Source organism: Colwellia sp. PAMC 21821 (genome assembly GCF_002077175.1).
Lineage (GTDB): Bacteria > Pseudomonadota > Gammaproteobacteria > Enterobacterales > Alteromonadaceae > Cognaticolwellia.
Window position 1 is genome coordinate 1499456 of record NZ_CP014943.1, and the last position, 57671, is coordinate 1557126.

Annotated in this window: 60 protein-coding genes, 1 pseudogene and 1 riboswitch (2 of these 62 running past the window's edge); of the genes and pseudogenes, 28 read left to right on the forward strand and 33 right to left on the reverse strand. The window is 39.3% G+C overall.

Annotated features, from left to right (window positions below):
- From A3Q33_RS06290 to A3Q33_RS06325, 8 genes are all read right to left on the reverse strand, one after another.
- Window positions 1–992, reverse strand: partial view of an EAL domain-containing protein gene (locus tag A3Q33_RS06290; protein WP_081179216.1) — the 5' portion only. Its footprint begins 859 nt before the window's first position; the window shows 992 of its 1851 coding nt (coding positions 1–992); its start codon is at window positions 990–992; its stop codon lies off the left edge, out of view.
- Window positions 993–1311: 319 nt separating this feature from the next.
- The gene (rplI, locus tag A3Q33_RS06295) at window positions 1312–1764 is read right to left on the reverse strand and encodes a 50S ribosomal protein L9 (protein WP_081150055.1); all 453 of its coding nucleotides are present in this window, start codon (window positions 1762–1764) and stop codon (window positions 1312–1314) included.
- A 21-nt stretch (window positions 1765–1785) separates the two neighbouring features.
- Complete coding sequence (gene rpsR / locus A3Q33_RS06300) at window positions 1786–2013, reverse strand: 30S ribosomal protein S18 (RefSeq protein ID WP_077283912.1); 228 nt, start codon at window positions 2011–2013, stop codon at window positions 1786–1788.
- Between the two features lie 65 nt (window positions 2014–2078).
- Complete coding sequence (gene priB, locus A3Q33_RS06305; protein WP_081150057.1) at window positions 2079–2393, reverse strand: primosomal replication protein N; 315 nt, start codon at window positions 2391–2393, stop codon at window positions 2079–2081.
- A gap of 23 nt (window positions 2394–2416) precedes the next feature.
- Window positions 2417–2863, reverse strand: coding sequence for a 30S ribosomal protein S6 (gene rpsF, locus A3Q33_RS06310; protein WP_081150059.1), 447 nt, complete (start codon window positions 2861–2863; stop codon window positions 2417–2419).
- A 353-nt stretch (window positions 2864–3216) separates the two neighbouring features.
- Entirely contained in the window at window positions 3217–3975 is a 759-nt protein-coding gene (rlmB, locus tag A3Q33_RS06315) for a 23S rRNA (guanosine(2251)-2'-O)-methyltransferase RlmB (protein ID WP_081179217.1), read from the reverse strand.
- A 244-nt stretch (window positions 3976–4219) separates the two neighbouring features.
- Entirely contained in the window at window positions 4220–6685 is a 2466-nt protein-coding gene (rnr, locus tag A3Q33_RS06320; protein WP_081179218.1) for a ribonuclease R, read from the reverse strand.
- A 113-nt stretch (window positions 6686–6798) separates the two neighbouring features.
- A complete protein-coding gene (locus A3Q33_RS06325; protein WP_231295790.1) occupies window positions 6799–7416 on the reverse strand; it encodes a tetratricopeptide repeat protein in 618 nt (205 codons plus the stop codon).
- 325 nt (window positions 7417–7741) lie between these two features.
- Between A3Q33_RS06325 and A3Q33_RS06330 the strand changes: the two genes are divergently transcribed.
- Window positions 7742–8764 (forward strand): GGDEF domain-containing protein, encoded by a 1023-nt coding sequence (locus A3Q33_RS06330; protein WP_081179219.1) that lies wholly within the window; start codon window positions 7742–7744, stop codon window positions 8762–8764.
- A gap of 80 nt (window positions 8765–8844) precedes the next feature.
- Window positions 8845–10014, forward strand: a complete 1170-nt coding sequence (locus tag A3Q33_RS06335; RefSeq protein WP_081179220.1) for a cyclic di-GMP phosphodiesterase — start codon at window positions 8845–8847, stop codon at window positions 10012–10014.
- Between the two features lie 239 nt (window positions 10015–10253).
- Here the strand turns inward: A3Q33_RS06335 and A3Q33_RS06340 are convergent, their stop codons facing one another.
- The 3 genes from A3Q33_RS06340 to A3Q33_RS06350 form a co-directional block, all read right to left on the reverse strand.
- Window positions 10254–11663 carry a M20/M25/M40 family metallo-hydrolase gene (locus tag A3Q33_RS06340; RefSeq protein ID WP_081179221.1) on the reverse strand — a complete coding sequence of 470 codons (1410 nt, stop codon included), beginning with the start codon at window positions 11661–11663 and terminating at the stop codon, window positions 10254–10256.
- 337 nt (window positions 11664–12000) lie between these two features.
- Entirely contained in the window at window positions 12001–12342 is a 342-nt protein-coding gene (erpA, locus tag A3Q33_RS06345) for an iron-sulfur cluster insertion protein ErpA (RefSeq protein WP_081150069.1), read from the reverse strand.
- A gap of 64 nt (window positions 12343–12406) precedes the next feature.
- Window positions 12407–13150, reverse strand: a complete 744-nt coding sequence (locus A3Q33_RS06350) for a DUF6776 family protein (protein WP_081179222.1) — start codon at window positions 13148–13150, stop codon at window positions 12407–12409.
- 59 nt (window positions 13151–13209) lie between these two features.
- Between A3Q33_RS06350 and A3Q33_RS06355 the strand changes: the two genes are divergently transcribed.
- The 4 genes from A3Q33_RS06355 to hemL all read left to right on the forward strand — a co-directional run bounded on the left by A3Q33_RS06355 (window position 13210) and on the right by hemL (window position 17869).
- Window positions 13210–14898: a chloride channel protein gene (locus A3Q33_RS06355; protein ID WP_081179223.1), complete on the forward strand. Its 1689-nt coding sequence runs from the start codon at window positions 13210–13212 to the stop codon at window positions 14896–14898.
- Window positions 14898–15329: a CopD family protein gene (locus tag A3Q33_RS06360; RefSeq protein ID WP_081179224.1), complete on the forward strand. Its 432-nt coding sequence runs from the start codon at window positions 14898–14900 to the stop codon at window positions 15327–15329. The genes A3Q33_RS06355 and A3Q33_RS06360 overlap by 1 nt, the downstream gene beginning before the upstream one ends.
- Before the next feature lie 200 nt (window positions 15330–15529).
- Window positions 15530–16540, forward strand: coding sequence for an aspartate carbamoyltransferase (locus A3Q33_RS06365; RefSeq protein WP_196798059.1), 1011 nt, complete (start codon window positions 15530–15532; stop codon window positions 16538–16540).
- Window positions 16541–16585: 45 nt separating this feature from the next.
- Window positions 16586–17869 carry a glutamate-1-semialdehyde 2,1-aminomutase gene (hemL, locus tag A3Q33_RS06370; RefSeq protein WP_081179225.1) on the forward strand — a complete coding sequence of 428 codons (1284 nt, stop codon included), beginning with the start codon at window positions 16586–16588 and terminating at the stop codon, window positions 17867–17869.
- A gap of 72 nt (window positions 17870–17941) precedes the next feature.
- Here the strand turns inward: hemL and A3Q33_RS06375 are convergent, their stop codons facing one another.
- The 8 genes from A3Q33_RS06375 to zapE form a co-directional block, all read right to left on the reverse strand.
- Window positions 17942–18427, reverse strand: a complete 486-nt coding sequence (locus A3Q33_RS06375; protein ID WP_081179226.1) for a ClpXP protease specificity-enhancing factor — start codon at window positions 18425–18427, stop codon at window positions 17942–17944.
- An 11-nt stretch (window positions 18428–18438) separates the two neighbouring features.
- The gene (sspA, locus tag A3Q33_RS06380) at window positions 18439–19080 is read right to left on the reverse strand and encodes a stringent starvation protein SspA (protein ID WP_081150077.1); all 642 of its coding nucleotides are present in this window, start codon (window positions 19078–19080) and stop codon (window positions 18439–18441) included.
- Between the two features lie 97 nt (window positions 19081–19177).
- Window positions 19178–19876 carry a cytochrome c1 gene (locus A3Q33_RS06385; RefSeq protein ID WP_081179227.1) on the reverse strand — a complete coding sequence of 233 codons (699 nt, stop codon included), beginning with the start codon at window positions 19874–19876 and terminating at the stop codon, window positions 19178–19180.
- Window positions 19873–21141 carry a cytochrome b gene (locus A3Q33_RS06390; protein WP_081179228.1) on the reverse strand — a complete coding sequence of 423 codons (1269 nt, stop codon included), beginning with the start codon at window positions 21139–21141 and terminating at the stop codon, window positions 19873–19875. Before A3Q33_RS06390 ends, A3Q33_RS06385 begins: the two co-directional genes overlap by 4 nt.
- Complete coding sequence (gene petA, locus A3Q33_RS06395; RefSeq protein WP_081179229.1) at window positions 21141–21731, reverse strand: ubiquinol-cytochrome c reductase iron-sulfur subunit; 591 nt, start codon at window positions 21729–21731, stop codon at window positions 21141–21143. The genes A3Q33_RS06390 and petA overlap by 1 nt, the downstream gene beginning before the upstream one ends.
- Before the next feature lie 582 nt (window positions 21732–22313).
- Window positions 22314–22706: a 30S ribosomal protein S9 gene (rpsI, locus tag A3Q33_RS06400; protein ID WP_081179230.1), complete on the reverse strand. Its 393-nt coding sequence runs from the start codon at window positions 22704–22706 to the stop codon at window positions 22314–22316.
- Between the two features lie 3 nt (window positions 22707–22709).
- Entirely contained in the window at window positions 22710–23138 is a 429-nt protein-coding gene (gene rplM / locus A3Q33_RS06405; RefSeq protein WP_081179231.1) for a 50S ribosomal protein L13, read from the reverse strand.
- A 239-nt stretch (window positions 23139–23377) separates the two neighbouring features.
- On the reverse strand, window positions 23378–24493 hold the full coding sequence (zapE, locus tag A3Q33_RS06410) for a cell division protein ZapE (protein ID WP_081179232.1): 1116 nt from the start codon (window positions 24491–24493) through the stop codon (window positions 23378–23380).
- 180 nt (window positions 24494–24673) lie between these two features.
- On the opposite strand from zapE, the gene A3Q33_RS06415 reads away from it, so the two are divergent.
- The 5 genes from A3Q33_RS06415 to A3Q33_RS06430 all read left to right on the forward strand — a co-directional run bounded on the left by A3Q33_RS06415 (window position 24674) and on the right by A3Q33_RS06430 (window position 29274).
- A complete protein-coding gene (locus A3Q33_RS06415) occupies window positions 24674–25126 on the forward strand; it encodes a Z-ring associated ZapG family protein (RefSeq protein WP_081179233.1) in 453 nt (150 codons plus the stop codon).
- Between the two features lie 125 nt (window positions 25127–25251).
- Entirely contained in the window at window positions 25252–26613 is a 1362-nt protein-coding gene (locus tag A3Q33_RS06420) for a Do family serine endopeptidase (protein ID WP_081179234.1), read from the forward strand.
- 337 nt (window positions 26614–26950) lie between these two features.
- Window positions 26951–27640: a glucosaminidase domain-containing protein gene (locus tag A3Q33_RS06425; RefSeq protein WP_155866714.1), complete on the forward strand. Its 690-nt coding sequence runs from the start codon at window positions 26951–26953 to the stop codon at window positions 27638–27640.
- 412 nt (window positions 27641–28052) lie between these two features.
- Window positions 28053–28181, forward strand: coding sequence for a hypothetical protein (locus A3Q33_RS20955; RefSeq protein ID WP_286160901.1), 129 nt, complete (start codon window positions 28053–28055; stop codon window positions 28179–28181).
- Between the two features lie 34 nt (window positions 28182–28215).
- Window positions 28216–29274: a trypsin-like peptidase domain-containing protein gene (locus A3Q33_RS06430; RefSeq protein WP_231295791.1), complete on the forward strand. Its 1059-nt coding sequence runs from the start codon at window positions 28216–28218 to the stop codon at window positions 29272–29274.
- A gap of 99 nt (window positions 29275–29373) precedes the next feature.
- Here A3Q33_RS06430 and murA read toward each other — a convergent pair whose 3' ends face one another.
- The 7 genes from murA to mlaF are packed head-to-tail and all read right to left on the reverse strand — an operon-like array spanning window position 29374 to window position 34055.
- Window positions 29374–30636, reverse strand: coding sequence for a UDP-N-acetylglucosamine 1-carboxyvinyltransferase (murA, locus tag A3Q33_RS06435; protein ID WP_081179236.1), 1263 nt, complete (start codon window positions 30634–30636; stop codon window positions 29374–29376).
- A gap of 27 nt (window positions 30637–30663) precedes the next feature.
- Window positions 30664–30921: a BolA family protein gene (locus tag A3Q33_RS06440; RefSeq protein ID WP_081150091.1), complete on the reverse strand. Its 258-nt coding sequence runs from the start codon at window positions 30919–30921 to the stop codon at window positions 30664–30666.
- A gap of 24 nt (window positions 30922–30945) precedes the next feature.
- The gene (locus tag A3Q33_RS06445) at window positions 30946–31242 is read right to left on the reverse strand and encodes an STAS domain-containing protein (RefSeq protein ID WP_081179237.1); all 297 of its coding nucleotides are present in this window, start codon (window positions 31240–31242) and stop codon (window positions 30946–30948) included.
- 58 nt (window positions 31243–31300) lie between these two features.
- Complete coding sequence (locus tag A3Q33_RS06450) at window positions 31301–31939, reverse strand: MlaC/ttg2D family ABC transporter substrate-binding protein (RefSeq protein ID WP_081179238.1); 639 nt, start codon at window positions 31937–31939, stop codon at window positions 31301–31303.
- 2 nt (window positions 31940–31941) lie between these two features.
- Window positions 31942–32412 carry an outer membrane lipid asymmetry maintenance protein MlaD gene (mlaD, locus tag A3Q33_RS06455; protein ID WP_081179239.1) on the reverse strand — a complete coding sequence of 157 codons (471 nt, stop codon included), beginning with the start codon at window positions 32410–32412 and terminating at the stop codon, window positions 31942–31944.
- Between the two features lie 60 nt (window positions 32413–32472).
- The gene (gene mlaE, locus A3Q33_RS06460) at window positions 32473–33249 is read right to left on the reverse strand and encodes a lipid asymmetry maintenance ABC transporter permease subunit MlaE (protein ID WP_081150097.1); all 777 of its coding nucleotides are present in this window, start codon (window positions 33247–33249) and stop codon (window positions 32473–32475) included.
- Window positions 33246–34055 (reverse strand): phospholipid ABC transporter ATP-binding protein MlaF, encoded by an 810-nt coding sequence (mlaF, locus tag A3Q33_RS06465; protein WP_081179240.1) that lies wholly within the window; start codon window positions 34053–34055, stop codon window positions 33246–33248. Before mlaF ends, mlaE begins: the two co-directional genes overlap by 4 nt.
- A gap of 440 nt (window positions 34056–34495) precedes the next feature.
- Between mlaF and A3Q33_RS06470 the strand changes: the two genes are divergently transcribed.
- The 12 genes from A3Q33_RS06470 to mgtE all read left to right on the forward strand — a co-directional run bounded on the left by A3Q33_RS06470 (window position 34496) and on the right by mgtE (window position 44209).
- On the forward strand, window positions 34496–35476 hold the full coding sequence (locus A3Q33_RS06470; protein ID WP_081179241.1) for a calcium/sodium antiporter: 981 nt from the start codon (window positions 34496–34498) through the stop codon (window positions 35474–35476).
- A 16-nt stretch (window positions 35477–35492) separates the two neighbouring features.
- A complete protein-coding gene (locus tag A3Q33_RS06475) occupies window positions 35493–36458 on the forward strand; it encodes a KpsF/GutQ family sugar-phosphate isomerase (protein ID WP_081179242.1) in 966 nt (321 codons plus the stop codon).
- Between the two features lies 1 nt (window position 36459).
- Window positions 36460–37005 carry a 3-deoxy-manno-octulosonate-8-phosphatase KdsC gene (kdsC, locus tag A3Q33_RS06480; RefSeq protein WP_081150102.1) on the forward strand — a complete coding sequence of 182 codons (546 nt, stop codon included), beginning with the start codon at window positions 36460–36462 and terminating at the stop codon, window positions 37003–37005.
- Window positions 37002–37568: an LPS export ABC transporter periplasmic protein LptC gene (gene lptC / locus A3Q33_RS06485; protein ID WP_081179243.1), complete on the forward strand. Its 567-nt coding sequence runs from the start codon at window positions 37002–37004 to the stop codon at window positions 37566–37568. Before kdsC ends, lptC begins: the two co-directional genes overlap by 4 nt.
- A gap of 31 nt (window positions 37569–37599) precedes the next feature.
- The gene (lptA, locus tag A3Q33_RS06490) at window positions 37600–38079 is read left to right on the forward strand and encodes a lipopolysaccharide transport periplasmic protein LptA (protein ID WP_196798060.1); all 480 of its coding nucleotides are present in this window, start codon (window positions 37600–37602) and stop codon (window positions 38077–38079) included.
- Window positions 38080–38811 (forward strand): LPS export ABC transporter ATP-binding protein, encoded by a 732-nt coding sequence (gene lptB, locus A3Q33_RS06495; RefSeq protein WP_081179245.1) that lies wholly within the window; start codon window positions 38080–38082, stop codon window positions 38809–38811.
- Between the two features lie 60 nt (window positions 38812–38871).
- Window positions 38872–40380, forward strand: a complete 1509-nt coding sequence (locus A3Q33_RS06500) for an RNA polymerase factor sigma-54 (protein WP_081179246.1) — start codon at window positions 38872–38874, stop codon at window positions 40378–40380.
- Window positions 40381–40415: 35 nt separating this feature from the next.
- Window positions 40416–40703: a ribosome hibernation promoting factor gene (gene hpf, locus A3Q33_RS06505; protein WP_081150111.1), complete on the forward strand. Its 288-nt coding sequence runs from the start codon at window positions 40416–40418 to the stop codon at window positions 40701–40703.
- 29 nt (window positions 40704–40732) lie between these two features.
- A complete protein-coding gene (gene ptsN / locus A3Q33_RS06510; RefSeq protein WP_081179247.1) occupies window positions 40733–41185 on the forward strand; it encodes a PTS IIA-like nitrogen regulatory protein PtsN in 453 nt (150 codons plus the stop codon).
- Between the two features lie 6 nt (window positions 41186–41191).
- Complete coding sequence (gene rapZ / locus A3Q33_RS06515; protein ID WP_081179248.1) at window positions 41192–42046, forward strand: RNase adapter RapZ; 855 nt, start codon at window positions 41192–41194, stop codon at window positions 42044–42046.
- A 6-nt stretch (window positions 42047–42052) separates the two neighbouring features.
- Complete coding sequence (locus A3Q33_RS06520) at window positions 42053–42331, forward strand: HPr family phosphocarrier protein (protein WP_081179249.1); 279 nt, start codon at window positions 42053–42055, stop codon at window positions 42329–42331.
- A gap of 516 nt (window positions 42332–42847) precedes the next feature.
- Window positions 42848–44209: a magnesium transporter gene (gene mgtE / locus A3Q33_RS06525; protein WP_081179250.1), complete on the forward strand. Its 1362-nt coding sequence runs from the start codon at window positions 42848–42850 to the stop codon at window positions 44207–44209.
- A 319-nt stretch (window positions 44210–44528) separates the two neighbouring features.
- Here the strand turns inward: mgtE and pmbA are convergent, their stop codons facing one another.
- Complete coding sequence (gene pmbA, locus A3Q33_RS06530; RefSeq protein ID WP_081182353.1) at window positions 44529–45884, reverse strand: metalloprotease PmbA; 1356 nt, start codon at window positions 45882–45884, stop codon at window positions 44529–44531.
- A gap of 105 nt (window positions 45885–45989) precedes the next feature.
- On the opposite strand from pmbA, the gene yjgA reads away from it, so the two are divergent.
- A complete protein-coding gene (gene yjgA / locus A3Q33_RS06535; RefSeq protein ID WP_081179251.1) occupies window positions 45990–46508 on the forward strand; it encodes a ribosome biogenesis factor YjgA in 519 nt (172 codons plus the stop codon).
- Between the two features lie 79 nt (window positions 46509–46587).
- On the opposite strand, the gene A3Q33_RS06540 is transcribed toward yjgA, so the two are convergent.
- The 5 genes and pseudogenes from A3Q33_RS06540 to A3Q33_RS06560 all read right to left on the reverse strand — a co-directional run bounded on the left by A3Q33_RS06540 (window position 46588) and on the right by A3Q33_RS06560 (window position 52508).
- Window positions 46588–47736: a succinylglutamate desuccinylase/aspartoacylase family protein gene (locus A3Q33_RS06540; RefSeq protein ID WP_081179252.1), complete on the reverse strand. Its 1149-nt coding sequence runs from the start codon at window positions 47734–47736 to the stop codon at window positions 46588–46590.
- An 18-nt stretch (window positions 47737–47754) separates the two neighbouring features.
- A pseudogene (locus A3Q33_RS06545) lies at window positions 47755–48998 on the reverse strand (PLP-dependent decarboxylase).
- 17 nt (window positions 48999–49015) lie between these two features.
- A complete protein-coding gene (locus tag A3Q33_RS06550; RefSeq protein ID WP_081179253.1) occupies window positions 49016–49765 on the reverse strand; it encodes a 2,3,4,5-tetrahydropyridine-2,6-dicarboxylate N-succinyltransferase in 750 nt (249 codons plus the stop codon).
- Entirely contained in the window at window positions 49762–50772 is a 1011-nt protein-coding gene (dapA, locus tag A3Q33_RS06555) for a 4-hydroxy-tetrahydrodipicolinate synthase (protein ID WP_081179254.1), read from the reverse strand. Before dapA ends, A3Q33_RS06550 begins: the two co-directional genes overlap by 4 nt.
- A gap of 80 nt (window positions 50773–50852) precedes the next feature.
- A riboswitch (Lysine riboswitch) is annotated at window positions 50853–51095 on the reverse strand.
- Window positions 51096–51212: 117 nt separating this feature from the next.
- A complete protein-coding gene (locus A3Q33_RS06560; RefSeq protein WP_196798061.1) occupies window positions 51213–52508 on the reverse strand; it encodes a DsbA family protein in 1296 nt (431 codons plus the stop codon).
- Between the two features lie 227 nt (window positions 52509–52735).
- Between A3Q33_RS06560 and A3Q33_RS06565 the strand changes: the two genes are divergently transcribed.
- From A3Q33_RS06565 to arcA, 3 genes are all read left to right on the forward strand, one after another.
- Entirely contained in the window at window positions 52736–53785 is a 1050-nt protein-coding gene (locus A3Q33_RS06565) for a methyltransferase (protein WP_081179256.1), read from the forward strand.
- Window positions 53786–53872: 87 nt separating this feature from the next.
- Window positions 53873–55486, forward strand: coding sequence for a sensor histidine kinase (locus A3Q33_RS06570; RefSeq protein WP_081179257.1), 1614 nt, complete (start codon window positions 53873–53875; stop codon window positions 55484–55486).
- 325 nt (window positions 55487–55811) lie between these two features.
- A complete protein-coding gene (gene arcA, locus A3Q33_RS06575; protein ID WP_081179258.1) occupies window positions 55812–56513 on the forward strand; it encodes a two-component system response regulator ArcA in 702 nt (233 codons plus the stop codon).
- A 50-nt stretch (window positions 56514–56563) separates the two neighbouring features.
- On the opposite strand, the gene A3Q33_RS06580 is transcribed toward arcA, so the two are convergent.
- Window positions 56564–56917, reverse strand: coding sequence for an Hpt domain-containing protein (locus tag A3Q33_RS06580; RefSeq protein ID WP_081179259.1), 354 nt, complete (start codon window positions 56915–56917; stop codon window positions 56564–56566).
- Window positions 56918–57249: 332 nt separating this feature from the next.
- Here A3Q33_RS06580 and folE2 point away from each other — a divergent pair, with 332 nt between their 5' ends.
- Window positions 57250–57671 carry the 5' portion of a GTP cyclohydrolase FolE2 gene (folE2, locus tag A3Q33_RS06585; protein WP_081179260.1) on the forward strand. 505 nt of this gene lie beyond the right edge of the window, so 422 of the gene's 927 nt are visible here — the first part of the coding sequence; its start codon is at window positions 57250–57252; its stop codon lies beyond the right edge, outside the window.

Sequence of the window (57671 nt, forward strand, 5' to 3'; positions counted from 1 at the left end):
TAAGGTACTTGATCATAACCAAAATAGCTCACTCCGATATGAACAAACTCTTCTTGATTAATCCCTACGGGCATTACTACAGTTTGTAAGTTTGTTACTAAACGGTCAGCTAATTTTTCCACTTCTTGCATAAAAGCATTTGGAAGTAATATCGATAATTCATATTCACTTTGTCGTGCAATAAAATAGCTTGGTTGGTTTTGTAATCTTTGCTTAGTGACCTGGATAAGGGATAATAAAAGGGACAATGCTTGTTGATAACCATATAAGTTTTGTACCAATTCTAATTCTTTAAATTGAATTAAAAGCACGGCACCTTGAACATCGTCCTCTTTAAGAAACGCTTGTAACCTATTATCGAAAAATGCTCGGTTACCAATTCGGGTTTCTTGATCGAGTAAAGCACTAGATCTAATACTTTGATCCCAAGCTGTATCGCTAGCCACGTTATCTCTTATTTGTTGCTGCAATTGATGAATGGCTAACGTAATAACGCTGGTTTCTTGAGACGAGTCGTCAATATTAATTTCATTCGCAAAGCCCTGAATCACACTAAGGTTCGCCCAATTTTCCAATTGTTGTAGAGGTTTAAGACTTATTGCCAGCTGCTGTTGTAATATTTTGCGTAGCACGAAGCCAGTAACAACTAATGCCAATGTAAAATAAAGTAACAATGGTGAAGTAAAAACAAGATAAACAGGTTGTTGAAAACTTAAATACCATCGACTGTCAGAAATGGCTAACAGTCTTGAGCCGCTCTCTTTTTCTAAAACCAATCGACCAAGATGAGTGTTCGACAATACAGTGGTACTGGCGTACTGATTAAGTTGTTGTTCATTAAGGCTTAATGATTCTATCGCATGGTGCTGACTGTTCTGTGCTTGGTAAGCGGCTACCACCGAAAATAGACAAACTAATATATAAACTACTGTCATCATGATAAACAGTGTTTTTATCTTAATTCGTTCTAATAGCTTAACCTTCGACAACATGAGCACTCCATAGCTATGGAAATCGTTTTTAAGAGCAAGATAACAGCGCTGTGATGAGCTACTGAGAATAAAGATCTGATTAAGCCTATTGTAGTTGATAAATACATTAATATTTTTTTAATTACAGTTACTAGCAATTGAACTTAACTTTTAATTTGAATGATAAAGTAAACGCTGAAAAATGGCAGACAAACAATGCTTAGTAATTGAATAATAAAAACCTTGAATTATAGATTAAGAAAACCCCTTATTATGAGCATAAAAAAACCCTGAATTCATGACGAATTCAGGGTTTTTATTATACGATTACTAGCAGCAATTAAGCTTGAGCAATAACAACAACTTTAATTGTTGCATCTACATCGTTGTGCACGTGAATTACGATATCGAATTCACCTGTTTCACGGATGCTACCTAGTGGTAAGCGTACTTCAGCTTTAACAACTTCAACACCAGCTTCAGTGATTGCATCAGCAATATCACGCGTACCAATTGAACCGAATAATTTACCTTCGTCACCGGCTTTAGAAGCGATAGTGATTTCAGCTAATTCAGTTAATTTAGCAGCACGTGCTTCAGAAGCACTAAGTTGCTCAGCTAATTTTTTCTCTAAGTCAGCGCGACGAGCTTCAAAGTGCTCAACGTTTGCTTTAGAGGCAAAAACAGCTTTGCCTTTAGGTAGTAAAAAGTTACGAGCGTAACCAGATTTAACAGTTACCTTGTCACCAAGGCCGCCTAATTTGGCGATTTTATCAAGAAGTATTACTTCCATTTTCAAAACCCCTTATTTAGGTTACTTATGTAAATCAGTATATGGTAATAATGCTAAGTAACGAGCACGCTTGATCGCACGACCAAGTTGACGTTGATATTTAGCACTTGTACCAGTAATACGGCTAGGAACAATTTTACCACTTTCAGTGATATAGTTTTTTAGTACAGCTGTATCTTTATAATCGATTGCAGCAGCACCTTCCGCTGAAAAGCGGCAGAACTTGCGACGTCTAAAAAAACGAGACATGGATTTCTCCTAATATGGCTTACTGTATTAAGGTGAAAATCACCGTTAAATATGTATAGCCTAAATTAAATCATTTCAATTTGTTGGGCATGTAATACTAAAAGCGGATTACCGTTTCTAGATTCATGACGGTTTATAAAACCAGTCACTTTAACATTACAGCCTTCAATTAAATCACGAGTTAAGTGTTGTGACACTTTGCCGGTTGCAACAACTTGTATTCGAACAAACGCTTGTCTGTTCATGCCTGCTTCATTTTGAATAGACTTGTGGTCCATTGAAAACTGACAGTGCTGAATACCCGCTGGGCTAGTTGACGTTTTAGGTGGCTTTACCACATGTCCGGTCAATACTAAGCAATTCTCTTGGCTATTATTCATAGTAAGAGCAGGTCACAGGTTACTTATTCTTCGCTCGCAGCTTCTTCTGCTTTTGGTGCTTCGGCAGCTGGTGCTTCAACATCTGATGCTTCAGTAGCTGGTGCGTCAGTAACCTCTTTCTTCACTTCGCGACGTTCATCACGACGGTCTTCTTTAGCAACAGCCATAGCTGAAGCTTCAGTAACCGCGTCTTTAGTACGCATGATCATGTTACGTATAACAACATCGTTATAACGGAAAGAAGTTTCTAATTCATCAATAGCTGCTTGAGGCGCTTCAATGTTAATTAAAACATAGTGTGCTTTGTGCAATTTATTGATTGGGTAAGCTAATTGGCGACGGCCCCAGTCTTCTAGACGGTGGATTTTGCCTTCAGCATTAGTGACGATGTCACTGTAACGCTGAATCATAGCTGGTACTTGTTCACTCTGGTCAGGGTGAACCATAAATACGATTTCGTAATGACGCATTACGAGCTCCTTACGGTTGTAGCCTCATTATCTGGCTCAGCCACACCAGTTGAGGCAAGGAACAAAAGTTCAGGCTGAATTAAGGACGCGTATTGTAGGGAAAATAAGCAAAAAAGGCAAGCGGATGCTTCATATAGTTTAGTTATTAAATTTTAAACTTAATATTCATTCACTTGGCGGAGTTTTATCTAATGTTCTGGTTGGCTAAAACTAATTGAATTGGTTTTTAAAAAGCAGGTTAAGCAGAAACTAATAAGTAGAATTAAGCGCTGAGCTGGTAAAAGCCAGGCTTATAAAAATTTCAGCTGAATGCATCGATATTCAATAAATTCAGCTGACTATTTATGTTTTTTTTACACGGCTAATCGTTGACGCACGATCTCAAACAAACAAATACCGGTTGCAACCGATACATTTAAGCTTGAAACACTGCCAGCCATCGGTAATTTAACCAATTGATCGCAGTTTTCGCGGGTTAAACGACGCATGCCTTTCCCTTCAGCCCCCATCACTAACGCCATTGGGCCGGCTAATTTCACGTCGTAAAGGCAAGTATCTGTTTCCCCTGCCGTGCCAATAATCCACACGCCCATTTGTTGTAGGGCTTTCATGGTTCGAGATAAATTGGTCACTTGCACTAATGGCACACTCTCGGCAGCGCCAACAGCCACTTTTCGAACCGTTGCAGTTAAGCGCGCAGCGTTATCTTTAGGTACTATAATCGCTTGCACACCTGCGGCATCGGCATTTCGTAAACATGCGCCTAGATTGTGCGGGTCAGTAACACCATCTAATATTAATAAAAATGGCGCTTGTTCTTTACGCTCTGCTTCTGCAAGAATGTCTTCTAAATCGGCTTCAGTGAATACTTTACCAGGCTTTACACGTGCCACAACACCTTGATGTTGCTCGCCTTCAGTTTTATCATCTAGCACTTTACGACTCGCCATTTGTGCAGGAATGCCGTATTGTTGCGCTAAGTTAGTAATTGGCATTAAACGGTCATCTTCACGTCCTTTAAGCAACCATAACTCGATAAATCTTTCAGGAGCATGTTCAATGAGGGCTTTTACTGCGTGGATGCCGAATACTAATTCTTCTTGCTTTGCCATAAACTTATTTCTTTCTCTGTTAATTACTTTATACCAATTTGACCATTCATTAATCAAATTAATATTACATGTCTTTGTCACTATACAAGTGACAACATAAGACCGGATTTTCGCATCAAGTTGACGGCATAAATGCCGACCTACAAGTGATTACCTTGCCTTTAAAAGGACTAATCTAAATGGTACGCGTTATTAGATTGCTGAATTACATCATCTAACAACGCATTTACTATGGCTTTGCTTATTAAACACCTGTTTTACGTGCATTTTTACCAGGACGCTTTTTTCTCGCCTTACGCTTTTTCGCTTTAGTCGTTGTTTTATCGCTAGCTTTATCGGCAGCTTTAACCGGCTTTTTACTTGGTTTAGCTTTTTCATCAAAACTTGCTTTTGCGTCTTGTGATGTTGACTTGCCAGCAGAGCGCTTACCGCGTTTATGCTTATCCGAGCTTCTGCTTTTTGTCGTTGGTTTAGCACGCTTTATAACGGCATTTGCACCGGCTAATGCTAAATCAATTTTTTTCTCATCAAGATTAACCGCAGCAACTTGCACTTCTACCGTATCGCCAATGTGATACTTAGCACCGGTGTTTTCACCTGTTAAGCACATGCGCACATCGTCAAAGTGGTAATAGTCATGACCTAATGAGGTTATATGCACTAACCCTTCAATGTGTAAATCAGCTAAACGCACAAATAAACCAAAGTTGGTCACCGTGGATATGACACCGGTAAAAGTATCACCAACATGGTCTTGCATATATTCACATTTCAGCCAATCTGAGACATCACGCGTGGCATCGTCAGCACGACGTTCGGTCATAGAGCAATGTTCACCAAGCTCTATCACCGCTTCAGGTGTATAGCTATGTGCGCCTGCATTCGCTTCATCTTTAGCTTGCTCATCTAAAATAGCTTTAATAACACGATGTACCACTAGATCTGGGTAACGACGTATGGGCGAAGTAAAGTGGCTATATGATGGCAGTGCTAGGCCAAAGTGGCCGATATTGTCGCTTTGATAAACCGCTTGGCGCATAGAACGCAACAGCATGGTTTGAATAAGCTCTTGATCCGGACGGTCGGCAATTTTCTCTAATATATGACAATAGTCTTTCGGCTCAGGCTGTGTTTTACGTTCTCCCATGGAAGATAGGTCAAGTCCAAGCTCGTTAACATAACTGATAAAGTTATTATATTTGTCTTCACTTGGCTTATCGTGCACACGAAATAAACCGGGCTTTTTATGTTTTTCAATGAACTCTGCTGTCGCAACGTTAGCTAAAATCATACATTCTTCAATGATTTTATGCGCGTCGTTGCGCACCATTGCCACGATAGACTCTATTTTTCTATCACTGTTAAAAAGAAACTGCGACTCTGTCGTTTCAAAAGCAATAGCACCACGTTCTGTTCTTGCCTTGCTTAGCACGTGATACATGGTATTTAGGTTTTCTAAATCAGGAATCAGTGCTTGATATTGTGTGCGTAATTCTGCGCGGTAGTCTTCGTCTTTTTGCTCAGGGTTTACACCTAAAATAGTCGCGACTTTGCTATAAGTAAAACGCGCGTGGGAGCGCATTACGGCAGAATAAAATTTCGATCCTGATAATTCTCCTAAAGCAGAAATGTCCATTTCGCAAACCATACAAAGTCGGTCAACATCTGGGTTTAATGAACACAGGCCATTGGAGAGTTTTTCCGGTAACATAGGAATAACTTGGCTAGGAAAATAAACTGAATTACCACGAGAGATTGCTTCTTCATCTAATGCGGTTTTATCACGCACGTAATAACTCACATCAGCAATCGCCACCCATAAGGTCCAACCGCCGCCAGCATTAGGTTTACAATATACCGCATCGTCAAAATCTCGTGCATCTTCGCCATCAATGGTGACTAAAGGTAAATCGCGTAAATCTTTTCTTGGTGCTTTTGCTGATTCTTCAACTTCATCAGCAATACCGCTAACTTCGGCAATAACTTCTGGCGAAAATTGATTTGGAAGATCATGTTCACGCAAGGCTATTTCAATTTCCATCCCCGGCGCCATGTGTTCACCGAGCACTTCAATAACTTCACCCACCGCATTTGAACGCTTAGTCGGTCTTTGAATAACATGAACAACTACAACTTCGCCATGACGAGCGCCTAATTTTTTATCCGGCTGGATAAGAATTTCTTGCTGAATACGCGCATCATCAGGGACAACAGAAGCGATATGATGATCAACATAAAACCGCCCAACAACCCCGGCAGTACGTGGTTTAATTACGTCGAGTATTTTTACTTCTTTGCGACCTTTTCGGTCTGTGCGGTCTATCAATATCGCTTCTACAATATCACCGTGGATTACACGTTTCATTTCATAAGATGATATATAGAAGTCTTTGTCACCATCGTCTGGCGCAAAGAAGCCAAAACCATCACGATGACCGATGACTTTACCGGTTAACACATCACTACGGTTTGCGACAGCATATTGCTTAAACTTATTAAACACAATTTGGCCACTATTTTCCATGGCACGTAAACGGTGTTTTACCCCAACCACCATATCTTCATCAGTATATTGTAATTGCTTGATAAGGGCTTTAAACGTAGGCGGGATGTTAGATTTTTCGATCAGCGACAATAGCAGCTCACGGCTTGCTACGGGTTTATCATATTTGTCAGCTTCACGCTGTTTGTGCGGGTCTTTATTGGTCACATTTATTCATTAATGGTTTTTTTTGTAGTATATCGTAGATTAACTATATACCCAAGCGAGATAAAAACCTGAAACAATAACTCATCAACGCAATACTTTGCCGCCCATAGCGGTTAATACTTTCCGTTACTAGCCGCATTAACGACCCGTTCAGGCATTTTTTGCGCTAGTTTCACTAAATGCTGTGCGATAATTTTATGTTCTTTTTTATCGTCAGTAACTGATTGATGTAATTGCGTATAAAGCTGTGGGAAATCAAGCGGACTACCATGACCCGCTAAATACAAATCGGCTAATCGAAGCTGCGCTTTTAAATTATTTAGCGCCGCCGACTCTTTTAGAAAAATAAGTGCTTGATTGATATCAACTTGCACAAACTTGCCAACATGATAATAGCGCCCCATTTGCTCTAAAGCTTCAGATAAGCCCTGATCGGCAGAAGCTTGCATGTAATGTAATCCTAACGGCACATCTTTTTTCACACACACACCATAAGCAAGCATATCGCCCCAAAGAAATTGATATGAAGGCATTTGAGATTTTACCGCCCGCGCTTCAATATCTTGTACTAATTGGCAGTCATCAATAACGACTTGGCTTAAATGTTTGTTTTCTTTTATTAAATCAAGTAATACGTTATCACTATAAATTTGCACCGCGGTTAGCTCAGCCGCTGAAGCGCTAATAATCTGCGTAAAAGTAAATAAGATTGCTATAAGTAGTTTTTGCATTGGTTGCATTTTACCTCGTTGCACTGTGATGCCATTCTAATGAAGTCATTGTTTATATCGACCGTTACCATAAATAACTTAGTTAATTACCCTAATTATTTATTAGACAATTATGCAAAGTTACTTTTTCATATCAAGCTAGAACGATTGCGCTGATATAACGTTAAGTAATTACAGGAAGCAAATATAATACCACTAAATGCGTATTTTTTTCGCTAACCACTGATTTGTCGATATAAAGCAGTGTTATCCACTCGGAATGTGCTTGCACTCTCTAGCATAAAATATAACAATGCTGAAGATATGAGCAGTCAAGGCGTGTTAAATGTCGAAAATTCATCAGTTAATTGAAAATTCAAAAGTAAACGAAAGTATTGCCCGTAAATTATTTGAAATAGAAACAGAAGTGCTGGCTTGTCAATCAAGTGAGGAACTGCTGGAACGTTTACTTGGACTAATTCAAGCTAAATTTCAATTGTCTGGTATTTCATTATTACTTGCTGAGCCTACACCGATAAGTTATTTAATTAACGGGAATTTACAATCTAACTGGCATCAAAAAAACACCTCTCAGATTTCTGCTGAAAAGTTATCTCTGCTGCACGTAGACAAAAAACCTATGTTGACCAACCAACTTGAGCAACTGAATAATATTGTGCCGAAATCATTACTCACTGGTGCAAAATCAGCGGCATTAACGCCTTTGTCATTGGAAGGTAAGTTATTTGGCAGTTTATTATTTACCGATAAGTCATCAGCTCGATTTCATCAAGACTTAGGCACTTTTCATTTAGAACAACTTGCGGTTAAGGTCAGCCTTTGTTTATCGAATGTATTAATTCGAGAGCAACTTCAATACATGGCGCACTATGACCGTTTAACCGGTGTGGCGAATCGACGCCTGATGGAAGTTTGTATTGGTGAAGAGCTGATTCGCCAACGTCGCTATGGTGTACCCTTTTCAGTTTTATTTATTGATTGCAATAAATTTAAGGCCATAAATGACACTTACGGACATGACTGCGGCGACAAAGTTTTGACTTATGTTGCCAGTCAATTACAAGAATTAGTGCGAGAGAATGATAAATGCTTTCGCTATGCCGGAGATGAGTTTGTTGTCGTCCTTGCCAGCCAAACGTTATTAGAAGCTGAACAAGCGAGTGACCGTTTATGTCAATTTTTTGATGATAATCCAATGCCCTATCAAGGTACTTTATTACCCGTCAGTATTAGCTGTGGTGCCGCAGCAAGTAGTGGTAAAGAGACGATGGACGATTTATTAAAAACTGCCGACAAAAACCTTTATGTCAATAAAAAGGCAAATAACGGCATGGTATTTAAACTATAAAAATAATTTCATACAAAAATAAATTACCTTTTATTGTGCTGTGACTATTATTAAAGTTAACACCCCTAAAAAATTGTATTATGATCATAAAAGTTAGTATTAATGATTTAAAGAAAGGGCATTTTGTTGTTGATATTGTCGAACAACATGGCACTTATAACTTAACACGTGCTGGCCATATCAAAAGCGACGATGTTATCAGCGCCCTAAAAGCTAAAGGCGTTGAGTCGGTTTTAGTTGATACCACAAAAACCATTAGCGATGCCCTCAGTACCAACCTCCCAGAGCAGCTAGAAAAACCCGGTCCAGTGATTCTCGAAGTCACTAAAGCTAAAAAGCTTTTTAAGCAGTCAAAAAAGATTCAACAGCAAATTTTTCTTGACGTACAACAAGGTCGTTCAATAGAACTTGGCCCTGTTGTTGAAGTTACTAAGCACATCATCACCGCGATTTTTAAAAATCCTGATGCATTAGTTTGCGTGATAAATATTCGTGATAAAAATGAATACTTATTAGAGCACTCTGTTTCAGTCTCGGTACTTATGACTGTTTTCGCCCGCTTTTTAAAAATAGATAGAGACATTACCCATCAACTTGCTATTGGCGCGTTTCTTCATGATGTAGGTAAGATTAAGGTACCCGATAAAATACTCAATAAAGTTGAAAAACTAACTGAGCAAGAATTCCGTATTATAAAAGAGCACGTCAACCACTCAATTGAAATTATTAAAGCGATACCTGACATTTCTCCCCTCAGTATAGAGGTTGCAGCACTACATCATGAGCGTTTGGACGGTTCTGGCTATCCACAACAATTAAAGCAGGATAACATTTCAAACTATGGTGCCATGATTGCCATATGTGATATTTTTGACGCGCTAACAGCAGAAAGTTGCTATAAAAAAAATTACAGCCCAATTAAAGCATTCGGTATATTAAGAGGCTTAGCTCTTGATGGTAAACTTATGCCTAGGTTGGTTGATTTATTTATTAAATGTTTAGGGGTATACCCTGTTGGCAGTATTGTCGAGCTTAATTCAAACCGTTTAGCCATCGTAGAAAGTGGAAATTTAGACGACCCTATTAATCCAAAAGTACGTTGTTTTTATAATTTAAAATATCATCGATACATTATGGCAAAAAATATTGATTTAGCTAAAGAAGCTGACTTTATTATTCGTGGCGTTAAGGCAAAGGATTTTAATTTAGATCACAACCGAATTATCGAATTTTTATTACAGGAAGGATGACATAAGTCTATCGTAGGTCAGTCTAAGGTCAATCACCGTTGAGTTCAGTTGGCAGCATATTAACCGACATAGCCGACATCATTAACTGTCTACGCCCAATGACAACACTCACTTTAAGACAACAATTAAATTGATAATCCCAATCTGCAATTTATCATGAAATGACACTAACCAGATTAATTTATTGAAACGCTAGCTTGCTCAATAAATTAATCTATCGGCTAATGATATTTTAATGACTACTTTCTAAAGTCTACCATCGCTTGCGCAGCAAAATAGGCATACATCGTATAAATAGCCGTATTCACTTTCAGCGCTTCTGGTTCAACTTTGTCTAAAGTGTCATTTTCAGTATGGTGATAATCGAAGTAGTTAGAGCCATCAGGTGAAAAGTTTATACTTGGCATTCCAGCATCACTTAACGCACTCATATCTGATTGCCCTTTCGCATTATTTTCTGGTGCTAATGCTACGCCCATTGGAGCTAAATACTGTGCTAATTCACGTACAGCATTGAGCGACTGTGCGCCCACACCAGGAGTCATTTTGTATATGCGCCCTATACCGAAGTCCCACTCAGCACCCATAACATGAGCATTCATATCATCTTTATGTGCTATAACATATTGCTTAGCGCCCAATAAACCCACTTCTTCTGCGGCAAATAAAATAACCCGAATAGTACGTTTTGGACGTTTAGGTAGTTGCCCAATATGATGCGCTGCTGCCATTACCATACCGATACCTAAGCCATCATCTAATGCGCCGGTACCAACATCCCAACTATCTAAGTGAGCACCTAAAGAGACAATTTCATTTGGTAACTCACTGCCAGTAAACTCACCAATAACATTGGCTGAGGTTGCGACAACTTCAGCGTTAGTTTTAGCGGTCATGTTAAGGTACATACTGACTTCTTCACCACGTTTCAGTTGATTGACCAATAAATCAGCATCAGGATTAGATAAGGCCGCTGCCGGAATTTTTTTAACCTGATCTTTATAGCGCATCACACCGGTATGAGCCGTGCGATTATTGTCTGTACCTACTGAACGCATAATCAACGCTGAAGCGCCTTTTTGTGCAGCAACAACCGCACCGCCCACTCGAGTACCGACAGCAGGTCCATAACCATCGCCATCAATATGGCGCTCCATTTGGTAAGAAACGAAGGCTATTTTGCCATTAAGGCTATTATCAGGTGCAGCTTTTAGGTCATCCAAAGTTTCAAAATGCGCAACCTTGGCTGTTAAACCTCCTTTAGCTGTTCCTATGCTGCCACCTAACGCTAAAATCACGACATCATGTGGATAAGGTGCAACAATACGAGCTTTTGCTTCTCCACGTAACCAATAACTGCCCGTAACTTCTTCGGTCCATACTTTATCAAAGCCTAAAGCTTTCATTTTATTTACGGCCCAAACAATCGACTTTTTATCACCTTCTGACCCCATCAAGCGGTGACCCACTTCTGTCGTTAGCGACTCAATGAGCTGATAAGATAAATCTGATGCTAATGCGGTTGTTTTTAGCGCGTTTAATTGCGCTTGTTGGTCAGCGTTTAATTGTTGTGCTGAAGCAATAAAGCTCCCTACACTCATTAATACAGCTAAATAGGTACTGGCAATTAATTTACTTTTTGAGATCATGTTCTTCCTTAAATCAATTATTTTTCTTCATGTTGTCATTGTCGCTAAGTATCTATAAAAGGAGATTAAGTTGCAATAAATTCTCCGGTGTTAGGTAATATCGCTAATAACAAATAGTTAACAACTGTAAAGATATACTGCCCTTTAATATTCGACAAACAAACCTATAGCCTTAAAACAATACGGTTTTGAACATTAATCGACTTGGTATAATCAACTTCGAATTAATCTACTGGCTATTAAACTAGCTACCGATTTATTCACGCATTTTACATCAGTTTAGTCGGCGATCAAAAAAGCCGACATTATGTCGGCTTTCATTTATTCTCGATGTCGATTAAATCGAAAAAGAAGATCCACAACCACAGGTTGTAGTCGCATTTGGATTATTAACCAAGAAGCGACTGCCTTCTAAGCCTTCAATATAGTCAACTTCACCGTCAACTAAATACTGTAAACTCATCGGATCAATCACCATAGTGACGCCTTGTTTTTCTATCGTCATATCGCCGTCATTAACTTTTTCATCAAAAGTAAAACCATACGAAAAGCCAGAGCACCCACCGCCTGTAACGTAAACACGTAATTTCAAGTCTGGGTTTTCTTCTTCCGTGATCAACGACAATACTTTAGTCGCCGCAGCGTCAGAAAATTTAATAGGTAATTCAGGATTTGACATAAAACTCAACTTAAAACGGATTAACTAGGGCAATTATCTTAAACTTGACTGTTTTAGTCAAGTATTATGGCTGACTCTGCGTAATATTATCAATACTTTTTAGCCACGGATAACTATGATCGATACGGTTATATTTTTGCCACTTACTTTTTGGCAGTATAGCAGCAACATTAATGGTTTCAGGAATAAAATTATCTGGCAAGGTTAATTCACCTGTTATAATTTTAAAGTACTGAAAACTAAAAGATAGTTCTTTTTTACCTGCCGTCGAAAGCTCAGATAAAGCAATGCTCGTTGGCTTATTATTTAAGCTGCCGGTAAGAGAAATTTCGATATAACCTTTGGCGTAACGTTTGCGCAATAACTGTTGAACCAATACCACTTGAAAACGGTAATGCGCAGGACTTTCAGACTTAGTTAGGCTCACACCGTCAATTACCAAGCCATTCGCTTGCTTTTCAGGTGCCATAACCTTTTCATAAAAAGCGAGCTCTTTTTTAACTTGAAAATGTTCTTGTTCAATTGATTTTAAGGTTTGCTGGCTACGCGTATTTGCCATACGTTCAACTTCAAGCTCAACTTCCAAGGTATTTATGCGCTGAGTCTTTTCACCTAATTGCTGATAGATAAAGTCTAAACGTGTTTGTTGTTGTGCTAAGGTCTGCGTTTGATAGCCATGATAAAAATTACCCAGGCGATAGCCACAGAATAATAAAACGGCGACGATAACCAAGAGTAAAATTGCCGAACTAAATGTTCCTAAGCGCTTTACGACGGTGCTGAAATTTATTTTTGCTAACCAATTCATTTGAAAAGTATTATGATATCCAGAATGTCTGTAAATATGTCCAATAAAAATAACTCAATATGAAGACAATAACTCAGCTAAAAAAGCGCCTTGCTCTTCCACAAACATCCTGGCAGCTATGTTTATTAGCGGCTATTGGAGGTTTTGCATCGGCGATGCTAGTTGTACTCTTCATTTTCACCATTGAAGGCGTTCAGTCATTTTTCCTGAGCGAAAAAGACGACTATAACAGCTTAACCCCTTTAAGTCGTTTCCAATTACCAATAATTGGCGCTATCGTGATTCTCTTCTTTGCTTGGCTTACCGGCTACAAATATATCCGCAGTGGAATTCCTTTTGTCTTACATCGCTTAAAAGTTGCGAATGGCGTTATGCCTTTTCGCAACACTGTCAATCAATTCATGGGCAGTGCGGTCGCACTTATCGCAGGTTTTTCTGTAGGAAGAGAAGGCCCCGCGGTGCACTTAGGTGCTGCGTGTACAAGTTATATTGGTAATAAATTAAACCTACCTTATAACGCTATTCGCAGTTTAAGTGCTTGTGGAATTGCCGCAGGTATTGCCGCTTGTTTCAATACCCCCATTGCCGCCGTTTTGTTCGTGATGGAAGTCATATTAAGAGAATATAAAGTCCATATTTTTATACCGGTGATGATTGCCGCTATTGTCGGGTCGATGACCACGAGTACTATTTTTGGCCCCACTCATGAGTTCGGCCACTTTACGGCTATTACTATCAACACTGATCATTATCTTGCTTTGGCTTTACTCGGCATTGTGCTGGGCTTCTTTGCCTATATTTTTAACCGTTATTTAATCTTAGTGATCAAACACAGTGCCCCGTTTCATATCGTCTCACGAATACTCACCGCGGCTATTATAACCGGCGTCCTTGGCTATGCAGCACCTTATGCTATGGGCACAGATTTAAGTGCGATTAATTTTTCATTGCAAAACAACTTTGAGTTGCAATTACTCCTTGGCTTGTTGGTAGCAAAAGTGGTTATGACTATTTTTGCTCTCGGCCTTGGAATACCTGGCGGTATTATTGGCCCTATACTCGGTATTGGCGCTATCGCTGGTACCTGCGGCTCTGTAATTACATCTTATTTTATGACTGGCGATATATCTGCCAGTGATTTTGCTTTGATGGGCATGGCAGGTTTTATGGCTGCCACGCTAAATGCTCCGTTAGCGGCCCTGCTTTGTGTCGTTGAATTATCGGATCAAATAGAGATAATTGTCCCTGCTATGATTGTCATCACTAGTGCTTGTGTTTTTTCCGGGCAATTTTTTGGTAACCGCTCTATTTTCATTATGCAGTTGGAAGTTCAAGGGCTCCCCTATCGCCGACCACCAATAGAGAAGACTTTACAACGCATCGGGGTAATTGGCGTAATGGATGAAAACATCACGTTATTACATAAAGCCACTGATGCAACTATTACCACGGCCTTAATAAATCAAAATCCCCAAGATAACGTTATCTGCAAAATAACGAATGCTGATAACCAAACAGAATATATTTTTTATCAGCAAAGTAAGGCAAAAATAGATGATGTGCCTACGATAGAGAAACATACGCTGATCCCACTTTCTAGCCAATCGACACTGGCTGAAGCTTATTTATTATTGGTTAAAAACAGAACGGGAGGAGTTTACATATATCAAGATAATCCCGATGAAATTATGGGTATAATATCTTTTGACTATATTCGCTTATATTTATTGAAAGGAAATACCTATTAATGACTACCATCCTTTGGCTTAAAGCATTTCATGTGATTTTTATGGTGGCATGGTTTGCGGGTATTTTTTATTTACCGCGTATTTTTGTCAATCATGCAGAATCTTCTGAGCCACTTGTCCATCAACATCTCAAGGGAATGGAGCGACGCTTACTTTATTTTGTTACCCCCTTTGCCCTTTTCACTGTGTTACTAGGTATCGCGATTATTTATCAATATGGTTATCCATGGTTTGTTGCCGCTAAATGGCTACATATTAAAATTATGTTAGTGATTTTATTGCTCTTTTACCATGGCTATTGTTTTAAGCTAGTCAAAATATTTGCCGCGGATAAAAACACCCGTTCAGGGAAGTTTTACCGAATTTTCAACGAAATACCTGTAATAATATTATTCATTGTCATTATATTAGCCTACGTAAAACCGTTCTAATATCTTGATTTAAAATACGGCAACATTCTGTATTCAAATGAGAGAATACGTTCTCAGCATTCAACTTTTGTGCTATATTTCGCAGCAATTTTTCGCTGCCCATTAAAATGGCAGCTCACTATTTAATATAATGAAAATGAAAGTATCAATCTGGTGTTTCACTTGTCTTGATAATGATTTTTATAATTTAGGTATTATCTATGATGAAATTTGAAGGGAACCATATATTGTCTGTATCGCAGTTTGATAGAGAGAGTATTTCCCGTATTTTAGAGATTTCAACGTTAATGGCGCCTTACGCCATGCGAAAAAAGCGCTGTCATGTCCTCGATGGGGCAATATTAAGTAATTTATTTTTTGAACCCAGCACTCGTACACGCGTTAGCTTTGGCACTGCGTTTAATTTATTGGGTGGCTTTGTCAGAGAAACTGTCGGACAAGAGAATTCTTCTTTATCAAAAGGCGAATCGTTATTTGACACCGCACGTGTAATTAGTGGGTATTCTGACGTAATTGCTATGCGCCATCCGACCATGCATTCAGTGGCTGACTTTGCTAAAGGGAGCAGCGTGCCGGTAATTAACGGCGGCGATGGTGCGAACGAACACCCAACCCAAGCGTTGCTCGACTTATTTACTATTCAGTCAGAAATGGCGCGCTACGACATGGGACTAGATGGCTTAAACATTGTGTTAATGGGCGATCTTAAACATGGTAGAACAGTACATTCCCTGTCAAAATTAATCAGTTTATACAACAACATCAAAGTCACTATGATTGCTCCAAAGGCATTACAAATGCCTGACAGCGTAGTTAGCACTTTGACCGATGCAGGTCATGAAGTGGTGATTACCGATAAAATTGAAGGCAATCTAGCCTGCGATGTTATCTATCAAACGCGGATCCAACAAGAACGGTTCGCGAGTAAAGATGAAGCTGACCTATATCGTGGTCATTTTAGTTTAAATCGTAAAATCTATCAGCAATATTGTCATGAACATACCGTAATAATGCACCCATTACCACGCGACTCTCGTGCTGAAGCGAATGAGCTAGATATCGATTTAAATGACTTAGATAATTTAGCGATATTCCGCCAAGCGCAAAATGGAGTGCTAGTACGTATGGCTTTATTTGCCTTAAGTTTAGGCGTTGAAAGCAGACTTAGCCATTATGAAAAGCCTGTCACCTGGTACACTAATAAATACTAATTTTAACCTCAACAGTTAGGTTATGTTAACAATGAGTAGAACATTATGACGAAAAATTCACAGCAATTATTTAATGAAGCCCAAAATGTTATTCCTGGTGGCGTAAACTCACCCGTTCGCGCTTTTAATAGCGTTGGTGGCACACCATTGTTTATAAAAAAAGCACAAGGTGCTTATATTTTTGATGCAGAAGATAAAAAGTATGTCGATTATGTTGGTTCATGGGGCCCAATGATTTTAGGTCATAATCACCCCGCAATTCTTGCCGCCGTGATCGAAACTGCACAAAATGGACTTAGTTTCGGCGCACCCACTGAACTTGAAATAACCATGGCTGAAAAAGTACGTGAAATTGTTCCATCAATGGAACGGTTACGTATGGTCAGCTCTGGCACTGAAGCAACCATGAGTGCCATACGACTAGCACGTGGTTTTACCGGTCGTGACAAAATATTAAAATTTGAAGGTTGTTATCACGGTCATGCTGACTCTTTACTGGTAAAAGCTGGCTCTGGCATGTTGACCATGGGCGTTCCAAGCTCGCCAGGTATCCCTGAAGATGTTGCTAAGCACACCTTAACGGTCAGCTTTAACAATATTGATGAAGTAAAAGAAATTTTTGAAAAATTTGGTGATGAAATCGCCTGTATTATTGTCGAACCCGTCGCGGGCAACATGAATTGTATTCCTCCAGTAGCTGGTTTCTTGGAAGGCTTACGCGCTATTTGTGATCAATATAAAAGCGTCTTAATTTTTGATGAAGTCATGACAGGTTTTCGTGTCGCATTAGGCGGTGCACAAGCTCATTACAAAATAGTGCCAGATTTAACTACGTTAGGTAAAGTTATTGGTGGTGGAATGCCTGTAGGTGCTTTCGGTGGTAAAAAAGAAATCATGGACTACATTGCGCCTGTTGGTCCGGTTTATCAAGCGGGTACGTTATCAGGCAACCCTATTGCTATGGCAGCAGGTTTAGCGTCATTAACCGAGCTTTGTAAGGGAAACAAGCATCAACAACTTAGCGATGCAACAGAAAAGCTAGCAATGGGGTTAAAAGCTGCCGCAGAGCGCAATGGCGTATCATTAGCGATTAATTATGTGGGCGCTATGTTTGGCTTCTTCTTTACCGAGGAAGAAAATATTACTTGTTTTGCGCAAGCGACTGCCTGTGATGGCGATAAGTTCAATCGCTTCTTTCATTTGATGTTAGAAGAAGGCGTGTATCTTGCTCCTTCATCATTTGAAGCAGGCTTTGTATCAACTGCACATGGCGATGCCGAAATTGAATTTACCTTAGCTGCAGCAGATCGTTGTTTCGCTAAGCTATAACGTTTCTGTTATTTTCGAACAAAAAAAGGTAAGCATCATGCTTACCTTTTTTAATATCTACACTTTAACGACTTAGTCTTGTTTGTTTTTTACAACCGACAGGCTAGGCTTTTTCGCTTTTGATGCTTGAGCGCTTTGCTTTTCACCTGAAGTTTTCACTTGGCTGTCTACTGCTTTCACCGAAGACATTTTCGCAGGTGCTTGTTCTGGTGCTTCAGCAATATCATCCAGATCAGGATGCTCTATCGCTAGCGATGTACCAGCACCATTTTCTTTAGCATAAATAGCGCCAACAGCGCCATAAGGCACGCTCATATGTTCAAGCTTACCGCCAAAACGCGCACTAAGTTCGATCGTATCTTCACCCATTGCGATACTACCAACAGCGGATAAAGAAACATTTAACACGATTTGACCGTCATTAACATAAGACATTGGCACCATAACACCATAAACATTCACATCAACAACAATGTAAGGTGTTAAACCATTATCAGAAATCCAGTCATAGAAAGCCTTAACAATATAAGGCTTAGTTGATGTCATATCGCTTGTCATGAGTTAGATCTTTAAACCGGTGCGCCAAAGCGAAGTTCACGCTCAGACTCAGTTAATGACGCTTGAAATGACTCACGTTCAAATACTTTTAACATGTAAGATTTTAGTTCTTTAGAACCTTGACCTTCTAGCTCAATACCCATAACAGGTAAACGCCATAATAGCGGAGCCAAGTAACAATCAACTAAACTGAACTCTTCACTCATAAAGTAAGGTGCTTCATTCAAAATAGGGGCAACACTTAGCAAGCTTTCTTTCAATTCTTGACGCGCTTTTGCTGCTGCATCGGCTGGTCCGTTATAGATAGTTTTAGCTAAACTGTACCAGTCTTGCTCAATACGATGCATCATTAGACGACTACGACCACGAGACACAGGATAAACCGGCATTAGTGGTGGATGAGGAAAACGCTCATCCAAGTATTCGATAATAATTGAAGCTTCATATAATGCTAATTCGCGATCAATTAACGTAGGCACGGTGCCATAAGGATTTAAATCAAGTAAATCCTCAGGTAAATTGGCTAAGTCAACCAAATGGATGTCAACTCCGACACCCTTCTCTGCCAACACAATGCGGGTTTGATGACTGTACATATCATCTGCATGCGAATATAAAGTCATAACAGAGCGTTTGTTTGCGGCTATGGCCATAATGCCTCCAAAAAATTTTTAATTAAAAAAACTAACAAAGGGGGCCAAAGCCCCCAGTAATATCTAAAGTTTACACTGTTTTAAAGAACATTAATAACTAGTGTACATCTCTCCAGTATTCTTTCTTCAGTAAGTATGCAAAGAATAACAGGATAAATAGGAAACCAATGACCCAATAACCTAAGCTTTCACGCTCAAGTTTGTTTGGCTCGCCGGTGTACTCTAAGAAGTTGGTTAAGTCACGAGCAAATTCATCATATTCTTCGGTGGTCATAGAACCGCCAGTAGCCTCAGAAAGGTTACCATGCTCATCTATTGTACGAACACCTTGAAGATTTTGTAATACATGTGGCATACCAACATCTTTAAAGACTTTATTGTTTACACCAAATGGGCGGCTTTCATCAACATAGAAAGAACGCAAATATGTGTATATCCAATCAGGACTTCTAAAGCGAGCTTCAAGTGTTAAATCTGGTGGTGTGCTACCAAACCACTTAGCCGCTTCTTTGCCTGGCATAGTATTAGTAATATGATCACCGACTTTTTCACCGGTATACATATAATTAGCCGCGCCATCTTCATCAGAAATGCCAAGGTCAGCAAACGTACGATTGTAACGTTGATACTTTAATTCGTGACAAGCTAAACAGTTATTAATGTAAGCTTCAAAACCACGTTTTAGAGACTCTTTGTCACGTAAATCATTGTTAGCCTTATCTAAATCTATACTAGGCCCAGCGGCTATTGCTAACATAGGTAGCACAGCTAAAACTGCTAAAATAAATTTTTTCATTTTCCTGTCACCCTCTCTGGAACTGGCTGAGTTTTTTCGTTTTTACTGTAAATCCATATCGCAACGAAAAAGCCAAAGTAACCGAAACTCGCAATCGTACCAATCATGTTATTTAGTGGGTTTGAAGGCAAAGTACCTAAAACACCTAAAATAATAAAACAAATAGCGAACTGAACAAGATTTACCGTATGGGCAGTACAACGGTAGCGCAATGATTTAACCGTACCACGGTCGAACCAAGGCAACATGAACAATGCGATAATAGCACCAAACATACCTACGGCACCTAACAGCTTATCTGGAATAATACGCAAAATAGTATAGAAAGGACCAAAATACCATACAGGAGCGATATGCTCTGGCGTTTTCAAGCCATTAGCAGGTTCAAAGTTTGGCGCCTCAATAAAGTAGCCACCACCTTCTGGTGCAAAGAACATAACACCACAAAATATAATCAAGAATATGACTACGGCAACTAAATCTTTAACCGTGTAATAAGGGTGGAAAGGTATCGCATCAACAATATCGTATTTCTTCGTATACTGCTCATGGAAAGTAAATTTACTTTGCTCTTCAGGAGGTACACTACCTTTAGGCTTTTTAATATTCGTGCCGTCTGGGTTATTTGAACCGACTTCATGTAGCGCTAAAATGTGTAAGAAAACTAACACAACTAACACTAATGGTAAGGCAATAACATGCAAAGCAAAGAAGCGGTTTAGCGTCGCTCCGGATATAACATAATCACCACGGATCCACAGTGTTAAGTCATCACCGATAACAGGAATAGCGCCAAAAATAGAGATAATTACTTGCGCGCCCCAGTACGACATATTACCCCAAGGTAATAAGTAGCCCATGAAGGCTTCAGCCATTAATACTAAGAATATTAACATACCAAATAACCACAATAATTCACGCGGTTTTTGGTAAGAGCCGTACATCATGCCACGGAACATATGCATATAAACAACAACAAAGAATGCAGAAGCACCCGTTGAGTGCATATAACGTAGCAACCAACCATAATCCACATCACGCATGATGTATTCTACAGAAGCGAAAGCACCTTCGCCTGAAGGTTCATAGTTCATTGTTAACCAAACACCTGTTAACAATTGGTTGACTAAAACAACACTCGCTAAAATACCAAATACATACCAAAAGTTGAAGTTCTTCGGTGCTGGGTATTGTGCAGCATGTTTATTCATCGCATCCATCAAAGGAAGACGCTGTTCGATCCAAGCCATTAAGTTAGAAAACATTATGCTTCTCCTCCAGACACACCAATTAACAAGGTAGCATCGGTAGGAAATGAATGCTCAGGAACCATTAAGTTACTTGGTGCTGGAACACTTTGGAAAACACGACCTGCCATATCAAATTTAGAGCCATGACAAGGACAGAAGAAGCCATCTTTAACGCCTTCTACTTCTTGATCAAAGTCACCTTTACGATATGTTGGAGCACAACCTAAGTGAGTACACACGCCTAAAGCCACTAAGAATTCAGGCTTAATCGAGCGATATGCGTTAGTCGCATAAACCGGCTGTTGTGGCACTTCTGATTGTGGGTCTTTCAATTGGCCGTCATGTGCACTTAAACCAGAGAGTATTTCTTCTGTTCTACGTACCACATATACTGGCTTTCCGCGCCATTCAGCACGAATTAATTGACCAGGCTCTATCTTACTTACATTGACTTCAACCGGCGCACCTGCAGCTTTCGCACGCGCGCTAGGGTTCCAAGATCCAATGAAAGGCACAGCCACACCGACAACACCAACACCACCAACTACCGAAGTAGCCGCAGTTAAAAAGCGTCGACGGCTGTTGTTAACAGGCGCATTGCTCATTCAAACTCTCCAATTATTATCTAGCTAAAACAACATCACATGACTAAGAAAGCTACCTAGTTACTGCGAAGATTGCTGATCGACTAAATCAACGACAAAAAAATTGTTCTGATAATAAAGAAAACCCTTGTTTTTTACAAGGTAATTAAGCTTTTCAATTAAGGTTTATGTAAATAAAAGCCAATTATTCCAACTTAATAAAAACTATTCGTATTTACAGCTTTATTATCGAATGAATAGTTATTGAATACTGAATAAATATAACATGCCATTAGTCAATTCTTTTACGTCGGTGTAAATAATTGTGTATCGACTAAATCGATAGAAATGTACGCTAAAATAATTATCCACACTGGCGATTGTTTAATCCCTAAATGCGATAGGAATAAGTTAACACTGAACGTCAACTTAATGTTGGTTATAACCTAGGAAATTGACAGCGAACAATTAATAAAACTTAAAGAACGTAGCGGCCAAAGCGGCACCAGCGTTATGTCACAATAATGTCATCACGAGATAGTGTAAATTGAGAGCAAAAAAAAACCGGCAGAAGCCGGTTTTTTAAATAACATAACGTAAATATTAACGTTTTGAAAATTGTGGCTTTTTACGAGCCTTGTGTAAACCAACTTTCTTACGTTCAACTTTACGAGCATCACGAGTAACGAAACCAGCATTACGTAGAGCACTACGTAAAGTTTCGTCAAACTCCATTAATGCACGAGTAATACCGTGACGAATTGCGCCAGCTTGACCAGAAATACCACCACCAGTTACAGTGATGTTAAAGTCAAACTTTTCTAACATTTCAACTAAGTCTAATGGTTGACGAACAACCATACGAGCCGTTTCACGACCAAAGTATACAGAAATGTCACGTTTGTTAATTGTGATTGCACCGCTACCAGCTTTCATGAACACACGAGCCGTTGAGCTCTTGCGACGACCAGTACCGTAATATTGATTATCAGCCATTGCTTAAAGCTCCAAAAGTTGTGGTTGTTGTGCTGTATGTTTATGTTCAGTACCCGCGTAAACTTTAAGTTTACGGAACATTTCACGACCTAAAGGACCTTTAGGTAACATACCCTTAACTGCGAATTCAATCACGCGCTCTGGAGCTTTTTCGATTAGCTTTTCAAAGCTAATTTGCTTAAGACCACCAACAAATTCTGTATGCGAGTAGTAAATTTTACCCTTCGCTTTGTTACCAGTTACTCTTACTTTCTCAGCATTGATAACAACGATGTAATCGCCAGTATCTACGTGAGGAGTATATTCTGCTTTATGCTTACCGCGTAAACGGCTTGCAATTTCAGTAGCGATACGACCTAAAGTTTTATTTTCGGCGTCCACTAAGAACCATTCGCGTTGTACGCTTTCTGGTTTAGCTACAAAAGTTTTCATTAAAAAACCCAATTATATAAATGTTACTTAAATAATAACCTAAGAAAACCTTAAGTTATCCGTTAAAAGACTACGCTATTGCCCCTTCGAGCATCGAGTCCGTTGCCAGTCCTCTGGAAAAAGAACAAGCTTTGTAACGTAGGGAGGCCGGATTATACAGAACAATAATCTAAAGATCACGCCTATTTTTTAATCTTTTCGGCTTATATTCGAAATTCGGGTCAATAAATAATAATTATCTAAGGTAAATGTTCACTGGCCAAATAACTATGTGACTGCATTTCCTGCAAGCGACTTAAGCAACGCTTGAATTCAAATGTTAAGCGCCCGTCTAAATACAAACACTCTAAAGCGACTTCAGCCGAAATAATCAACTTAACATGACGCTCATAAAATTCGTCGACTAAGGCAATAAATCGACGCGTACTATCATCATTATCAACGCCCATTTGTGTAACATTTGCCAATAACACTGTGTGGTATAGACGGCTTAGTTCCATATAATCACGCTGACTGCGCGCAGACTCACACAAAGTAGAGAACTCAAAGTGCACCACGCCATCTGATTCCTGTATAGTGGTTAACGGGCGATTATTAATGTTGATAACCTTCCCTGTTTGACCTGTTTCAATCGACAACTGTTGAAAGTAATGCATTAAGTTTTCATCGGCTTGTTGATCTAGCGGAAAATGAAAAATTTCAGCTTGCTCTAACGTACGAAGTCGATAATCAACACCACTGTCAACGTTGATCACATCACAGCATTCATTAATTAACTTTATTGCAGGAAGGAAACGTTCTCGCTGCAAGCCATTACGATATAATTCATCGGGGATAATATTTGACGTAGCGACAAGGGTAACATTGTGGGCAAATAACTCTTCAAATAATGTCCCCAAAATCATTGCATCAGTAATATCTGAAACAAAAAACTCATCAAAACATATAATGCACGTTTCATCAGCAAAGCGTTTAGCAATAACTTTTAATGGATCAGATTGCCCCTGCAGAGATTTTAATTCCTCGTGCACTCGGTGCATAAAGCGATGAAAATGCACTCGCATTTTATTTTGGAACGGTAAGCAATCATAAAACGTATCAACAAGATAAGTTTTACCACGGCCAACACCACCCCAAAAATAAATACCTTTAATTATTCTTACCTCTGGCTTCGCTACTACTCTTTTCCAGCTATTCAATACTTTTTTAAAGCCAGTGACTGGCAATGGTTGGGTAATTAAATCGTCATATAGGCGTTGTAAATTTTGAACCGCATTTTCTTGTGCTGCATCAAAGTGAAAGTCCTCGCGGGTTAAATCTTGTTTATACTTTCCAATTGGGGATAATTTAATCATTTAACAGCCATTTAATTAGTACTAACTTTATTTTTTTATAGCGTTTACACAAACTACACTTGAAATATATATATTTGCAAATATATTCATTAGGAAAGTAGCGTGAAGCACGTTATATTAAATTGGATTGAAGGTTATTTTCTCTAATTTTTTCCATGAATACAATGAAGGTAAAGAAATATGAATGTTGTTTTAGGGCTTGGGCTATTTATCGTTGGTGCAATTGTCGGTTTTTTTGCTAACAGAACACTTTTTTCATCGGCACAAGAAACACAAAAACTCGCTGCAAAAGCCAGTCAAAGTGAATCGGAGTTAGCACGATATAAACTTGATGTAGCAGAACATCTTGAAAACTCAGCATCTTTGCTTGAGCAAATGAATAGCACCTGCCAAGTAGCGATGGCTCAAATGGCACAAAGCACCCAACTGTTGCAACAAGCAACACCTGAAAACATTGAGAATATGCCATTTTTCTCTAAAGAAACCCAAGAGCAGTTGGCGCAAACCGTAAATTTACGTCACAACAAAAATTTGCGTAAAAATGACGAAACCGCCTCAGAGCCTCCGTTAGATTACTCCGGTGCGCCAAGCGGTTTGTTTGACGATAAGAAACATAGTGTTACAAATAGCTAGGAACTATTTTTTTTATTCCATGTCTTCTATTGGGTGATAATAACAGGATTAATTCGCTAAACATTAGCGAAGCGAAAAGTTAATCCTGTTACTAATAAATACTTTAATTAGGAGTTTTCTGTTATATGAAAAAACTATCAGTTTTAATTAATACTTTTTTACTTTCCGCTTCAATTGCCGTAGCAAGTTTACCTGTGCAAGCAGCATTGCCTCAATCGCTAAACGGTCAAACAATGCCTAGCCTTGCGCCCATGCTGGAACAAGTAACCCCAGGGGTTGTACTTATTTCAGTTCGTGGCACCCATGAAGTTCAACAGCGTGTTCCAGACGCCTTCAAGTTTTTCTTTGGTAACCCTCGCCAAAACCAAGGTCAACAAAAAGAACGTGAGTTTCGAGGCTTAGGCTCAGGTGTTATTCTTGATGCTGATAAAGGCTATATCGTCACTAACAGTCACGTAATAAATGATGCTGATGAAATTCAAATCACCTTAAAAGATGGCCGTCAACTTGAGGCTAAAAAAATTGGTGGTGACGAAGCAAGCGACATCGCTTTATTGCAAATTGTCGCAGACGACCTTATTGCCGTAAAATTTGCAGACTCTGATCGGATACGCGTTGGAGATTTTGCGGTGGCAATTGGTAGCCCATTTGGTTTAGGACAAACAGTTACTTCAGGTATCGTCAGTGCCTTAGGTCGTAGTGGTTTAAACATTGAAAATTACGAAGATTTCATTCAAACCGATGCTGCGATCAATAGCGGTAATTCAGGCGGTGCCTTAATCAATTTACGTGGTGAGCTTATTGGTATCAATACCGCCATTTTAGGCCCTAATGGTGGCAATGTCGGCATTGGCTTTGCTATTCCGAGCAATATGGTACAAAACCTGGTTAATCAAATCATTGAATTTGGCGAAGTTCGTCGCGGCGTATTAGGTGTTGCTGGTCGTAGTGTTACCAGTGAAATTGCCAAAGCGATGGAGCTTGACGTCAGCCAAGGTGGCTTTGTCGAACAAGTAACAAAAGACTCAGCCGCTGATGAAGCCGGTATTCGTGCTGGTGATGTCATTATTAAAATCAATGGCAAAATGATCAAAACCTTTAACGAGCTTAGAGGAAAAATTGGCTCAATAGGGGCAGGGAAAACCATCAAAATTACCGTAATTAGAAAAGACGGTAAAGAGAAGACCTATGATGTCACGTTGAAAAAGTCTGAAATGGATAAAATCGAAGCAGTGAGTTTACATCGCATGCTTGATGGTGCAGAGCTAGAGAACGATGATAAAGGCAATGGCATTATCGTTGCTGAAATTGCAGAAAATAGCCCTGCAGCTGCAGTTGGCTTACGCAAAGGTGATGTAATTAACGGCATTAACCGCCAACGCATTAATAATATTGGTGAGTTGCGTAGTTACTTAAATGATCATAAAGGCGTGTTTGCACTGAATGTGCAGCGGAATAATTCGTCATTATTCTTAATGATCCGTTAGTCCTCCAGCAGTAAAAAGTTATTGATTAGTAATGTTTTTTACTAATTTTTAAAAAAATCAAGCCTGTCAAACGACAGGCTTTTTTATACCCTTTACTTCTAAGTCGCCACACTTGAATTTAAGAGTTTATAGCCGTTCATGACACAATTATAGCAAGCCTATTCGCAATACTATTTTGGTTTTGGTTTTGGTTTAGGTTTAGGTTTAGGGAAAAGCTAACGATCAGCCGATATTATTTACAAACTGATCTGACTTCAAAATAACCGATTTTAGAGCAAAGTAACTTATGTGCTATTATAGCTTATCTTGTTTTTTACAATTGAATTAAAGGCTTTATATGAAATTAACTTCTTCTCAATCAAAAATTTTAATCGTACTTATTTCTATCTTCTTAGTATCCGCCGTTATTTATTTCTACACAGCGAAAGACACAACACTGCCAAAAATGACAGTACAAGAGAAAAAAGCACGTTTTAAAGCGCTTATAATACCGGCCGTAGACGAAGTTTATGATGACCTTATGGTGCAATATAATGACGTATCAGCATCACTAAAATCGGGTAGTAATACTGATGAAATAGCAGAACTTAAAGTGGAATATAAAGCCAAAAGTGATGCAGAACTTCTTATGGCACTTAAGCCACATCCAAAAAGCATTGCTATTGCTCAGGCTGCAATGGAAAGTTCTTGGGCAACTTCTCGATTCTTTAGAGAAGCGTATAATATTTTCGGTGTTTGGTCGTTTGATGAAGATGAACCTAGAATAGCTGCACTGCAAAAACGCGGTGATAAAACAATTTGGGTTAAAGAATACTCTTCAGTAAAAGCGTCAGTTAGTGATTACTACCGCACTATTGCTCGTGGTGATGCATTTAAAGAATTTAGACAATTAAAAATGAAAACCAACGACCCGCATGCTTTGGTTAAAAAATTAGACCGCTATTCTGAAAAAGGCGCTGAATATGGTCATGAGTTAACATCCATTATTAAGTTTAATAAATTTCGTCAATATGACGCTATAAATTAAAACACTCAATATTTCAGTTTTTTAAATACCTCAGGAATATAGATTATTCATAGTTTTAGATTGTAAGAATATACAAGTCGTACGCTTGGTTCTGCAGTCTAAAACTATAATAACCTTATTTACGAAGCTCATTAAAACCATTCCGGCGCTTACATCGGTAACGCCAGCTAATAACATTAAGCGTCCCCTAAATAACATTCTCCAGCGCCATTAAGCAGCCCCAAGTTCATTAATTATCTGCATCCATGCGATGACAAACTTAAATAAATAGCGCACAAGAACTGTCTATTTCCAACGCTGCAGTAATACGAGCCACCCATTACACTTCGCCATGGCGCCTCGTCTGTTTTTTTAGGATACTTTTTGGATACTTTCTGAATTAGATTCTTACAATGGCTGCTCCAACTTGCATATGACTAGACAAAACGTGCATTCAGGCATGCGCTTTAATACCCTATTCCTAGGCAAAGTAGCACAAGCTAAGTGTTCTGCTGAGCAGCTAGCTGAGAAAAACTTTATAACAACAAAGGCTTTATGGTAATCTACAAAAAATTAGACTAATAAAAATAATCCTGTTGAAAATTATCAATGCCCTAAAATTTTTTATTCGCTCAGCTAGCTATGGTGTTATGTTTGCTGTGGTTCTGTTGTTACTCGTTCCTGAACTGCGTGAAAACAATATCGTTCCATGGAAATTTCTCTCTACTACTGAGAAACATCAACAACCATTGTCTTATGCTAAAGCAGTACGTTTAGCCGGCCCTGCGGTAGTCAATATATACACTGAAGATATTCAAGTAAATCCGACTTATGGCCGCCAACCGCGCAAAGTAACTCGTTTAGGCAGTGGTGTAATCATGCATGAGCAAGGTTATATCTTAACTAATTATCATGTTGTGCAAAGTGCTGATTTAATCGTTGTTGTATTACAGCGAGGACAAGAACTGCATGCTGAACTTATTGGTTACGATGTACTTACCGATCTTGCTGTATTAAAAGTTCAAGATAATAATTTACCCGTGATCCCGCAAATCAGTACATTAACATCACAAGTGGGCGATGTAGTTTTAGCGATAGGTAATCCTTTAAACCTTGGACAAACTGTGACCCAAGGTATTGTCAGTGCTACAGGCCAAAGCGGATTAAGCACTAGCTACTTACAGTTTTTACAAATGGATGCTGCCATTAATGAAGGTAACTCTGGTGGTGCACTTATCAACTCTAATGGTGAATTAGTCGGTATCAATTCAAGAAAATTTACTCAGGCTAATCCTAATCTGAATATTCAGGGAATATTTTTTGCTGTACCTTATCAATTAGCTCGAACCATTATGTTAAAAATTATAGAGCATGGGCGCGTAGTTCGGGGATGGCTCGGCGTTGACGCAAACGATTCTTTGACTAATCTCAAAGGCTTTATTATTGGGACAATTACCCCAAACAGCCCAGCGCTTAAAGCAGGGCTGCAGTCAGGTGACGTAGTTTATCAAATTGACGACATTCGATTACTGAATGCAAAACAAGGTTTAGATGTTGTCGCTGAGGCGGCCCCAGGGAGCATATTAAACTTTATGATCTCTCGCGATAATCAACTGCTAACCTTACCAGTCACCATCGTTGAAATACCAAAGTAATCAGCTGTAATACTTCTTTGCATAAAAATAAAAATCCCAGCTATTAGCTGGGATTTTTTATCGTTCTGTTACCGGTTAATACACATTAACCTTTGTCTGCTATGAGGCTTTAATACGCGTGATGTTTGCGCCTAGAGCTTGTAGCTTATCTTCAATTTTCTGATAGCCACGGTCAATATGGTAAATACGGTCAACTTGCGTTTCAGTACTCGCCACTAATCCCGCAATAACTAAGCTCGCTGAAGCACGTAAATCAGTGGCCATTACTTGCGCACCATTTAACTGTTCAACACCTGTACTGATTGCTGTGTTGCCTTCAAGACTTATTTTTGCACCCATACGCTGTAATTCAGGCACATGCATAAAGCGATTTTCGAAAATAGTTTCTGTTGTCGTTGCTGTACCTTCGGCTATCGCATTCATTGCAACGAATTGCGCTTGCATATCTGTTGGAAATGCAGGATGAGGTGCCGTGCGAATATTAACTGCTTTTGGTCTTGAGGTCATTTCTAGCTCAATCCAATCATCACCAGTAGTGATAACCGCGCCGGCCTCTTGTAATTTACTGAGTACTGCATCTAAGGCTTTAGGATCAGTATTTAAACATCTTACCTTACCTTGTGTTACTGCTGCAGCAACTAAAAATGTACCTGTTTCAATTCGATCAGGCATCACTGAGTAACTTTCACCTTGAAGCTTTTCAACACCCGTGATCGTTAACGTATCAGAGCCTGCACCTAAAACAATGGCACCCATGCTATTTAAACAATTAGCTAAATCGACAATTTCAGGCTCACGCGCTGCATTTTCAATAATCGTTACGCCATCAGCAAGTGCTGCCGCCATCATCAAGTTTTCAGTGCCGGTAACACTAACAGTATCCATAAAAATGGTCGCGCCTTTGAGGCGGCCATTGTTACGAGCAACGATATAGCCATTCTCAACTTCTATATCTGCACCCATCAATTTCAAACCATGAATATGCAGGTTAACCGGTCTAGCACCAATTGCACAACCTCCCGGTAAAGACACTTCTGCATGACCAAAACGAGCAAGCAAAGGACCTAGAACTAAAATAGAAGCTCGCATAGTTTTTACTAATTCATATGACGCGCGACAATGATCAATGCTACTCGCATCTATCATCAAACTACTCTCACTAACCCACTGGCATTTTGCGCCGAACTGTGACAAAAGTTTAATCGTCGTTTCAATATCATTAAGCTTGGGTACGTTGGAAAAAGTAACCGGCGTTTCCGAGAGTAATGCGGACATTAAAATAGGTAATGCCGCATTTTTTGCGCCTGAAATAGTCACTTCGCCGTGTAGTGGTTGCCCACCAATAATTTTAAATGCGTCCAATATTATATTCTTTTTTGTCTGTGTGAATTAAAGAGGTAAGTTAAACATTTTTTCACGTTGCCAAACAGACGTTGTGAAGGTTTTAATAGATACCGCGTGAATCAGGCCGTCATTAATAACTTGTGTTAAAGGGGCATAGATTGTTTGCTGCTTTTTTACGCGGCTCAAGTCGCCAAGAAAATCGGCAACAGCGATAATTTTACATTGTGAGCCATCAAATGACACATGGATTTCGTCTAATTCAACCGCATCGGTAATTAGCTTTTCTATATCTTTTACTTCCACTTTTTGCTCCAAATAGCGTATAAATTAGGTATTTTTTATCGGTAATAACGTATCAACTGCACTTAACTTTGCCAGCTTTAATAAATCTTCAGGTAAATTAACTAAGCTGATATCACAGCCTTTACTCGCCGCCAATTCTATTAATAATAAAATCCACGCTAAGCCTGCGGTGTCAATTTGGCTAACCATAGCTAAATCAATAACAATACGATCATTATTGACTAATTGACGGTACTTTTTATCAAATGCACGCGTTATTGTAGCACGCGTTAAGGCACCACTAAAAATCGCTTTTTCATCTGCTTGTTGGACATCTATCATTTTAATTTATTAACAACCTTTAATACGTTACTTTCTCTGTACGCTTAAAATAATTATATTACTTAAAACTAATGCTTTTTTGACTTTTCTCTATCAGCATTTCAGTAACATGAGACAGTCCTTTTTGACGAATCAAGCTACTTAACTCTGCTTGTTTGCTATCGAGTAAACTTATACCTTCCGCGACCATGTCGTATGCTTTCCATTCGCCGGTTTTTTTATTTTTACGCACACGAAAAGAAATATCAATAGGTTCGCGTCCGGGCTCTATAACACTCGTAGCAACTGATACTACACGTTCATCAGAGAAATCTCTTGCCGGTGCAAACTCTACTTTTTGATTATTATACAAGGTAAAAACCTGAGCATAAGACGTGATAAGGTATTCACGAAACGCAGGTACAAATTCAGCTCGTTCGGCTTTATTAGTTTTCTTAAAGTTGCTACCAATAACTTTATATGCCGCATATTGATAGTTGATATAAGGCATGAGCTCTTCACGCACGATGGTCTTCAATAAATTAGGTTCACCACGTATCGCACTTTGCTCATTGGCAAAGCGCTTAAACGTGATATCCGCAACCGTTCTAATCATTACATAAGGGTCTTTTTTATCAACCTCTTCAGCGGCGTAAACCCCTGTTGTCAGCCCTAAAAACGTTAAACAAAAAAACAGTTTTTTTATCGTCTTATTCATGATTAATCACCACTTCCTTGACCAAACAAAAATTGCCCAATGAGTTCTTCTAATACCAATGCCGGTTTTGTATCTTCAATAAAGTCACCGGGTTGCAATGTTTCAACTGACGAATGTATAAAACCAGGTAATAAGCCAACATATTGTTCACCCAATAAACCTGCGGTTAAAATTGACACTGACGTTGCTTCTGAAAAATTATTATACTCGGCAAAAATGTCTAAAGTGACCACCGGCGTATAATCTTCGCTGTCGAGCGCAATGGCACTAACACGACCGACTACAACACCACCAACTTTAATTGGTGAGCGAACTTTCAAACCACCAATGTTGTCAAATTTCGCGTACAGTTGATAGGTGCTACCACTGCCTGAAATTCCACTATCAGCTACTTTTAGCGCTAGCATTAACAATGCAGCAATACCAATTGCAGCAAATAGTCCAACCAATAACTCTATTTTTTTCGACACCATGTCTTCCACCAAATTCAAATTATATTTAACTAAATAACCGCTATAACTACTTTGCGAACATTAATTTGCAAACATTAACGCGGTTAATACAAAATCTAAGCCTAAAACTAATAATGACGATTGCACTACTGTAGATGTTGTTGCTCTGCTAATGCCTTCAGATGTTGGCTCACAAGAATAACCTTTATAAACCGCGATCCAAGTCACCACAAAAGCAAACACTAGACTTTTGATAATGCCATTTAAAATATCTTTCTCAAATGACACTTGCGACTGCATTACCGACCAAAACGTACCGCTATCAACGCCTAACCAATCAACACCAACAATATGGGCACCTAAAATACCAACCGCAGAAAATATTGCAGCTAATAAAGGTAAACTTATAAAGCCAGCCCAAAAGCGAGGTGCTACAACACGACGTAACGGGTCAACAGCCATCATTTCGAGGCTTGACAGTTGCTCGGTTGCTTTCATTAATCCTATTTCAGCTGTAAGCGCAGAACCGGCTCGACCAGCAAAAAGTAAGGCTGCTACTACAGGACCTAACTCTCGTAACAATGACAATGCGACCATGGGGCCTAGACTAGCTTCAGCGCCATAGCCCACTAAAATAGTATAGCCCTGCAAAGCTAATACCATGCCGATAAACAAACCCGAGACCAGAATGATAACTAACGACATAACACCAACTGAATAAAGTTGGTTCATCAACAAAGGAAAACCTTTGCGCGGGTTTGGCATATGCAACAATGCTGATGCTAACATCAACAAAGCTCTACCTAAGCCTGATATTTGGTCAATAATGGTGCGACCTAAGTGTTGCAGTTGATTCACTTCTCAACTCCTTGGCCGATTAATTCTTCGCGATATGACGCCGCAGGATAATGAAATGGCACAGGACCATCAGCTTCACCTTTAACAAATTGCTGTACTAAAGGTGACGTTTGAGCGTAAATTTCTTCTGGTGTGCCTTGTCCGATAATTTTTTGTTCGGCAATAATGTAGATATAATCGGCAATACTCATCACTTCAGGTACATCATGAGAAACCACGACAGAAGTTAATCCTAGCGCTTGTCCTAATTCTCGAATTAAGCGCACTATTACGCCCATAGAAATAGGGTCTTGACCTGCAAAAGGCTCGTCATAAAGAATAAGTTCAGGGTCTAAAGCAATTGAACGCGCTAATGCCGCACGACGTGCCATGCCGCCTGAAAGTTCACTTGGTCGTAAATCCCGAGCGCCACGCAAGCCAACAGCTTCTAATTTCATGAGGACCATTTTTTCAATAACATCTTCGGCTAACTCAGTATGCTCACGAATGGGAAAGGCAATATTATCGTAAACACTCATATCGGAAAACAAAGCGCCACTTTGAAAAAGCATACTCATACGCTTGCGTACATCATATAAAGCTTTACGAGATAATTTAGGTATGTCGTGACCGTCAAATAAAATTTGTCCGGATTCTGGTTTAATTTGACCACCAATTAGGCGCAACAAGGTTGTTTTCCCGATACCACTAGGACCCATTATTGCAGTAACTTTACCTTTAGGTATAGACAAACTGATGCCATCATAAATGACACGTTCGTTACGCTTAAAAGTCATGTTTTTGATATCAACTAAAATTTCGGACATATCGCTTGGGGTAACACCACAGTTAATTATTGTCTTATATAATGGAATTCTAACGCAGCGCAACAGCTCAGTCATTACAAATTAATAAATATTTAGTAGGAAAAGAGTAAGCAAAAGTATGTAAATGTAACTTAACTGTAGTCACAGCTTTATGAATGTTCCGCAGGTAAGGTTAAAAACTGACGCTACTTCACCTGCTTTATCGAGGATATATAATTAAAATTCAACATCCTCTGGTTTATTTTATTTATTTTATTTATTTTAATGATGATTGAGCGTGCCAAAAATATCAGAAAAAGTTTATAATGGAGTTTGCCCAACTTAATATGGGCAAAATAAGTATTAATTGGGTGTCATCGGTTATCATCAATGGTTTATAATTCCTCTTTTTATACCTTCATCAGCAAACACTATTTAGCTTTACCAAACAGGAGTTTTGAATGTTCATCCAAATTTTGATCTTATTGCTTTCACTAGTTATTTTAGTGTGGAGTGCAGACAAATTTGTATTTGGTGCCTCAGCATTAGCACGAAATCTTGGTATATCTCCGATGATAATTGGCTTAACGATTGTCGCTATGGGCTCTTCCGCACCTGAGATGATGATCGCCGCTACCGCGTCATTACAAGGAAATCCAGACACGGCTATTGGTAATGCTATTGGTTCAAACATCACTAACATTGCCTTAGTGCTGGGTATAACCGCACTTTTTCATCCGTTATCGGTTTCGTCATCGACCATTAAACGTGAAATCCCGCTGATTTTAATCATTACCGCTATAGCGACATACATGCTAGCCAATAGTAACTTTAGCTTTAATGAAGGCTTGATACTGATAATTGGTTTTGTGCTTTATATTGCTACTTTGCTATTTGTGACGTTAAAGCGCTCAAAAGAAAATCCTATCGACGATAAAATGGTGCTTGAAGCAGAGCAAGAAGTGCCTGACGGCGTTAGTACCAAAAACTCTATAATCTGGTTAGTTGTCGGCATAATATTACTGCCTTTAAGTGCTAGCTACTTGGTTGACTCATCCGTCTTTATTGCCAAAGCGTTTGGTATTAGTGATCTTGTTATTGGCTTAACTGTTATTGCCATTGGTACCAGTTTGCCAGAGTTAGCCGCTAGTATTATGAGCATTATTAAAAAAGAAGATGATCTTGCTTTAGGTAATATTATTGGCTCAAATATTTTTAATATATTAGCGGTATTGTCACTGGCAGGGCTAATTTCCCCAGGCGATATTGATAATGCCGCCGCAGTGCGCGACGCTCCGTTTATGCTAGCAACTACCTTTTTATTGTTCTTGCTATGTTTTAGTCGTGGCGGAAAGTTTCGCATCACACGCGCGAAAGGGTTACTATTATTAGCAGTGTTTTTTGGTTATCAAGTGTTGCTTTTCAGTCAAATCAACGTGTAAAAAGTGGTCTTTAGCAATGAAAAATTTTAAACAATTAGCCTTAAATGTTATTAATATTGAACAGCAAGCCATTGCCGAATTATCGCAATATATAGACGACGATTTCGTTCAAGCCTGTGAGCTAATGTTTAATTGCCGAGGCCGTGTCATCGTTATTGGTATGGGTAAATCAGGCCACATTGGCGGAAAAATTGCCGCAACATTAGCAAGTACCGGTACCCCTTCATTTTTTGTGCACCCTGGTGAAGCAAGCCACGGTGATCTCGGTATGGTCACCGTTGATGATGTGGTACTCACCATTTCTAATTCTGGTGAAACTGGCGAGGTACTGGCCATTATTCCCGTGCTCAAGCGGATTGGCAGCAAAATAATTGCCATGACAGGTAAGCCTGATTCTACGCTTGCTAAACTTGCCGACACGCACGTTTGTGTCAAAGTATCACAAGAAGCTTGCCCTTTAGGTTTAGCACCAACATCTAGCACAACAGCAACCTTAGTTATGGGCGACGCTTTAGCGGTTGCTTTATTGAATGCGCGTGGTTTTACCGCTGACGATTTTGCTTTATCTCATCCCGGTGGTAGTTTAGGTAAAAGGTTATTATTACGCTTAGCCGATATCATGCACAAAGATGAACGCCTGCCAACCGTGACAGAAGCTGCTAAGATAAAAGATGCGTTAGTCGAAATGTCACTAAAAGGCTTAGGCATGACCGCGGTTGTTGACGAGAACAAAAGCCTAGTCGGCCTGTTTACTGATGGTGATTTACGCCGTATTTTAGATGCCGAAATTAATATTCATCAAGACAGCATTACCAGCGTAATGACTAGAAATCCGCTTGTAGCTAAGCAAGATATGCTAGCGGCTGAAGCATTAAAAATAATGGAAGACAAAAAAATTAATGGCTTGATTATTGTCGACGATCATAATCATCCCATTGGCGCCATGAATATGCATGACTTATTAAAATCAGGAGTGCTTTAGTTTGGACAGTTTATACGGAAAAGTAGCGCCAAGTGTTTGGCAAAAGGCGCAAAAAATTAAACTTTTTGTTTGTGATATTGACGGTGTTTTTTCTGACGGTCGTATCTACTTAGGCAATAACGGTGAAGAACTAAAAGCCTTTCATACCAAAGATGGTTATGGCATTAAAGCTTTAGGTGCAAGTGGTGTTGATGTTGCCGTGATCACGGGCAGAAAATCTAATATCGTCCAAACACGCATGACCGCATTAAACGTTAAACACATAGTGCAAGGCGAAGAAAATAAACTGCCCGCATTAAAAGCGATGATAGACGCTTTGCAACTTACGCCTGAACAAGTCGCGTACATTGGCGACGATATGCCCGATTTTGAGTGCCTTAACTACGTTGGTTTTAGTATTGCAGTAAATGACGCGCACCCTGCCATTTTAAATCTTTGTGACTACACAACCTATACCCGAGGTGGTTTTGGTGCTGTGCGCGAAACTTGCGACCTTATTATGCAAAGTCAGCATACTTTAGCCGATGCAAAGGGTGCCAGTATATGAATCGCATCACCCTTGCGACAATAACCTTATTTATTTTGGCGTTAACGACTTATGGCCTACTTGAGTGGTATGGCGCTAAGAAAGAAACCAGTAGTATCCTCGACAATGCTACTAATCCAGAATTTATTGCTGAAAACCTCAACAGCGATGTTTACAAAGCAACCGGTGCATTATCATATAATGTTGAAGCACAGCGAATGGAACATTATGCTCAATTAGAGGTCACACACTTTGAATACCCAAGATATACCCTATACCCAAAAAACAACAAACCTACATGGCAAGTAACAGCCAATGAAGGCACGTTATATAATAATAATCGTGTAAAATTGAAAAATCGCGTACGTTTAATCGCCACTGATGAAGACAGTTTGATACAGGAAGTACACGGAAAAAATTTAGAAATGGATTTAAAAACTAATATAATCAGCTCAGAGCAAACTATCTTAATATTAGGTAAAGGATTTACTATGTATGGCTCAGGATTAATTGTAGACTTAAACACAACACAGATGACATTGACTGAACATGTGCAAACCATTTATAAAAAAATTAAAAAATAGCCTTATTTGCCTTACCGTATTCGCATTATTAGTGCCAACAGTAAGCGCCGAAAAGTTTAATGTTGAACAAGAAATTAAAATATCTTCTTCGCGACAAGCTGCCGATCTAAAAAACAAAATATTCAGTTATATCGATAATGTCATTATTGCTCAAGGCACACTAACGATACATGCGGAATTAGTTCAGGTAATTACCGAAGATAAAAGTGATAACAAAATTTATATTGCCAAGGGTTCACCAGCGACATTTGAGCAAACGTTGCAAGATGGTAGCCCAATAAATTTACAAGCCAATGAAATTCGGTATGAACCCAGTATGAACACCGTGGTTATTTCAGGTAATGCACTTCTACGCCAAGAAGGTAGTGAAGTTAGCGGCAGTAAAATCACTTATAATTTTGACACCGAATATGTCAATGCTGAAAGCCTAGATAACGCTAAAGTAGAAACGGTATTACAGCCAAAAAATAAAACTGAACTGCCTAAAAAATCTAAGGACAAGCAAGAGTAAATGTCAACTTCAACATTATCAGCAACCGGTCTTGCAAAAGCCTACAAAGGCAGAAAAGTCGTTAAAAACGTCAGTATGAAAGTGTCCGCCGGACAAATAGTTGGCTTATTAGGTCCCAATGGCGCGGGTAAAACTACCTCCTTTTATATGATTGTTGGCTTAGTCAATAACGACAGTGGCTCAATAGTGTTAAACGGTGAAGACTTAACCTTGTTGCCGATGCATGAGCGCGCGCGCAAGGGCATCGGCTATTTACCACAAGAAGCCTCTATTTTTCGCAAGTTATCTGTTTATGACAACATTATGGCTATTTTACAAACACGTAAAAGCCTAAGTGATGTTGAGCGAGAAGAAAAACTTGAACATTTATTAGAAGAATTTAACATCGGTCATATCAAAGATAACTTAGGTATGAGTTTATCTGGCGGTGAACGCCGACGTGTTGAAATAGCTCGCGCTTTAGCGGCAGACCCTAAATTTATTCTACTTGATGAACCCTTTGCTGGTGTTGACCCAATTTCAGTAGGTGATATAAAAAAAATTATCCTACACTTAAAAGAACGCGGCATTGGTATTTTGATCACTGATCATAATGTACGAGAAACACTCGATGTTTGTGAACATGCTTATATCGTTAGTCATGGTGAACTGATCGCTGAAGGTAATTCTAATCAAATACTTGCGAATCAACATGTAAGAGATGTATACCTTGGTGAACAATTCACGCTATAGTGAATAACACACTTAAGCGGTACAAAATTAATGTATTTCAACAGGGAAATGAAAACGTAAATGCGTCCTACTCTGCAACTCCGTATCGGACAACAATTAACGATGACCCCGCAATTGCAGCAGGCGATCAAGCTACTGCAATTATCGACTTTGGATCTCCAGCAAGAAATTCAAGAAGCACTCGAAAGTAATCCTTTACTTGAAATTGATGAATCTTTTGATAATAACTCTGAAAGTACCCCTGACAATTTAGAAGAAGCATACTCGGCAGGCGTTGGCGAAAGTAAAGAAATGGCCTCCTCCGATGGTAGCGAAGATTCTGCCCCCAGTATCGATGAAATTAGCTCCTCAGAAGGTTTAGCCAAAACCGATATTCCCGAAGAATTAAACAGTGATAGCACTTGGGATGATAACTTTAGTGCTAGCGCTAGCAGCGGCGGTGTTGGTCACGCATCAGAAGATTATACCTATCAGGGTGAAACGAAAGACTCACTACAAGACCACCTTATGTGGCAAATGCAACTCACGCCATTTAGCGATACCGACAGAACCATTGCCATCGCCATTATTGAAGCCATTGATGAAGCCGGCTATTTAACGGTGACCGCAGATGAGATCTTAGAAAGCGTTGGTATAGACGATGTAGAACTCGATGAAGTTGAAGTGGTACTAAAACGAATTAACGTTTTTGATCCCGTTGGCGTGGCTGCCCGTTCAATTCCTGAGTGTTTACTTATCCAGCTCAATCAATTTGCGAAAGATACGCCTTGGCTAGCAGAAAGTAAATTAGCCGTCACTGAGCACATTGACTTGCTTGGTAATCGCGATTATCGACAATTGATGCGTAAATTGCGCATTAAAGAAGATCAATTACGCGAAGTTATTCGCTTGATCCAATCTTTAGATCCTCGCCCGGGTGATAGCGTCATAAAAAGTGAAGAACAATACGTAATTCCTGATGTCTCCGTTGAGAAGAAAAATGGTCGTTGGACGGTAGAGCTCAATCCCGATACAGCACCTAAATTATCAGTTAATCAACAATATGCCGCCATGTCTAGGTCAATGAAATCATCTGCTGATAGTCAGTTCATTCGCTCGAATTTACAAGAAGCAAAATGGTTTATCAAAAGTTTAGAAAGTCGCAATGATACCTTATTAAAAGTTTCAAATTGCATTGTACAACGCCAACAAGGTTTCTTTGAACATGGTCCTGAAGCTATGCGACCTATGGTGTTAAATGATATTGCAGAAGCTGTAGACATGCATGAATCAACCATTTCTCGTGTTACGACACAAAAATACATGCACACACCGAGAGGCATTTTTGAGCTTAAATACTTTTTCTCTAGCCACGTAAGTACTGAAAATGGCGGTGAGTGCTCTTCAACAGCTATTCGTGAATTAATTAAAAAACTCGTCGCTGCCGAAATACCCGCAAAGCCATTAAGCGACAGTAAAATCGCAGATATATTAGCTGAACAAGGTATAAAAGTAGCGAGGAGAACCATTGCCAAGTATCGAGAGTCGCTCTCTATACCGCCGTCAAATCAACGTAAAAGCCTATTGTAGGCAGTCTTATTCACCAAAAAAGAGGAATGAAGCATATGCAAATTAATCTTACTGGACACCATGTCGATGTTACCGACTCATTACGTGATTATGTTAATGGCAAGTTTGAAAAGCTAGAACGTCATTTTGAGCATATCAATAATGTACATGTAGTATTAACCGTAGAAAAATTGAATCAGATTGCCGAATCTACTGTGCACTTAAGTGGCTCAGAGGTTCACGCGAAGGCCGAGCATAATGATATGTATGCATCAATTGATGCATTAATTGATAAGCTAGATCGCCAAATCCTGAAATACAAAGGCAAAATTAACAAACATTAGCGCCAAGTCGCTTTAGGTTTTATAAGTTTATGAAGTTGCAAGACATTTTATCCCCGGACTGCACTATTTGTGCAGCACCGGGTTCCAGTAAAAAACGCATTCTAGAATACTTAAGTAGCCTGGCCGCCGATAAATTGGCTGACCATGACACATTTCAGCTATTAGAAAGCCTAGTTAAGCGTGAAAGAATGGGGTCAACTGGCATAGGTAATGGCATTGCTATACCGCATGGTCGTTTGGAAAATGCTACACAGCCCATTGCCGTGGTAATAACGACAGAAGAAGCAATTGATTTTGACGCTATTGATCATCGCGCAGTTGATATTTTTATTGCCTTATTTGTGCCTGAAGAAGAATGTCAAAACCACCTCAGTACATTACAGAGCATTGCAAAAATTTTTCGCGATAAGCAATTTTGCAAGCAAGTACGTAAATGCGAAAGTAACCAAGAATTATATCAGTTAATCCAACAAGCGAGTTAAACACAAATGAAGCTAATTATTGTCAGTGGCCGTTCAGGGTCAGGTAAAAGTGTTGCACTGCGCGTTTTAGAGGATTTAGGCTACTATTGCGTTGATAATATTCCAGTCAACTTGTTACCTGCACTCATCCATACTGTCATTAATGATTATGAGAATGTAGCCGTAAGTCTCGATGTGCGAAACCTCCCCGCTGATCCTAATGATGTGCCTGAAATCATTGAATATATGCCCAATGCGGTTGAATTAAGCTTACTTTATTTAGATGCTGATGATAGTGACCTTATTCGTCGATTCAGTGAAACACGACGCTTACATCCGTTAATTAAACAAAATATTGCCTTAGATCAAGCCATTGCCTTAGAGAAAAAGCTCCTTGAACCAATAGCCAGTCGAGCACACTTATATATCAACACTAGCCAGCTTACGCCACATCAACTCGCCGACTTAGTTAGAGAACGAATTTTGGGGAAAAAATCTGGCTCAATGGTCGTTGTATTTGAGTCATTTGGTTTTAAACATGGTGTACCACAAGATGCTGACTATGTTTTTGATGCGCGATTTTTACCAAACCCTTTTTGGGATAAAGAGCTAAAGGGCTTCACAGGATTAGATAAACCAGTACAAGACTTTCTTGCTAGCCAACCTATAGTGACAAAGTTTATTTGGCAAATTAACAGTTTTATGATGACTTGGTTACCACATCTAGAACGAAACAATCGCAGTTATATTACCATTGCGATTGGTTGTACGGGCGGTATGCATCGTTCGGTTTATATTGCCGAATTACTGGCAAATAATATGCGTAAAGAACGTAAAGACGTGCAATCTCGTCATCGTGACTTACCTGTTACTGATAAGTAAATCACCATGAGCACACAAGCAAGCCGAAAAGTACTTATTATTAATAAACTTGGTCTACATGCCCGAGCAGCATCTAAACTTGCACAGCTGAGCCAAAAGTTTACCGCTAAAGTGACTATTGAGTTAGACGAAAACCGTGCAGACGCGAATAGTATCATGGGCTTAATGCTACTCGCCGGCGCACAAGGTAAAACCGTCAAGGTAATTGCTTCAGGGGAAGATGCCGAATTAGCACTCGAAGAAATTTGCCAACTCTTTAGTAACAGATTCGATGAAGCTGAATAACAATCAGCGCATTTAGCGCTATGTCAGTTCGCGCTTAAGTTAATAAAAAAGCTGTGAAAACTCGTAAATTACGGTAAACTCAACGCGGATAATTATTAATATTAAATACTCATTGGAAAATGAATTAGCTAACTTACGCTACATTTGAGAATTTAGCACAAACGATATTTCTCAAACATATTCATTCTCGGCGTTGCCTCCTTAGTCGCTTTGCCATATTCATCCAAATAGTCGAATGTTTTTCTCATTTGATATTATTTAATATAACTTTAATAATACTCTTTCATAATAGGGACTGTTTAGCTTTCTGGATTAAAGTTTACATTAGGTAAAATAACGTTCAATAATCCCAAAGGTAGCGTTAGTTTGAAGTTGATACCGCGTGCTCACACGCTAATTTAGCAAGCATTATTTCTGCAGTTGCTAGGCCGACATATCAAACCATCGACTATAAAGTAAGTTCAACAATCCCTAGTAACTTTTAGTTTTCGTTTTGCAACGGCAAAAGGTAAAAATATGCCGGAAGTTTCTGAACAAGAATACAGCCACCAGCGCCTTCAGCAGGTTAACGATGCCCTCGATAGTGGTATGTTTGTCTATGTCCGCAAACTTTTGCAAGACATGCCCGCTTATGATCTTGCTTTACTCTTAGAGTCATCCCCCACCAAAAGCCGTGTTGCGCTCTGGCAACTGATTGACGCAGATCATCACGGTGATGTGCTTGAAGAACTGAACGAAGAAGTTCGAAAAGGCATTCTAAAAAACATTAATCCAGCTAAGCTTGCTGCTGTTGCAGAAGGCATGGATGTTGATGATTTAGCAGAAGTTTTCAGAACATTACCTGACAGTGTTTATCAGGAAGTGCTTAATGCGATGGACGGACAAGATCGCAGCCGTGTAGAAGCAGCACTTTCATTCGAAGAAGACACGGCCGGCGGTATCATGAATACCGATACTATCTCTATTCGTCCTGATGTGACGGTGGATGTAGTTTTACGTTATTTACGCTTGCGCGGAGAATTACCCGAAGCAACCGACTCATTTTATGTTGTCGACAGAGCAGATCACTTCATTGGTGCTGTTTCATTATCAGCCATTGTGACTGCCAAAGCAGAAACAATTATTTCGAGCTTAATCGATAAAGACATCGAAGCGATTACCGCTGATATGAACGAAACTGATGTAGCGAAATTATTTGAACGCTACGATTGGTTTTCTGCACCAGTTATCGATCATGAAGGCCGACTGCTAGGTCGTATTACTATCGATGATGTCGTCGATATTATTCGTGAAGAAGCAGAGCATTCCATGATGAGTATGGCGGGTCTAGATGACGAAGCCGATACTTTCGCACCCGTATTGAAAAGTACGCAGCGACGCTCTATTTGGTTAGGCGTAAACTTAATTACCGCCCTTATGGCTGTTGCTGTGTCGAGCATGTTTGAAGGTATTTTAAATCAGCTAGCTATTTTGGCCGTATTAAACTCATTAGTCCCTAGTATGGGTGGCGTAGCTGGAAATCAGACCTTAACTTTAGTTATTCGAGGTATGGCCTTAGGTCATATTGGTGAAAGTAACTCGCGCATATTATTATACAAAGAACTGGCTATTGGCTTTTTTAATGGCTTGATTTGGGCAGTGTTAATTGCCTCAGTCGTTGCTATCTGGCAGCAAAACCTGATGCTGGGTGCCATTATCGCTTTTGCCATGTTAATGAATATGACCGCGGCCGGAATTGCCGGGGTTACCGTGCCATTAATGCTGAAAAAGATGAACATAGACCCCGCTTTAGCAGGCAGCGTTATTCTAACAACCGTTACCGATGTTGTCGGGATATTCGCGTTCTTAGGTACAGCGACGTTATTGTTAGGACAATAAAGATAGCTATAAGCTGTCAGTTTTCAGCTATCAGTAAAAACAAAGCAACTGCCGGTCACTTGCTTTAACTGAGAATAAACATAGCTATAAGCTGTCAGTTTTCAGCTATCAGTAAAAAAACAAACCAACCACTAGTCACTTGCTTTTACTGACAGCTGACAGCTATGTTTACCGACAATAAACATCGCTATAAGCTGTCAGTTTGCAGCTATCAGTAAAAAAACAAACCAACCACTAGTCACTTGCTTTTACTGACAGCTGACAGCTCAAAACTGAAAGCTATGGTTTACTGGCAGCTCTTAACTTGAAACTTAATGGGTTAACTGCCTGCAATTTGCATTTCGTTAACAATAATAGAACCCGTGCGAATACTGCCTCTCATATCGGTATCGTTACCAATGGCAACAATACCAGAGAATATATCCTGTAACTTACCGGCAATAGTAATTTCATCAACAGGGTAAGCTATTTCTCCATTTTCAACCCAGAAGCCTGCTGCACCGCGAGAATAATCACCCGTTACAACGTTGACGCCTTGGCCCATTAATTCAGTCACTAATAAACCCGTGCCTAAGGTTTTTAACATGGCATCAAAATCTCCACCTTGGCCTTTGTCTTTCATACCGAGTTGCCAATTATGAATACCGCCCGCATGACCGGTTGTTTTCAGGCCCATCTTACGTGCTGAATAGCTTGTTAAAAGATAAGTAGCTAAGCTACCATCAGTAATTATTTCACGATCAATCGTGGCAACCCCCTCGGCATCGAAAGCACTACTTGCTAACGCTTTTTTCAAATGCGGACGTTCACTGATGCTTAAAAATTCAGGAAAAACTTGCTTGCCAATCGAATCCATTAAAAAAGATGATTTTCTATATAAATTACCACCACTAATGGCCGCAATAAAATGACCAAACAAAGTGTTAGCGATATCTGCACGAAACATGACAGGCACTTTAGTGGTCGATAACTTTCGAGCACCTAAACGCGACAAAGCTTCGATAGAGGCTTGTTGTCCTATTTTAGCGGCACTTTCCATCGCATCGAATTCCCGACTAACGGTATAAGCATAATCGCGCTGCATATCGTCACCTTCGTTAGCAATCATCACACAACTTAAACTGTGACGAGTACTCGGATAACCCACTAACTGACCATGGGTATTGCCGTAAACTTTAAAGCCTTCAAAGCTTGCTAACGTTGCGCCATCTGAATTTGTAATACGTTTATCATAGCCAAGTGCGGTGTCTTCACATGCTTTCGCTAAGCTAATCGCTTGCTCTGTGGTTAATACCTTAGGATGGTATAAATCTAAATCTTCAGGTGCCATCGCGAGGGTATCTTTATCCGCCATGCCTGAGCATTCATCAACTGAGGTATACTTAGCAATATTGACTGCGGCTTCTATTGCTTGTTTTAAGGCTTTTTCAGATAAGTCGGCTGTTGAAGCGCTGCCTTTACGACCGTCTTTATAAACCGTAATACCCAGTCCACCATCATTGGTAAACTCAACGTTTTCAACCTCGCCCAAGCGAGTACTGACACTCAGGCCTTGTTGGCGACTCATCGCAACTTCAGCACCGTCGGCTCCAAGTGATTTAGCCATAGTCATGGCGTCATTAACACGTTTTTTAACATGTTCTATTTGCATTTGGATACTATCTGAATCGCTCATGGGTAAATTATTTCTCATATTTTATCGATACAAACAACAGGAATGTTTTTGCTGCTCCTGCTTTGTTGTATACTATAGGTAATTATCACTTGATTACTTAACATTATGCCCCACTCTGCCAACGATATCGATGAATTAGAAGAAGAATTACTGAGTAAATCGGAAATAAAACGAGAAATGCATCGACTGCAAGATTTTGGCCTGGTTATAGTCAAAATGTCGAAGCATCAACGCAGTAAATTACCGCTGACTGATGATCTAAAAGCTGCCATGCTGCTCGCGGATAAAATCACCAATAAACATGAGGCTTTACGTCGCCATGTGCGTCATATTGCAAAAATATTGGCTGAAACCGATCTTGAACCGATAAAGCAAGCTATGGATGTTATGGCTAATAAACATCAGCAAGAGTCAGTTAAATTTGAAAAACTTGAAAAAATGCGTGATGACCTTATCGCCGATGGTAATGAGACCATTGAAGCATTGTTGACCGAATGTGAAAGCATGGAAAGACAAAAGCTGCGACAGTTAGTTCGTCAGGCAAAAAAAGAACATAGCGCTGAAAAAGTTGGTAAACATTACCGAGATTTATTTGCCTACTTAAAAGAGCACATAATTTTTTAACAAAATTGCTAATACATGCTACTAAAAAGCGCCTTGATTTCATCATAAATCAAGGCACTTTTGTTTTCAGAGTCTGAGACTATAAAATACTGTATTTACTAAATACTTTATAAAGTTCGGTGCCTTGATTCACACTCGCTGAGGCAAAATGCAGAATTGGAATAACATTGTCCTCTAGGCTGATATAGTGCAATGGATCGCCATCACCATAATTGTCCATGCGAAGAATACGTGCCAAGGGTTCTCCAGCCGCGAGAGGCTGACCAAATTCAGCTAAATAATCTACCATGCCCCCCATAGGAGAATAAAGCGCCTTATAGTCTTCTAACATACAACTGTATCGAACCATGGTTTTTGGATGGAAGTCATTGCTATTGATAACCCCTTGGTATTGCAAATAGCTTAAAATACCTAAGGCATCTTCATGCGCAACGTCTAAATCAATCTGCTCTTGTGAACCCAACTCAACAGTAAAGCTTTCTTTTATCACCGCATCTTTACCATGATTAGTCGCAGTTTTCGTGATGGGAAAGTCTCGACCTAGTTCTGCGAATTTCAATTGTAAATACCACCAAGGACAAAATGTCGCTTCATCTAAAGCGCCATCAAAACCATTAGGGATAAATAAAACATGTGGAATATCAAAATACTCAGCACTGGCTCGGGCATAGTCTGGGCAATATAAGTGCTTACTCGAAATTGGCCCTGTGTGCAGATCTAAAACAAGATCAGCCTGATGAGCTAAGCGTTGCAATTGATATGCGATACGCTGTCCGGTAGTAATACCATAGATATTATGATTAAGCTTTTGAGATATTTTCTCGACCATCAAGGCTTTAAAAGCACGTTCTATTTCGACTATTGAATCGGTTAAATGCGCCTTTGCAAAGGGCTCAATAATACTTTCGTCAAAATGATACATGCGATTCCAGTTAACACCGGTAATGGGATCAAATCGACCTAAGGTATACTCACCGTTTTTATGATTACAACCCACCGGGTTAGCATAAGGTACAAGGGTAATACTGCCATTTAATTCAATAGTTTTTAATTGCTCTAACAACTGAAAAATAACCGCATTGCCTTGCACTTCTGCACCATGCATATTGGCTTGTATGTAAACATCAGGCCCTTGTTGTTTACCCTTAATACGGTAAACGGGCACGGTAAGGGCTGCACCACTGGCCATTTCACCAACATGCATCACTTCTTTACTAATTAAATTCATAAATAACCTTATTAAGCCTTAGCGTAAATACCATGAAGCAGGTTGAGCTGATCGTACTTGCTCAATTTTTCCTTGCTGCAGAACATATTCTGCCGCAATTTGATGACAAAGAAAAAATGGCATACTTTCGGTAAAGCCATAAGCGCCCGCTAAACCAAATATTAATTGATCGTCAACCGCAACATCACTGGCTATCGCCAAGGTACCTAATTTATCTAAACTAGTACACAATGGACCATGAAGATCAAAATAAACAGGACTTGCAGATGACTCTCTGATCATCGCCACTGGAAATGGCTGTTCTGTAATGGCAGGTCGAATTAAATGATTAATCCCCCCGCTAACACTAACTGTTGGTGTTCAAAATTTACTTTACGGTCAACAACTGAGGTTACGTAATAACCCATTTCAGCCACCGCAAAGCGTCCAAGCTCTAACCAGAGTTCGCTGACCCCGGCTCGCGCTTTTATTTTGGCTAAGTCGGCAACAATCTCTTCCCATCGTAAGCTTTTTCGAGTTTGCAGGTAATCAACACCTAAACCGCCACCTAAATCTAATACCTCTAGGGTCATTCCTAATTGTTTGGCCAATGACAACAAAGGCGATACCATTTGTGACCAAAGCTCAAACATAAGCTCATTGCTGAGCATATTTCCCCATTGGAAAATATGTAGACCGTTGATATTCAGTGCAGGAAAGTCACTTACTTTTATCGTTTCCCACGCTTGGCAAGATAAACCAAAAGCCGTTACTTCGTTACCCCCTAAAGGATTCTTCTCTCCCTCCTCCCATTGCAACTGCACGCGCAATAACACTTGGGGTTGGCAAGATAATTCGCTAGCGGCGTCATTAAGCCATTGTAACTGGTTCAAACTCTCCACCACAAAAGTGCGCACGCCTTGCTCTAGAAATGCTTTTATCTGCCGCTTAGATTTAGCGGGGCCAGTATTAAGAATACGATCGGCGGGAACATCTTGTGCTAATACTTGTGTTAGCTCGCCTTGACTTGCAACATCAAAATTAAAACCTTGCTGCGCTAAAGTTTTGATCACCCTTGACAAGGGGTTTGCCTTGACAGCAAACCAAAGCTTAATCACGTCTTGTTGCATCAAACTCGATAAATGTTGTTCAAGATAGTCGAGATCATAAAGAAAGTAACCGTCTTCATCTTGCTCAACGTCAGTAGGCTTATTTAGTCGTTCCTGATGCGCCAATAGCGGTTCAAGTAATGCAGGCCTAAGCCAGTTTGGTCTATTTAACATTGCAGTCATTTTTGTTCCTAGCGCAGCACAGATTCAAGTTCTAACGCCGCATTACTTTTTTCATCACGGTACTTAACAATTAACGCACAAGCCATATTCAGTCCATGCTGCTCTGCCCATTGGCCAGCTACAGGACGAGTGCCCGGCACAACTACAGCATTTTCAGGTATATCAGCACCTTTTGCTAATATGACATTATTGACACAGTCATAAACCGGTACCGACGCTGATAGCGAAACACCTGGCGCTAAAACTGCACCTTTCTTCACTACAATTCCTTCAACAATAATAACGCCAGCACTTAAAAATGCATTATCTTCAATAATCACTGGGCTAGCACCAATAGGCTCAAGTACACCGCCTATTTGTACGGCAGCAGAAACATGTACATTTTTGCCAATTTGTGCACACGAGCCAATCAATGCATGGCTATCAATCATAGTTCCGCTATCAACAAAGGCGCCAACATTTATGTAGGCCGGTGGCATAATAATAACGCCCGGCGCTACGTAAGCACCTCGGCGAACAGATGAACCACCCGGTACCATTCTGACTTTATCGGCAACGGTAAATTCACGTGCAGGTAAATTATGCTTATCAACGAAACCACGATAAGCACCATCAAATTCGATATTTTCTCCCGCTTTAAATGCCGCTAGAATTGCTTGCTTTACTTCGGTATTAACTTGCCAAGTACCATCGCTATTTTGTTGTGCTGCTCGAGTTTTACCGGTTTCTAAATCTGTTAATGTTTGCTGCCATGTCATGAGTTTATGTCTCGTAAGTTAGTTGTAGTTACAGAGTGATAATTTTCAGCACTAAGCGTGCTAGTTGAAGCATAATGTTGAGCTAAAGGATTGTTACTATTATTTTCTAGCCATTGCTGAATTTGTCGATGGGTATCTTGTAAACCGTGTTGCGCTGAAATTTCTTCTTGGCATAACGGTAAACGAAGCTTCGCAGAACTAATGATGTTAAGTTCAGCCATTAAAACTTTTACCGGTATTGGGTTGGCCACTTGAAATAATGCCGTTATAGCCTTATGCCAGAGCGGAAAAAGGCTTTCATTTTGATGAGCTAAAGCCATAGCGACATATTGCCTAGTTGCCTCAGGCCAAACGTTTGAGCTAACAGACACTAGACCTTTCACGCCGGCGCCGGCAAGATAAGGCATCATGGCATCTTCACCACTATACAAATCAACGCTTGGACAATGCTCTTTGTAGGCTAGGAGTTTATTGAGATCGCCACTGGCTTCTTTTAGCGCCCAACAATTTTTATGGTTTTGCACTTGTTGCAAGGCTGTAATAGTAATTTCAACGCTACTGCGCGAAGGAACGTTATAAAGCATGCAAGGAAAGTTTGCGGCATCAAGTAGGCTTTTAAACCATAGCGTTTGCCCAACTGGGCCTGGCTTGGCATAAATGGGGCTAGCGAGTAAATAAGCATTTATCGGCAGTTGATTGCATTGTTCAATCCAGGCAAGTTGCTCGTTAAGGTTATATCCGCCAACCGCAACCATTAATGGCACCTGCAAAGTCATAGCGCAAACGTATTTTACAATACTTAAATGCTCTTGCGCGGTCAGTGCTAAGCCTTCACCTGTGCTTCCCAATAATAAAATGCCATTGTGAGCAGCGTTTTGTTGTAAAACTAGATTACGCAAACTGACATAGTCAATTTCGTCATTGGCAAATAATGGCGTGATCAATGCGGTCCAGACCAATGGTCGATCTGTGATTAACTGATTATCTATCGATTTTTTTTGATTCATTTCTCTCGAACTCTTGTCGTTCGGAGAACTTTTAGGCGCTTGTAGAGGCAAAATTTCAAGGACGAAACTTGGCCTTTACAAAGGCCAGAAGCTCTCCACCTAATAGGTGACAGTTGCAAGGATTCAACCTAATACCAGTCGGACTCAACTATTGATCCGCTTGGCATAATGCTTAATCGACGTTTAACAACGACTAAGCTAAAACAACCGGCAATTGTATTATCAAATTTACAATTACCTCGGCGTTAAACCCCCTCATTATTGCTCAATAGAGTTTGATCTCTTCACAATAACTACCTGGTTAACGCTCCTCTTCTGGCCCTATATTAGTGGTAATTAATTTTTTACGATTAATTTCACTGGAATAAGGGACTGCAATATTAAAACATTTAAATATAAGCACAGTCAATAGACGTCTATACGTATATTGACAATTCCTATTAACCCACTGTTCTAAATATATTTATTTCTTTTTCTAATGCAAAAATACGATCTTGACCCCAATAACTGTTTCCGCCATAACTAAAACAAGGTACACCCCACAAGTTTAACTTGCTCAGTTCAACTTGATTGATATCTGCCCATTGTTGCCAGTCATGTTGTTCCTGATAAATTGTCGCTTCATCAACATCTAGAGCTAACTTGCTAAGTATAGTCTCTACATTTTTTGGATTCGCCAAGTCAATACCATCAACATAAATGGCTTGGAAGCAAGCCATTATATACTCAACAGCCTTCCCTTGCTGTTGCGCCCAAGCAAATAAACGATAGGCGTTAATAACCCCATCACCGAGAGGGTCAGTAAAGCCCTTAAACTCAATACCCAGTTTTTTAGCTTCACGTACAGCATCAAGATAGATGTATTTTTGCTTCATCATCGGAATCGACTCGCCGCGCATCAATAATGGCAATATCGGCCTGATGACTAACTCGATTTGTTGACGCTCAGCTAAATTCAAGGCTTGCACAAACCCCAAATAAGAATAAGGGCTGCGTAGTGATATATAGATCACCAAGGGCTCAGCCGCTACAGTAGCTGTCTTAGCGGTGTTTATATCAACTATTTTATGAGGAAAATGTTGTGGCGTAACAATGTTATTCAATTTAATTTTTTTTGGCGTAAAATCTTCAGTAACATCATCGAGTAAAGCAAATTTTTCTAACATACTTTCAAAATGATATAACCGATCAATGCCGACAAACCAACTACCAGCAAAAAAAATACTTGCCGGAGCATAATGACCTTTTGCTTTTAAACGGGTTTGATTTTTAACTTGATGGTTAATCGTTGGGGTAGAAGTTTGAAAGTGTTCGCGGTAATGATTGCCCCATGTATTTATAAATATTTGTTCCGCATTTTTAATGTTGTTCACCAGCAATTGCCAAGTCTGTTGGCCCGTTGTTAACGATGCAGAAGATGGCTCTGCGGTAATATTAACTAATTGATACTGTTCAGCCATTACATTTGCGTCTTTAATTGCCCATTGACGATATAGCTTTGGGCACATGGTCACACCGGGTAAAGTTCCCCAGATAAAAAGCACTTTAAAATCTAATCGATAATTTATGGCTAAGCGAGATAACATTTGCACTAACATAAAACTATGTGGGTCATTGAGTGACAGATAGACTTCTGCTTGAGCTTTTTTACCCAAAAGTTGCCCCATCAAAAAGTAGCGAAAAATCAATATTTTTGCTCTAAGTTGACTATGCAGCCATTTTATTTTTAGTCGCAATAACATTTTCTTAAAAATAGTTAATTCCCTGTGGACTAATGATGGCGAGATAATTTAATTCGCGTAGAATGCGCGCATTATGACATATTAATATCAGCTGTATAAATGAATTATCGTTAAGTGAGTTATTTCATCTATAGCTATTTTATTTAAAAAATTAACGGTAATTATTTAAACAAATAAGCTACTGTAAATTAGTAACATTTATCACAATCATAGGTATTTCCATGGCAATAAGTAACATTAACCAACTATTGATTCGCAATCTTGAGGCATTAACCGCAGCAAGACCTCTTTTGGTTAATATCGCAGACGACGGTTTTATTGCCCAATACTTAAGCCAACATAGCGCTGCTAACATTGACAGCTATCATACAAATTTTGCTGAATATACCCATTGTCAGCAACTTAAAAACGCTCGTTTACGTGCACATTTTGGCGTTGAGTATGTCGCTAAAAATAAACACGATATGGCTATCATTCATTTCCCAAAAAGTAAGGCTGAATTTAGCTTTACGTTAGCCATGCTGGCCGATTCAATGACAGATGATGCGACCATCGTTATTGTGGGTGAAAATAAAGGTGGCGTAAAGTCAGCCGATAAACTCGGGGCTGACTACCTAGCGTACTGCAACAAAGTTGATTCTGCCCGGCATTGTTTAATGTTTATTGGTGAGTTCAAGCCTGCCCTGCCTCGTTTTGAACTGGAAAAGTTCTATAAATATTACCCAATACAAGTACAAGAAAAAACCTTAAAAATTGCTGCATTACCCGGCGTGTTTAGTCAAAACGCATTAGATACCGGCACAGAGATTTTATTAGCCCACTTGCCTGATGTTATCAATGGCAAAGTTTTAGATTTCGGCTGTGGTGCTGGTGTTATCGCAGCATATATAGGGACGGTGCATCCACAAACTAAATTAACTTTAGTTGATGTCAGTGCTTTAGCATTGCACTCTGCGCGAACAACATTAAGCTTAAACCAGTTATCTGGGGAATATATATCCTCAAATAGTTTATCTGATGTTAAAGAGCGCTATGACTTTGTGATCTCTAATCCACCATTTCATCAAGGTGTAAAAACAAATTATGCCGCGACTGAGCAATTTTTAACTGAAATTAAGCAGAATTTAACGGCTAAAGCATGTGTTACCATTGTCGCGAATAGCTTTTTGAAATACTTACCCATAATGGAAAAGGCTATCGGTAAAACAAAAACGTTAGCAATTAAAAAAGGCTTTGCTGTTTATCAGTGTTATCTTAATAGTAAAAATTAAAAGTTTAACTATGACAAAATGATTGTTGAAATCCATAAGGTTTTCTACAATCATTTTATAGCCACAATCAATTGAGTTTAGAATTGTATGCCAACAACCCAGCCTATTTGGTCTATTCGTCGTATCTTCTTGATCTCGATCTTCAGTGCTTTCTCAATATTGTCTATATTGAGTCTCTCAATAATTACGCATCAATTTAACAAAAGTTACCATGACAGTGCCGCCGAACAAATAGAGCACTGGGCCAAGGTTTTGGCAGATGAGAGTTTACTCTATGTAGTTAATTCAGAACGAAAAGCACTCAATGATAGTTTTTTATTACCAAAACACATCCCCAATTTAAATCATATACATATCTATCAATTAGATAGAGAAACTGGGGATCTTAACCTTTTTTATAGCTACAAACGTAATATGCAACGTACGGCTATTTTGGAAAAACATTCCGAAATAGCGAACTTGCAAACACCTCAATTTAAAGAAAAATATCTTGAGTATATGCAGCCAATTAAAGTCAATAATGACATTATTGGTCATATTTATCTTCAGAGCAGTATTGAACATATAACCCATATTAGCGATACATTATTGATCACCAGTATCATCGTCTTTCTTATCGTATGCCTACTCGCCATTATCATTGCATTAAAACTTGAACGCTATATTTGTGCACCATTTACCATGTTAGCTAGCACCGTTCAACTCGCCGCACGACAAAGAAATTTTCAGCAACAATGTGAAGATATGCCATACCGTGAAGCCGATATTTTAGGCCGCAATATAAATATTTTATTTGCTCGAATGGAAAAACGTTTAGCACAATTAGATTCAGCGGAACAACAGAGTCTAGAGCACTCGCAAGAGTTAGAGACTAAAATCAACAAACGCACCGAGGCACTTAAAGAGTCAAACCAAGAGCTACTTTCTACTTTAGAGAAACTCCATCAATTTCAAAGCCAATTGGTTGAAAGTGAAAAAATGGCTTCGCTTGGAGATATGGTTGCAGGCGTTGCGCATGAAGTAAATACGCCGATAGGCCTTGGAGTAACAGCATCGACACTGTTAGCTGATAGATTAGATGAAATTAAAAGTGCTTTTGAGGATAAAACCTTAAAATCGAGTCAATTAAAAAAGTTTTTGCATGATAGTTCAGAAAACATAGCCATTATCTATCGTAATCTAAATCGCGCTGCTGACCTGATATCTAGCTTTAAAAAGGTTGCCGTCGACCAATCGAGTGAAGATATACGAACTTTTGACATTAAAGAACTTTTAAGGGAAGTTTTACTTACCTTAAGGCCTCAACTAAATAGTTTACCATACGTAATTAATATTGATTGCCCTGATGATTTAACCATTAAAAGTAAACCCGGTCCTATCAATCAAATTTTGATCAATTTAATTATGAATTCCATTATTCACGGTTTTGAAGGTAAAGATAAAGGTCAAATTTCAATTACGGTTATGTCGCTGAGCAACCAGCTAAATATACTATTTAAAGATGACGGTGTCGGAGTTGACGAGTCAATAAAGCATAAAGTTTTTGAGCCTTTTACTACCACAAAACGCGGCGAAGGTGGCAGTGGGTTAGGTATGCATTTAGTTTACAACCTTGTCACTCAAGCATTGGGTGGTTCAATAGTCTTAAGCAGTGAAATAGGTCATGGTGTCAATATTGAAATCAACTTTCCTGTTAGCTAGGTCTTCAATTTTCTACTAGTAATACGTTGAATTTAATTATATCGAAAGTAAAAAATCGTACCCTGCTAAGGGCTTCATAGGCTATGAAAAGTTCACGTTCAAATAGCCCCTAGGGTATTAAGTCGCTTTGGCTAAATGGCGATAAATGCAGTAATTACCTTTCTATTTATTGTTTTTTTACTAGAGCTTCTATAACATTAGCCGATATTTAATACCTTGATATAGTCTATAATGACAAAATATTGAATATCGCTTCTTAATATAAAAAATACAAATCGGATTAATAATTTTAAATAATTAACTTTCACAGGACTGGATATTTAACATGCAAAAACCGCATATATTAATCGTAGAAGACGAAGACGTTACACGCTTTAATCTACGAAATCTATTTGAAGCAGAAGGCTATTTGGTGGCAGAAGCAATAGACGGTGACAGCATGGAGCGCGCACTTAAAAATAACCAAATTAACTTAGTTATTATGGATATTAATTTACCCGGTAAAAACGGTTTATTATTAGCACGAGAATTAACCCGTAATAAAGACTTAGGCCTAATTTTCCTCACCGGTCGCGATAGTGACATTGACAAAATTCTTGGCTTAGAAATTGGCGCTGACGATTATTTAACTAAACCGTTTAATCCACGTGAACTAACCATCAGGGCTCGTAATATATTAAATCGTATGACACCAAGTCATTCTGAAACACGCCAAGATATTATAAGCTTTAACCAATGGTCACTCGATGGTAACTCACGAAAAATGACCACTCCAGACGGTAGAGAAATTTCAATTCCACGTGGTGAATATCGAGCTCTGCGTTTACTTATCGAAAATGTTGGACAAATCGTTACGCGTCAGCAATTAATCAAAGAAATGACCGGACGAGATTTGCGTACTAACGATCGAACAGTCGATGTCACTATTCGACGTCTACGTAAACATTTTGAGTCAGTTGAAAGCTCACCAGAATTGATCAACACCATTCACGGTGAAGGATATAGATTTATTGGTCAGATAGATTAGAAGATTATAAGCAGGGAGAATGATTTACCTGCTCAATCGCTAGTTAAGGCTTATTGTTCTTCGATCCACTGCCCAAAAGCAGCAATTCCCTGTTGGTTTAACAAGCTCAGTGCTTTTAAATGCTGAGTTTTTGTTTGGCTATCTTCTGTCGACTTCTCTAGTAATATAAGTTTCTGATGTACTTGGCTTAAGCCTGCACTCGCCGCCGACCCTTTCATTTTATGACACTGCTCTTGCCATGCTTTTTGATCCGTTTCAACTACGGCGCGATTAATGGCGGTTAAATTCAATTCTGACTGCTGAATATATAGATCCAACATTTGTTGAATCACCACTATGTCTAATGCTTCTAAATAACCATTAATCAACGTTAAGTCTATGTGATGGTGTTGAGCTAGTGTCATGAAGTCTCCTTTGCGACAATAATTTGATGCTACGTCTATTTAAAACTTAAGTCCTAAATAACAACTAATTTAAGCCCCGTTTATAACAGATATTAAATACAACTACCATATTCTAGAACAATCTCAACATCGCTATTACAAATATTGCTTTTAGTGGGTATTTCGTTCAAAATAGCCGCCTTTTCAGGGTCACTGCATTATATTCCACTTTCTAAAGTCTTTGTGGGAACTATCGCTATTTTTTCGATAGTAATGCTGATTATAATTTTACTAATTACTGAAGTTATCAAAGATAGCCCTTTAGTTAGTGCACAGCGAATAGCGGAGTCAAAATGCCAACATTAATGCCTGATATAGCAAATCACACCACAGCACAAACTGAGGGGACTTTGGATTGGGTCGGCATGAGCAATATAGAAATGCCTATCATGGTTGCCTCTAAAGGCCAATCAGAACGTATGGTTTCAGCCTACGTAGATGCGTTTGTCAACCTTAAAGAGCCGAAAGCCAAAGGCATTCATATGTCGCGCTTATATTTACTCCTTGATGAATTATCAAACTCAAATGTTCTAAACCATCAAAGCTTAGTGACTTTATTAGACGGTTTTATTAGTAGTCATGAAGAGTTAAGCGATAATGCTAAAGTAAAATTTAGCTTTGATTATCATCTTCGCCGTAAATCGCTAATTAGTGGCAAACAAGGTTGGAAAGCTTATCCTGTAACCGTTACTGGCCTTTTAAATAAAGGCAAGCT

Excerpts from the sequence above, each read along its gene's own strand:
- A3Q33_RS06375 (WP_081179226.1), bottom strand. The coding sequence starts at position 18,427 with ATGACAAGCGATATGACATCAACTAAGCCTTATATTGTTAAGGCTTTC.
- A3Q33_RS06445 (WP_081179237.1), bottom strand. The coding sequence starts at position 31,242 with ATGATAGATGTCCAACAAGCAGATGAAAAAGCGATTTTTAGTGGTGCC.
- rpsR (WP_077283912.1), bottom strand. The coding sequence starts at position 2,013 with ATGTCTCGTTTTTTTAGACGTCGCAAGTTCTGCCGCTTTTCAGCGGAA.
- pmbA (WP_081182353.1), bottom strand. The coding sequence starts at position 45,884 with ATGAGCGATTCAGATAGTATCCAAATGCAAATAGAACATGTTAAAAAA.
- A3Q33_RS06570 (WP_081179257.1), top strand. The coding sequence starts at position 53,873 with ATGCCAACAACCCAGCCTATTTGGTCTATTCGTCGTATCTTCTTGATC.
- A3Q33_RS20955 (WP_286160901.1), top strand. The coding sequence starts at position 28,053 with ATGACTAGACAAAACGTGCATTCAGGCATGCGCTTTAATACCCTATTC.
- lptB (WP_081179245.1), top strand. The coding sequence starts at position 38,080 with ATGTCAACTTCAACATTATCAGCAACCGGTCTTGCAAAAGCCTACAAA.
- mlaD (WP_081179239.1), bottom strand. The coding sequence starts at position 32,412 with ATGGTGTCGAAAAAAATAGAGTTATTGGTTGGACTATTTGCTGCAATT.
- ptsN (WP_081179247.1), top strand. The coding sequence starts at position 40,733 with ATGAAGTTGCAAGACATTTTATCCCCGGACTGCACTATTTGTGCAGCA.
- priB (WP_081150057.1), bottom strand. The coding sequence starts at position 2,393 with ATGAATAATAGCCAAGAGAATTGCTTAGTATTGACCGGACATGTGGTA.
- A3Q33_RS06325 (WP_231295790.1), bottom strand. The coding sequence starts at position 7,416 with ATGCAAAAACTACTTATAGCAATCTTATTTACTTTTACGCAGATTATT.
- rplI (WP_081150055.1), bottom strand. The coding sequence starts at position 1,764 with ATGGAAGTAATACTTCTTGATAAAATCGCCAAATTAGGCGGCCTTGGT.
- rplM (WP_081179231.1), bottom strand. The coding sequence starts at position 23,138 with ATGAAAACTTTTGTAGCTAAACCAGAAAGCGTACAACGCGAATGGTTC.
- A3Q33_RS06520 (WP_081179249.1), top strand. The coding sequence starts at position 42,053 with ATGAGCACACAAGCAAGCCGAAAAGTACTTATTATTAATAAACTTGGT.
- hemL (WP_081179225.1), top strand. The coding sequence starts at position 16,586 with ATGACGAAAAATTCACAGCAATTATTTAATGAAGCCCAAAATGTTATT.
- A3Q33_RS06450 (WP_081179238.1), bottom strand. The coding sequence starts at position 31,939 with ATGAATAAGACGATAAAAAAACTGTTTTTTTGTTTAACGTTTTTAGGG.
- A3Q33_RS06550 (WP_081179253.1), bottom strand. The coding sequence starts at position 49,765 with ATGACATGGCAGCAAACATTAACAGATTTAGAAACCGGTAAAACTCGA.
- sspA (WP_081150077.1), bottom strand. The coding sequence starts at position 19,080 with ATGGCCATAGCCGCAAACAAACGCTCTGTTATGACTTTATATTCGCAT.
- A3Q33_RS06425 (WP_155866714.1), top strand. The coding sequence starts at position 26,951 with ATGAAATTAACTTCTTCTCAATCAAAAATTTTAATCGTACTTATTTCT.
- erpA (WP_081150069.1), bottom strand. The coding sequence starts at position 12,342 with ATGTCAAATCCTGAATTACCTATTAAATTTTCTGACGCTGCGGCGACT.
- A3Q33_RS06540 (WP_081179252.1), bottom strand. The coding sequence starts at position 47,736 with ATGAATTTAATTAGTAAAGAAGTGATGCATGTTGGTGAAATGGCCAGT.
- rapZ (WP_081179248.1), top strand. The coding sequence starts at position 41,192 with ATGAAGCTAATTATTGTCAGTGGCCGTTCAGGGTCAGGTAAAAGTGTT.
- arcA (WP_081179258.1), top strand. The coding sequence starts at position 55,812 with ATGCAAAAACCGCATATATTAATCGTAGAAGACGAAGACGTTACACGC.
- rpsF (WP_081150059.1), bottom strand. The coding sequence starts at position 2,863 with ATGCGTCATTACGAAATCGTATTTATGGTTCACCCTGACCAGAGTGAA.
- A3Q33_RS06500 (WP_081179246.1), top strand. The coding sequence starts at position 38,872 with ATGCGTCCTACTCTGCAACTCCGTATCGGACAACAATTAACGATGACC.
- lptC (WP_081179243.1), top strand. The coding sequence starts at position 37,002 with ATGAATCGCATCACCCTTGCGACAATAACCTTATTTATTTTGGCGTTA.
- A3Q33_RS06565 (WP_081179256.1), top strand. The coding sequence starts at position 52,736 with ATGGCAATAAGTAACATTAACCAACTATTGATTCGCAATCTTGAGGCA.
- rpsI (WP_081179230.1), bottom strand. The coding sequence starts at position 22,706 with ATGGCTGATAATCAATATTACGGTACTGGTCGTCGCAAGAGCTCAACG.
- A3Q33_RS06350 (WP_081179222.1), bottom strand. The coding sequence starts at position 13,150 with ATGAATTGGTTAGCAAAAATAAATTTCAGCACCGTCGTAAAGCGCTTA.
- zapE (WP_081179232.1), bottom strand. The coding sequence starts at position 24,493 with ATGATTAAATTATCCCCAATTGGAAAGTATAAACAAGATTTAACCCGC.
- dapA (WP_081179254.1), bottom strand. The coding sequence starts at position 50,772 with ATGAATCAAAAAAAATCGATAGATAATCAGTTAATCACAGATCGACCA.
- petA (WP_081179229.1), bottom strand. The coding sequence starts at position 21,731 with ATGAGCAATGCGCCTGTTAACAACAGCCGTCGACGCTTTTTAACTGCG.
- mgtE (WP_081179250.1), top strand. The coding sequence starts at position 42,848 with ATGCCGGAAGTTTCTGAACAAGAATACAGCCACCAGCGCCTTCAGCAG.
- A3Q33_RS06390 (WP_081179228.1), bottom strand. The coding sequence starts at position 21,141 with ATGTTTTCTAACTTAATGGCTTGGATCGAACAGCGTCTTCCTTTGATG.
- A3Q33_RS06385 (WP_081179227.1), bottom strand. The coding sequence starts at position 19,876 with ATGAAAAAATTTATTTTAGCAGTTTTAGCTGTGCTACCTATGTTAGCA.
- A3Q33_RS06335 (WP_081179220.1), top strand. The coding sequence starts at position 8,845 with ATGATCATAAAAGTTAGTATTAATGATTTAAAGAAAGGGCATTTTGTT.
- A3Q33_RS06475 (WP_081179242.1), top strand. The coding sequence starts at position 35,493 with ATGAAAAATTTTAAACAATTAGCCTTAAATGTTATTAATATTGAACAG.
- A3Q33_RS06420 (WP_081179234.1), top strand. The coding sequence starts at position 25,252 with ATGAAAAAACTATCAGTTTTAATTAATACTTTTTTACTTTCCGCTTCA.
- yjgA (WP_081179251.1), top strand. The coding sequence starts at position 45,990 with ATGCCCCACTCTGCCAACGATATCGATGAATTAGAAGAAGAATTACTG.
- A3Q33_RS06580 (WP_081179259.1), bottom strand. The coding sequence starts at position 56,917 with ATGACACTAGCTCAACACCATCACATAGACTTAACGTTGATTAATGGT.
- mlaF (WP_081179240.1), bottom strand. The coding sequence starts at position 34,055 with ATGTCCGAAATTTTAGTTGATATCAAAAACATGACTTTTAAGCGTAAC.
- A3Q33_RS06340 (WP_081179221.1), bottom strand. The coding sequence starts at position 11,663 with ATGATCTCAAAAAGTAAATTAATTGCCAGTACCTATTTAGCTGTATTA.
- hpf (WP_081150111.1), top strand. The coding sequence starts at position 40,416 with ATGCAAATTAATCTTACTGGACACCATGTCGATGTTACCGACTCATTA.
- A3Q33_RS06365 (WP_196798059.1), top strand. The coding sequence starts at position 15,530 with ATGATGAAATTTGAAGGGAACCATATATTGTCTGTATCGCAGTTTGAT.
- rlmB (WP_081179217.1), bottom strand. The coding sequence starts at position 3,975 with ATGGCAAAGCAAGAAGAATTAGTATTCGGCATCCACGCAGTAAAAGCC.
- A3Q33_RS06330 (WP_081179219.1), top strand. The coding sequence starts at position 7,742 with ATGTCGAAAATTCATCAGTTAATTGAAAATTCAAAAGTAAACGAAAGT.
- A3Q33_RS06415 (WP_081179233.1), top strand. The coding sequence starts at position 24,674 with ATGAATGTTGTTTTAGGGCTTGGGCTATTTATCGTTGGTGCAATTGTC.
- A3Q33_RS06355 (WP_081179223.1), top strand. The coding sequence starts at position 13,210 with ATGAAGACAATAACTCAGCTAAAAAAGCGCCTTGCTCTTCCACAAACA.
- A3Q33_RS06470 (WP_081179241.1), top strand. The coding sequence starts at position 34,496 with ATGTTCATCCAAATTTTGATCTTATTGCTTTCACTAGTTATTTTAGTG.
- A3Q33_RS06360 (WP_081179224.1), top strand. The coding sequence starts at position 14,898 with ATGACTACCATCCTTTGGCTTAAAGCATTTCATGTGATTTTTATGGTG.